Annotated in this window: 51 protein-coding genes and 1 pseudogene (1 of these 52 running past the window's edge); 26 read left to right on the forward strand and 26 right to left on the reverse strand. The window is 61.3% G+C overall.

Annotated features, from left to right (window positions below):
- Positions 1 to 593: 593 nt before the first annotated feature.
- Genes pepN through KW840_RS25795 form a run of 6 tightly spaced genes read right to left on the reverse strand, consistent with a single transcriptional unit; the run spans position 594 to position 7,109 of the window.
- A complete protein-coding gene (gene pepN, locus KW840_RS25770) occupies positions 594 to 3,251 on the reverse strand; it encodes an aminopeptidase N (RefSeq protein ID WP_218498213.1) in 2,658 nt (885 codons plus the stop codon).
- Between the two features lie 10 nt (positions 3,252 to 3,261).
- The gene (locus tag KW840_RS25775) at positions 3,262 to 4,092 is read right to left on the reverse strand and encodes a DUF2797 domain-containing protein (RefSeq protein ID WP_218498214.1); all 831 of its coding nucleotides are present in this window, start codon (positions 4,090 to 4,092) and stop codon (positions 3,262 to 3,264) included.
- The gene (locus KW840_RS25780) at positions 4,089 to 4,349 is read right to left on the reverse strand and encodes a YeaC family protein (RefSeq protein ID WP_053158810.1); all 261 of its coding nucleotides are present in this window, start codon (positions 4,347 to 4,349) and stop codon (positions 4,089 to 4,091) included. The genes KW840_RS25775 and KW840_RS25780 overlap by 4 nt, the downstream gene beginning before the upstream one ends.
- 32 nt (positions 4,350 to 4,381) lie before the next feature.
- Positions 4,382 to 5,251 carry a rhomboid family intramembrane serine protease gene (locus KW840_RS25785; protein ID WP_057715024.1) on the reverse strand — a complete coding sequence of 290 codons (870 nt, stop codon included), beginning with the start codon at positions 5,249 to 5,251 and terminating at the stop codon, positions 4,382 to 4,384.
- A complete protein-coding gene (locus KW840_RS25790; RefSeq protein WP_371318493.1) occupies positions 5,248 to 6,222 on the reverse strand; it encodes a metallophosphoesterase in 975 nt (324 codons plus the stop codon). The genes KW840_RS25785 and KW840_RS25790 overlap by 4 nt, the downstream gene beginning before the upstream one ends.
- On the reverse strand, positions 6,219 to 7,109 hold the full coding sequence (locus tag KW840_RS25795) for an NAD(+) kinase (protein WP_008016128.1): 891 nt from the start codon (positions 7,107 to 7,109) through the stop codon (positions 6,219 to 6,221). The genes KW840_RS25790 and KW840_RS25795 overlap by 4 nt, the downstream gene beginning before the upstream one ends.
- A gap of 117 nt (positions 7,110 to 7,226) precedes the next feature.
- On the opposite strand from KW840_RS25795, the gene KW840_RS25800 reads away from it, so the two are divergent.
- Positions 7,227 to 8,177, forward strand: coding sequence for a DUF1853 family protein (locus KW840_RS25800; protein WP_218498215.1), 951 nt, complete (start codon positions 7,227 to 7,229; stop codon positions 8,175 to 8,177).
- Between the two features lie 196 nt (positions 8,178 to 8,373).
- Here the strand turns inward: KW840_RS25800 and KW840_RS25805 are convergent, their stop codons facing one another.
- Positions 8,374 to 8,934, reverse strand: coding sequence for an NADPH-dependent FMN reductase (locus tag KW840_RS25805; RefSeq protein WP_154860111.1), 561 nt, complete (start codon positions 8,932 to 8,934; stop codon positions 8,374 to 8,376).
- Positions 8,935 to 9,108: 174 nt separating this feature from the next.
- Here KW840_RS25805 and KW840_RS25810 point away from each other — a divergent pair, with 174 nt between their 5' ends.
- Both KW840_RS25810 and KW840_RS25815 read left to right on the forward strand, forming a co-directional pair.
- Positions 9,109 to 9,336 carry a hypothetical protein gene (locus tag KW840_RS25810; protein ID WP_057715028.1) on the forward strand — a complete coding sequence of 76 codons (228 nt, stop codon included), beginning with the start codon at positions 9,109 to 9,111 and terminating at the stop codon, positions 9,334 to 9,336.
- A gap of 88 nt (positions 9,337 to 9,424) precedes the next feature.
- On the forward strand, positions 9,425 to 10,318 hold the full coding sequence (locus KW840_RS25815) for a LysR family transcriptional regulator (RefSeq protein ID WP_218498216.1): 894 nt from the start codon (positions 9,425 to 9,427) through the stop codon (positions 10,316 to 10,318).
- Here KW840_RS25815 and KW840_RS25820 read toward each other — a convergent pair.
- The 5 genes from KW840_RS25820 to KW840_RS25840 form a co-directional block, all read right to left on the reverse strand.
- Complete coding sequence (locus tag KW840_RS25820) at positions 10,284 to 10,898, reverse strand: GNAT family N-acetyltransferase (protein ID WP_057715030.1); 615 nt, start codon at positions 10,896 to 10,898, stop codon at positions 10,284 to 10,286. The genes KW840_RS25815 and KW840_RS25820 overlap by 35 nt on opposite strands.
- Positions 10,899 to 10,912: 14 nt before the next feature.
- Positions 10,913 to 13,168 (reverse strand): arginine/lysine/ornithine decarboxylase, encoded by a 2,256-nt coding sequence (locus KW840_RS25825; protein ID WP_090455012.1) that lies wholly within the window; start codon positions 13,166 to 13,168, stop codon positions 10,913 to 10,915.
- Positions 13,169 to 13,309: 141 nt separating this feature from the next.
- Entirely contained in the window at positions 13,310 to 14,068 is a 759-nt protein-coding gene (dnaQ, locus tag KW840_RS25830) for a DNA polymerase III subunit epsilon (RefSeq protein WP_046037200.1), read from the reverse strand.
- Between the two features lie 213 nt (positions 14,069 to 14,281).
- Positions 14,282 to 14,734 carry a ribonuclease HI gene (gene rnhA / locus KW840_RS25835; RefSeq protein WP_007979123.1) on the reverse strand — a complete coding sequence of 151 codons (453 nt, stop codon included), beginning with the start codon at positions 14,732 to 14,734 and terminating at the stop codon, positions 14,282 to 14,284.
- Between the two features lie 92 nt (positions 14,735 to 14,826).
- Positions 14,827 to 15,585, reverse strand: coding sequence for a class I SAM-dependent methyltransferase (locus tag KW840_RS25840; protein ID WP_007988453.1), 759 nt, complete (start codon positions 15,583 to 15,585; stop codon positions 14,827 to 14,829).
- A gap of 65 nt (positions 15,586 to 15,650) precedes the next feature.
- Here KW840_RS25840 and gloB point away from each other — a divergent pair, with 65 nt between their 5' ends.
- The 8 genes from gloB (at position 15,651) to fabI (ending at position 26,408) form a co-directional block, all read left to right on the forward strand.
- Positions 15,651 to 16,418: a hydroxyacylglutathione hydrolase gene (gene gloB, locus KW840_RS25845; RefSeq protein WP_057715032.1), complete on the forward strand. Its 768-nt coding sequence runs from the start codon at positions 15,651 to 15,653 to the stop codon at positions 16,416 to 16,418.
- Between the two features lie 99 nt (positions 16,419 to 16,517).
- Complete coding sequence (locus KW840_RS25850; RefSeq protein ID WP_057715033.1) at positions 16,518 to 17,948, forward strand: transglycosylase SLT domain-containing protein; 1,431 nt, start codon at positions 16,518 to 16,520, stop codon at positions 17,946 to 17,948.
- Between the two features lie 276 nt (positions 17,949 to 18,224).
- The gene (locus KW840_RS25855) at positions 18,225 to 20,045 is read left to right on the forward strand and encodes an extracellular solute-binding protein (RefSeq protein ID WP_371318494.1); all 1,821 of its coding nucleotides are present in this window, start codon (positions 18,225 to 18,227) and stop codon (positions 20,043 to 20,045) included.
- The gene (locus tag KW840_RS25860) at positions 20,042 to 21,883 is read left to right on the forward strand and encodes an extracellular solute-binding protein (RefSeq protein WP_154860118.1); all 1,842 of its coding nucleotides are present in this window, start codon (positions 20,042 to 20,044) and stop codon (positions 21,881 to 21,883) included. The genes KW840_RS25855 and KW840_RS25860 overlap by 4 nt, the downstream gene beginning before the upstream one ends.
- A gap of 4 nt (positions 21,884 to 21,887) precedes the next feature.
- Positions 21,888 to 22,961, forward strand: coding sequence for a microcin C ABC transporter permease YejB (locus KW840_RS25865; RefSeq protein WP_218498218.1), 1,074 nt, complete (start codon positions 21,888 to 21,890; stop codon positions 22,959 to 22,961).
- Position 22,962: 1 nt separating this feature from the next.
- Positions 22,963 to 23,982, forward strand: coding sequence for an ABC transporter permease (locus KW840_RS25870; protein ID WP_218498219.1), 1,020 nt, complete (start codon positions 22,963 to 22,965; stop codon positions 23,980 to 23,982).
- A gap of 1 nt (position 23,983) precedes the next feature.
- Positions 23,984 to 25,594 carry an ABC transporter ATP-binding protein gene (locus KW840_RS25875; protein WP_090455008.1) on the forward strand — a complete coding sequence of 537 codons (1,611 nt, stop codon included), beginning with the start codon at positions 23,984 to 23,986 and terminating at the stop codon, positions 25,592 to 25,594.
- A 19-nt stretch (positions 25,595 to 25,613) separates the two neighbouring features.
- Entirely contained in the window at positions 25,614 to 26,408 is a 795-nt protein-coding gene (fabI, locus tag KW840_RS25880) for an enoyl-ACP reductase FabI (protein ID WP_057715039.1), read from the forward strand.
- 180 nt (positions 26,409 to 26,588) lie between these two features.
- On the opposite strand, the gene KW840_RS25885 is transcribed toward fabI, so the two are convergent.
- The gene (locus KW840_RS25885; protein ID WP_218498220.1) at positions 26,589 to 27,455 is read right to left on the reverse strand and encodes a LysR family transcriptional regulator; all 867 of its coding nucleotides are present in this window, start codon (positions 27,453 to 27,455) and stop codon (positions 26,589 to 26,591) included.
- Between the two features lie 112 nt (positions 27,456 to 27,567).
- Between KW840_RS25885 and KW840_RS25890 the strand changes: the two genes are divergently transcribed.
- Complete coding sequence (locus tag KW840_RS25890) at positions 27,568 to 27,993, forward strand: VOC family protein (RefSeq protein WP_057715041.1); 426 nt, start codon at positions 27,568 to 27,570, stop codon at positions 27,991 to 27,993.
- 103 nt (positions 27,994 to 28,096) lie between these two features.
- On the opposite strand, the gene KW840_RS25895 is transcribed toward KW840_RS25890, so the two are convergent.
- The 6 genes from KW840_RS25895 to KW840_RS25920 form a co-directional block, all read right to left on the reverse strand.
- Entirely contained in the window at positions 28,097 to 28,678 is a 582-nt protein-coding gene (locus KW840_RS25895) for a GGDEF domain-containing protein (protein WP_057715042.1), read from the reverse strand.
- Between the two features lie 74 nt (positions 28,679 to 28,752).
- Positions 28,753 to 29,334 carry a hypothetical protein gene (locus KW840_RS25900; RefSeq protein ID WP_057715043.1) on the reverse strand — a complete coding sequence of 194 codons (582 nt, stop codon included), beginning with the start codon at positions 29,332 to 29,334 and terminating at the stop codon, positions 28,753 to 28,755.
- A gap of 1 nt (position 29,335) precedes the next feature.
- Positions 29,336 to 31,504: a xanthine dehydrogenase family protein molybdopterin-binding subunit gene (locus KW840_RS25905; protein WP_218498221.1), complete on the reverse strand. Its 2,169-nt coding sequence runs from the start codon at positions 31,502 to 31,504 to the stop codon at positions 29,336 to 29,338.
- Between the two features lie 25 nt (positions 31,505 to 31,529).
- Positions 31,530 to 31,985: a (2Fe-2S)-binding protein gene (locus tag KW840_RS25910; RefSeq protein WP_057715045.1), complete on the reverse strand. Its 456-nt coding sequence runs from the start codon at positions 31,983 to 31,985 to the stop codon at positions 31,530 to 31,532.
- A 230-nt stretch (positions 31,986 to 32,215) separates the two neighbouring features.
- Positions 32,216 to 33,370, reverse strand: a complete 1,155-nt coding sequence (locus KW840_RS25915) for an NnrS family protein (RefSeq protein WP_218498222.1) — start codon at positions 33,368 to 33,370, stop codon at positions 32,216 to 32,218.
- Positions 33,370 to 33,618 (reverse strand): hypothetical protein, encoded by a 249-nt coding sequence (locus tag KW840_RS25920; protein ID WP_057715047.1) that lies wholly within the window; start codon positions 33,616 to 33,618, stop codon positions 33,370 to 33,372. The genes KW840_RS25915 and KW840_RS25920 overlap by 1 nt, the downstream gene beginning before the upstream one ends.
- Before the next feature lie 291 nt (positions 33,619 to 33,909).
- On the opposite strand from KW840_RS25920, the gene KW840_RS25925 reads away from it, so the two are divergent.
- The 5 genes and pseudogenes from KW840_RS25925 to KW840_RS25945 all read left to right on the forward strand — a co-directional run bounded on the left by KW840_RS25925 (position 33,910) and on the right by KW840_RS25945 (position 39,477).
- A complete protein-coding gene (locus KW840_RS25925) occupies positions 33,910 to 34,434 on the forward strand; it encodes a sigma-70 family RNA polymerase sigma factor (protein WP_150814632.1) in 525 nt (174 codons plus the stop codon).
- Positions 34,431 to 35,414, forward strand: coding sequence for a FecR domain-containing protein (locus tag KW840_RS25930; protein ID WP_218498223.1), 984 nt, complete (start codon positions 34,431 to 34,433; stop codon positions 35,412 to 35,414). The genes KW840_RS25925 and KW840_RS25930 overlap by 4 nt, the downstream gene beginning before the upstream one ends.
- A gap of 99 nt (positions 35,415 to 35,513) precedes the next feature.
- Positions 35,514 to 38,003, forward strand: a pseudogene (locus KW840_RS25935) (TonB-dependent siderophore receptor).
- 103 nt (positions 38,004 to 38,106) lie between these two features.
- Positions 38,107 to 38,610 carry a VOC family protein gene (locus tag KW840_RS25940; RefSeq protein ID WP_057715051.1) on the forward strand — a complete coding sequence of 168 codons (504 nt, stop codon included), beginning with the start codon at positions 38,107 to 38,109 and terminating at the stop codon, positions 38,608 to 38,610.
- A gap of 33 nt (positions 38,611 to 38,643) precedes the next feature.
- Entirely contained in the window at positions 38,644 to 39,477 is an 834-nt protein-coding gene (locus tag KW840_RS25945; RefSeq protein ID WP_154908925.1) for an AraC family transcriptional regulator, read from the forward strand.
- Between the two features lie 191 nt (positions 39,478 to 39,668).
- Here the strand turns inward: KW840_RS25945 and KW840_RS25950 are convergent, their stop codons facing one another.
- A complete protein-coding gene (locus tag KW840_RS25950; protein ID WP_218498224.1) occupies positions 39,669 to 40,256 on the reverse strand; it encodes a LysE family translocator in 588 nt (195 codons plus the stop codon).
- A gap of 91 nt (positions 40,257 to 40,347) precedes the next feature.
- Positions 40,348 to 41,679, reverse strand: a complete 1,332-nt coding sequence (locus tag KW840_RS25955) for a PLP-dependent aminotransferase family protein (protein WP_218498225.1) — start codon at positions 41,677 to 41,679, stop codon at positions 40,348 to 40,350.
- Between the two features lie 89 nt (positions 41,680 to 41,768).
- Between KW840_RS25955 and KW840_RS25960 the strand changes: the two genes are divergently transcribed.
- The 5 genes from KW840_RS25960 to KW840_RS25980 all read left to right on the forward strand — a co-directional run bounded on the left by KW840_RS25960 (position 41,769) and on the right by KW840_RS25980 (position 46,120).
- Positions 41,769 to 42,665, forward strand: a complete 897-nt coding sequence (locus KW840_RS25960; protein WP_218498226.1) for a DMT family transporter — start codon at positions 41,769 to 41,771, stop codon at positions 42,663 to 42,665.
- Between the two features lie 91 nt (positions 42,666 to 42,756).
- Positions 42,757 to 43,377, forward strand: coding sequence for a LysE family translocator (locus KW840_RS25965; protein ID WP_057715056.1), 621 nt, complete (start codon positions 42,757 to 42,759; stop codon positions 43,375 to 43,377).
- Positions 43,378 to 43,566: 189 nt separating this feature from the next.
- On the forward strand, positions 43,567 to 44,649 hold the full coding sequence (locus tag KW840_RS25970) for a bifunctional transcriptional activator/DNA repair enzyme AdaA (RefSeq protein ID WP_218498227.1): 1,083 nt from the start codon (positions 43,567 to 43,569) through the stop codon (positions 44,647 to 44,649).
- Between the two features lie 36 nt (positions 44,650 to 44,685).
- Positions 44,686 to 45,498: an isocitrate lyase/phosphoenolpyruvate mutase family protein gene (locus KW840_RS25975; RefSeq protein WP_218498228.1), complete on the forward strand. Its 813-nt coding sequence runs from the start codon at positions 44,686 to 44,688 to the stop codon at positions 45,496 to 45,498.
- A 4-nt stretch (positions 45,499 to 45,502) separates the two neighbouring features.
- Positions 45,503 to 46,120: a DNA-3-methyladenine glycosylase gene (locus tag KW840_RS25980; protein ID WP_218498229.1), complete on the forward strand. Its 618-nt coding sequence runs from the start codon at positions 45,503 to 45,505 to the stop codon at positions 46,118 to 46,120.
- Between the two features lie 152 nt (positions 46,121 to 46,272).
- Here the strand turns inward: KW840_RS25980 and KW840_RS25985 are convergent, their stop codons facing one another.
- From KW840_RS25985 to KW840_RS25995, 3 genes are all read right to left on the reverse strand, one after another.
- Positions 46,273 to 47,370 carry an extracellular solute-binding protein gene (locus KW840_RS25985; protein ID WP_218498230.1) on the reverse strand — a complete coding sequence of 366 codons (1,098 nt, stop codon included), beginning with the start codon at positions 47,368 to 47,370 and terminating at the stop codon, positions 46,273 to 46,275.
- 2 nt (positions 47,371 to 47,372) lie between these two features.
- Positions 47,373 to 48,497: an agmatine deiminase gene (gene aguA / locus KW840_RS25990; RefSeq protein ID WP_218498231.1), complete on the reverse strand. Its 1,125-nt coding sequence runs from the start codon at positions 48,495 to 48,497 to the stop codon at positions 47,373 to 47,375.
- 100 nt (positions 48,498 to 48,597) lie between these two features.
- Positions 48,598 to 49,482, reverse strand: a complete 885-nt coding sequence (locus KW840_RS25995; RefSeq protein WP_090454991.1) for a LysR substrate-binding domain-containing protein — start codon at positions 49,480 to 49,482, stop codon at positions 48,598 to 48,600.
- 422 nt (positions 49,483 to 49,904) lie between these two features.
- Here KW840_RS25995 and KW840_RS26000 point away from each other — a divergent pair, with 422 nt between their 5' ends.
- Positions 49,905 to 50,399 carry a GFA family protein gene (locus tag KW840_RS26000; RefSeq protein ID WP_057715061.1) on the forward strand — a complete coding sequence of 165 codons (495 nt, stop codon included), beginning with the start codon at positions 49,905 to 49,907 and terminating at the stop codon, positions 50,397 to 50,399.
- Positions 50,400 to 50,501: 102 nt separating this feature from the next.
- The gene (locus KW840_RS26005) at positions 50,502 to 52,751 is read left to right on the forward strand and encodes a TonB-dependent siderophore receptor (RefSeq protein ID WP_218498232.1); all 2,250 of its coding nucleotides are present in this window, start codon (positions 50,502 to 50,504) and stop codon (positions 52,749 to 52,751) included.
- Between the two features lie 152 nt (positions 52,752 to 52,903).
- On the opposite strand, the gene KW840_RS26010 is transcribed toward KW840_RS26005, so the two are convergent.
- Positions 52,904 to 53,512: a tRNA-(ms[2]io[6]A)-hydroxylase gene (locus tag KW840_RS26010; protein WP_090454987.1), complete on the reverse strand. Its 609-nt coding sequence runs from the start codon at positions 53,510 to 53,512 to the stop codon at positions 52,904 to 52,906.
- A gap of 162 nt (positions 53,513 to 53,674) precedes the next feature.
- Between KW840_RS26010 and KW840_RS26015 the strand changes: the two genes are divergently transcribed.
- Positions 53,675 to 54,538 carry a universal stress protein gene (locus KW840_RS26015; protein ID WP_057715063.1) on the forward strand — a complete coding sequence of 288 codons (864 nt, stop codon included), beginning with the start codon at positions 53,675 to 53,677 and terminating at the stop codon, positions 54,536 to 54,538.
- Between the two features lie 103 nt (positions 54,539 to 54,641).
- On the opposite strand, the gene KW840_RS26020 is transcribed toward KW840_RS26015, so the two are convergent.
- Positions 54,642 to 55,112 (reverse strand): DUF1289 domain-containing protein, encoded by a 471-nt coding sequence (locus tag KW840_RS26020; protein WP_057715064.1) that lies wholly within the window; start codon positions 55,110 to 55,112, stop codon positions 54,642 to 54,644.
- 457 nt (positions 55,113 to 55,569) lie between these two features.
- Here KW840_RS26020 and acnB point away from each other — a divergent pair, with 457 nt between their 5' ends.
- Positions 55,570 to 57,671, forward strand: the 5' portion of a protein-coding gene (gene acnB / locus KW840_RS26025; RefSeq protein WP_090454986.1) for a bifunctional aconitate hydratase 2/2-methylisocitrate dehydratase. It continues 499 nt past the right edge of the window; the window shows 2,102 of its 2,601 coding nt (coding positions 1–2,102); it begins with the start codon at positions 55,570 to 55,572; its stop codon lies beyond the right edge, outside the window.

Genomic DNA, 57,671 nt, shown 5'->3' on the forward strand with positions numbered 1-57,671 from the left:
GCCAAAGCCAAAGCCAAAGCCAAAGCCAAAGCCAAAGCCAAAGCCAAAGCCAAAGCCAAAGCCAAAGCCAAAGCCAAAGCCAAAGCCGTAGATGGGGGTTCTGAAAATTTTGTGCAACCAGATAGGATTCAAGCGACTGGCAGGCCGCCATCGCGAGCAAGCTCGCTCCCACAGAAGAGCAAAAAGCAGAGCATCCCGCATCACCGCATCGCTTCTCACCACTCATCAGGCCGAGCGTTAGCTCGCCTGCAGCTCTTGATCTTGATCCACCCGCCCCCTCGGAAGGCTGAGTGGAGGTGTTTATCCGGGGATTGGCGCGCAGCGCCGTTCGACGCAGTCGAACTCATTGCATGTAGGTCGAAGCGAAGCCGACCGGAGGGCAATGCCCCCGGATGAATACCGCAGCGAAGGAACCCCGAGCCTAAGCGAGGGGCCGTACGTTCGGGGCGAGACCTTTGGTTCCTTTGGGGCGTTTGCCAAAGGGACTCGCCGTAAGGGCGAAACCGCCAGCCGCCGTTACCGAAGAAACGGATATGTACTCAATCAACCAAGAACCTGGTCGGCCCAAAGGCCGCCAAGTTCAAAAGCCAAGATCAAGCCAAACTCTTGCTGACCACTTCAAACACATCACTGGACAACTGCCCCGAAGCCCGAATCCGCTCCAGCTCCGCCCTCATCAAAGCCTGACGAGCACTGTCGTACTTGCGCCAGCGAGTCAAAGGCGCCAACTGCCGAGAAGCAATCTGCGGATTGAAGCCATTCAACTCGATCACCAAATCCGCCAGGAAGCGATACCCGGAACCGTCAGCGGCATGGAAGTTGATCAGGTTCTGCCCGGCAAACGCACCGACCAATGCCCGCACCTTGTTCGGATTCTTGATGTTGAACGCAGGATGCTGCATCAACTGACGAACCCGCTCCAGACCACCAGGCAACACGCTACCGGCCTGGACGCTGAACCACTGGTCCATGACCAGCGGGTTGTCCTTGAAGTGCTCGGCGAAGCTGGCCAGTGCCTTGGCCTTCTCGGCTTCGAACGGTGAGTTGACCAACACCGCGAGTGCGGTCAGGCGCTCGGTCATGTTGTCGCACGCGTCGAACTGCTCCAGGGTTGCCGCCAGGACTTGCGGCTTGCCGCTGAGCATCAGGTAGGACAACGCGATGTTCTGCAAGGCACGACGGGCGAAGTGTTCGGCCTCGGCCACGTACGGCGTCTGCTTCGACAACTCGCGATTGGCCTGATAACGCAGCCACAAACCTTCGAACAAAGCGTCAGCCAGTTGCTTACGGGCAAATTCACGCGCCGTGTGAATCGCTTCGACATCCGCCACTTCGCTGATCTCGGTCAGGTACGCCTCGCTTGGCAGAGAGAGCATTTCCGCGACCATCGCCTGATCCAGCGACTCATCCGAAAGCACCGTGCGCAACGCCGCCACCAGACGCTGATCGAGTACCAACGCTTCGCCCTTCTGCTGCTGTGCGATCAGCTCTTGCAGCACCTGCACCGACAGTTGCTGGCCGGCATCCCAGCGGTTGAAGCCGTCGCTGTCATGCTGCATCAGGAACATCAGCTGATCACGGTTGTACGGGAAGCTCAATTTCACCGGCGCCGAGAAGCCGCGCAGCAACGACGGCAACGGTTGTTCGGCGATGTCGACGAAGGTGAAAGTCTGCTCGGCTTCGGTCACGGAAATGACCCGCGAGGTGCCTTGCGCGGTGGCTTCACCGGACAGACGCAGGGCAATCGCTGCCCCTTTGGAATCCAGCAGCCCCAGTTCGACCGGGATCACGAACGGCAGTTTTTGCACCTTGTCCGGGGTTTCCGGGCAGCTCTGATGGAAGGTCAGGCTGTAGGTTTTCGCCGCCGCGTCATAGGACTCAGTTACCGCCAGGCGCGGTGTACCGGCCTGGCTGTACCAGCGTTTGAACTGGGTCAGGTCAACGCTATTGGCATCTTCCATGGCCTTGATGAAGTCATCGCAGGTCACGGCCTGACCGTCGTGGCGTTCGAAGTACAGGTCGCTGCCTTTGCGGAAGCCTTCGGCGCCGAGCAAGGTGTGGATCATGCCGACCACTTCCGAGCCCTTTTCGTACACGGTCAGGGTGTAGAAGTTGGAAATCTCGATGAAGCTGTCCGGGCGCACGGCGTGGGCCATGGGGCCGGCGTCTTCGGCGAACTGGTGGGTGCGCAGGTACGCCACGTCCTGGATGCGCTTGACCGTGGCCGAGTTCATGTCCGAGGAGAAACCCGCATCGCGGAACACGGTGAAGCCTTCCTTGAGCGACAGCTGGAACCAGTCGCGGCAGGTCACGCGGTTGCCCGACCAGTTGTGGAAGTATTCGTGGGCGACGATCGCCTCGACCCGCTGGTGCGCGGCATCGGTGGCGGTTTCGGCCTTGGCCAGCACGGCGCTGGAGTTGAAAATGTTGAGGCCCTTGTTTTCCATGGCGCCCATGTTGAAGTCATTCACGGCGACGATCATGAAGATGTCCAGGTCGTACTCGCGACCGTAGACCTCTTCGTCCCAGCGCATGGATTTCTTCAGGCTGTTCATCGCGTGCTGGCACTTGTCGATGTTTTCCGGCTCGACGTAAATGCGCAGCGCCACGTTGCGCTCGCTCATGGTGGTGAAGCTGTCTTCGACGCACCACAGGTCGCCGGCCACCAGCGCAAACAGGTACGCCGGTTTCTTGAACGGGTCTTCCCAGGTCGCCCAGTGCCGGCCCTCTTCACCGGGACCGGAAGCGATCGGGTTGCCGTTGGACAGCAGCACCGGATAACTGTGTTGTTCGGCGACGACCGTGGTGGTGAAGGTGCTCATCACGTCCGGGCGGTCGAGGTAATAGGTGATCTTGCGAAAACCTTCGGCCTCGCACTGGGTGCAGAACATCGTGCCGGACTTGTACAGGCCTTCCAGCGCGGTATTGGTTTCCGGGTGGATCCGGACGCTGGTATCGACCGTGAAGGTGGTGCTGGTCGGGTGCAGGGTCAGGTGATTCTCGGTCAGCTGATACTGCGCCTCGGAAAGCTCTTGGTCGGCAAGGGTGACCGACAGCAGTTCCAGCTGCTGGCCGTCCAGCACCAGCGGCGGCAGGCCCGGGCCACGCTCGGGGTTGCGGCGCATCACCAGTTGCGCATGGACCAGGCTGTGGTCCTCGTACAACTCGAAGGTCAGGTGCGTTTCGTCGATCAGGTACTCGGGCGCCTGATAGTCCTTGAGGTAGATCATCTTCGGTTGTTCGGTGCGCATGCTGGAGTCCTTACTGATGCACGGCGAGCTGGTAAGCCGTGTATTTACGAATGTTGATCACGCCGGTGTCGAAGATCAGGTATTGACCCTTGATCCCCATCAGCGTGCCTTCGGCAATCGGGTTCTTGTCCAGGTTGAAGCTGACGATCTTCGCCGGGTACTGCTCGACCGGGTAGCGGATTTCCAGCGGTTCGACGTCAGTCACCGGCTGGATCGCCTGCAAGCCAAATCGCTGCTGCAACCCGAGCAAGCCTTCGGCACAGCTGTCGAACAGTTGATCGCGGATCTCGGCCAGGTTCACCGCCGCCGCATCGCCCTTGAGCAAAGCGCGCCAGTTGGTCTTGTCGGCCACCTGGCTGCGCAACAGATCCTCGACGAAACCGGACTGCTGGCGAGTCGATACGCGCATGATCGGCAAGGCCTGGCTCGCACCCTGGTCGAGCCAGCGGGTCGGCAACTGGGTGGCGCGGGTAATCCCGACTTTGACCCCCGACGAATTGGCCAGGTACACCACGTGATCGGTCATGCAGAACTTCTGGCCCCACTCAGGCTCCCGGCAGGTGCCAGCCTCGAAGTGGCAGCGCTCCGGGCTCATGATGCACACGTCGCACTGGGCCAGCTTGGTCATGCACGGGTAGCAGTAACCTTGGCTGAAACTGGTCTTGGTCTTGCGTCCGCAATGGGTGCAGTGGATCGCGCCCAGGTATTCCAGGCGCACCGTGGTACCGATCAACGGATTGACCGGGACCTCGGTTTCGCCCAGACGAAATGCGTATTGCACGTTCGGCCCGTCCAGGCGCGCCGACATTTTGCTGATTGCACCGCGGCCAATCTCGATCAATGGATGGCATCCGACTTGAACAGAATATTCGGCACTTGAATCGACTTGGAGCTGCATTCCTGCGGGCCCATGTAGCCGGTGCGCTGGTCCTCTGGCAGGTTCTGGATTTCCCAGGCGATCATCGCCTGCAGCGACAGCTCGCGTTGTTCGGCGGTGAGCTTGCCACCGTCGGACCATTTGCCGATTTCCACGGCCAGTTTCAGGCTCTCGTAGATATCGGGGGTGATGTTCTTGATCATTTCGTTAAAAGAGGACATTGGGTCTCCGTCTCTTTATTGCATGTTCTGAATTAGGCGGCCAGTTTACGGCGGTTATACAAACCGCCCAACAAACCGGTGAAGCATCCGATGAGTAACCCGCTGACGTGGGCCGCGTTGGCGATCTCGCCGAAGCCGATCATCGAGACCAGCCCGGACAGGCACAGCAGCAACCACACCAGCATCATCACCAGCACGCCTCGCGGCAGGCGATAGGCCGGGTTCGGCGCCAGCACCTGGAAGATCCAGCAATGCCCGAGCAGGCCGTACAGTACGCCGGACAAACCGCCGAACAAGGTCGGGCCGCTGAAGAAATACTGGGCAAAGTTCGACACCAGGCTGAACAGCAAGGTCAGGCCGATCAGGTTGATACTGCCCTGGCGCGACTCGATGCGCCGCCCCAGCTCCCAGTACCACATGCCGTTCATCGCCAGGTGCAGGATGCCGAAGTGAATCAGCATCGGCGTGACCAGGCGCCACCACTGCCCCGCCGCCAGGCTGTCGGCCAGTGGCGTGAAGTGGATGTATTCGCCGACCACGCGGAACTCGAGGAAGGTCAGCCAGCGCATCGTTTCAAGGTTGTCGCCCAGCATGGTCACCGCGCCGACAACCAGGCTCAGCAGCAGCACCAGCGCGGTGGCCCTGGCGTATTTCAACTGCTCGACGAACCCCGGGCGCTTGACGGTCTGCGCCACCGGAATGTCCAGTTGCTGATCGGGGTCACCCGCCGGAAAACGCTCGTACAGCGCACGCACGTCTTCACTGATGTTGTCCGGCACCCACAGCACCTGCTCGCCAGCTTCCTCGCTGACCCGATGGGGCACTTGCATGCGCTTGAGCAGGGTGACGAACCCGCTCAAGTCCACCGCCAGGGGCAGACGCAATACCGCTACAGCACTCATTGCAGCACCTCCGGCCGCTCGACATCGACCCAGACGAATTTTTGCGGATCCAGGCGGGTTTCCTGATCCAGTCGGTAGGCAACCAGTTTGCCGTACAGCACCGCGCTGTAATCCAGACAGGCCAGGTTCGGCCGGATCGGTGCCGGCTTGCCGCTGCGCCAGTAATGGCCGACGAACAACAGCGGCTCATCGATGCCATAGCGCAGCAAACTGTTCTTTTCGGTGGACGACAGCGGTGTCCGGGCCACGGGTTCCGGCAGTGCATCCGGTTGGAACACGATGTCGCCGTAGGTTTTCGGATCGTCTTCCCAGAACTTGGTGCGGAAGAACGAACGCACCAGGCCGTCGCCGCTGGTCATGGTCAGGCCATGGGGCAAACGCATGTCCGTGCCGCGCAGCAGCCGGTCGAATACGGTGCAGGCAAAAGAGCCCGACTCCGCCGACGCCTGGAGAAAATGCTCGTCGACGCAGCCGTTGGGGAACAACGCCCGCAGCGGCTCGATCAGCCCGGCGTCCCAGCAGGCGTGGACCACGCGAAAACGCCCGGCATCGACGAACAATGGCAACTGGTAGAACCATTGCTGGAAGTCGTGCCAGTCACCCGGATGGTGTTCGAACTGGGTCAGGGTTTCGTGCAGCAGGCGGGCATGGCGCGGCGTGTGCTCACGCACGAACTGCTTGCCGCTGCCGGGCAGTGCCGGCGTGCTCCAGCCCAGCGCATTGAACTCGTGGTTGCCCATGATGCACAGCGCCTGACCGGCCTCGACCATGTCGTGGACGATATGCAGTGCCTCGCGAATCCGCGGGCCGCGGTCGATGATATCGCCGACGAACACCGCCATGCGCGAATCGTGTCGCCAGACGCCGCCCTGCTTGTGATAACCGAGTCGGTCGAGCAAGTGCTCCAGGGTCAGAGCGCAACCGTGCACGTCACCGATCAGGTCGTAGCTACGCGCGGGATCGAGCATCAGTCGCCTCCACCCCCCAACTTGCTGCCCCAGCCAAGCTTGGTCCGGCAGACTTCATAGTAATTGTGGTCCAGCGGATGGATCAGCCGCAGTTTCTGGGCTTTCTTGCTGACGGTAATGGTGTCGCCCGGCGCGCAGGTGAAGTGGTTCTGCCCGTCGCACGAGACTTGCGGGTAAATCTGCATATCCTTGGACACGACGATTTTCAGCTCACTGTTGCCATCGACCACAATCGGTCTACCCGACAAGGTATGGGGGTACATCGGCACAATCACAATGGCGTCGAGCTTGGGATGCATGATCGGCCCGCCAGCGGACAGCGCATAGGCGGTGGAACCGGTCGGCGTCGCGACGATCAGGCCGTCGGCCTTCTGGCTGCAGACGAACTGGCCGTCGATGTACAGCTCGAACTCGATCATTCGCGTGGATTTGCCGGGGTGCAGCACGACGTCGTTCAGTGCATCGCCCTGGCCGATGGCCTCACCGTGGCGGCGGACTTCGGCCTGCAACAAAAAGCGGTTTTCCACCAGATAGTGGCCATCCAGCACTTCGGCGACCTTGGTTTCCAGCTCATCGGGACGGATATCGGTGAGGAAACCCAGGCTGCCCCGGTTGATGCCGAGCACCGGAATATTGTGTTTGGCCAGCGCCCGGGCGGCACCGAGCAGGCTGCCGTCACCACCGACCACGATGACCATGTCGCAGACTTCGCCGAGCATCTTGCGCGACGAGGTTTGCAAGCCGTGCCCTGGCAGCACTTCGGCGATGGTGTCTTCGAGGATCACGTGCAGGTGACGGTCGAGCAGAAACCGTTTCAGTCGGCGGACGGTATCCAGCACCTGGGAACTGCCCAGGCGACCGATGATGCCGATATTGCGAAATTGCTCCATGGGGCTCCTGCGGGGATCTGCGTGGCGGCGAAAACCACGATTATGGGCGAAAGCCGCCCGTAGACAAAATCCTTTCAGTTTCAGGGGTGTGCCCGGGTTTCGGGCTATGCTCGCAAGATGATGCTATTTCCGGATTTGCTCCACCTGCCCCATCAGTTACGCCATCCCGAAGTGCGTGACCTGGCGTGGGTCATCCTCGCGCCGCCCATGCTGGACAATACCCCGTGGCCGCAGCGTCACCCGCTGGCCGGCAGCGACTGGGTGCAGGCACCGGATCGGCTGGAGCATTGGCTGCGGCAGCTGGATCGGGACAGTTATGGCTTGCTGCACTGGCTGGCCCAGGCCCGGACCCGGCGCCTGGGTTTGTACTACGAACGCCTCTGGCAATTCGCCGTGCAGCATGCACCGGGCATTGAACTGATTGCCGCCAACATGCCGATTCGCCGCGAAGGGCACACCCTCGGTGAACTGGACATGCTGCTGCGCGACCGCGACGGTGTGCATCACCTGGAACTGGCGATCAAGCTCTACCTTGGCCCGCAATCCGGCGACGGACACGACACTGCCAAGTGGCTGGGCCCGGGCTGCCACGACCGGCTCGACCGCAAACTGGCGCACCTGAGCCAGCATCAATTGCCGATTTCCACGCGCCCCGAGAGCCGTGAAGTGCTTGCGGCGCTGGATATCCAGGCGTTCAGCGCACACTTATGGCTGGGGGGTTACTTGCTGTACCCGTGGCCCGGACAAGCCGCCCCGCCATTGGGTGCCCATCCACAGCATTTGCGGGGTCGCTGGTTGCATCAAAAGGATTGGCCGGCGTTGTTGGCCCAAAGCCCGCCCGGTCGCTGGCAACCCCTGCCCCGTCACGCCTGGCTGGCGCCGGCGCATTATTCGGCGGAGCACACCTGGAACCCCGGACAGATGCAGGCGTGGCTGGATGACCTGGACCCGCTGGCGCCAGCACAACTGCTGGTGCGCCTGACGGAAAATGCCAGCGGCGACTGGGAAGAGGCCGAGCGATTGTTTCTGGTGGCGGATCTTTGGCCGAATGTGCCGGGCAATGCCTGAGTTTTGCGTTGTCTGAGCCGGCCCCATCGCGAGCAAGCTCGCTCCCACATTGGAACTCAGCCGTATACACGCCTTGTATCCACTGAAGATCCCTGTGGGAGCGAGCTTGCTCGCGATAGGGTCAACCCGGTCCAAAGAGACAACCGTATCCCCGATTGTCCAACGCTTCGCAGGACAAAGCGCCGGCCAATGACCATCAGTCTTTCTTGTGCTGCTCGACCCATTGCCCATAAGCATTGATGAAACTTTGCAGGAACGGCTTTACCGACTCGGACAACTTGCCAGATTCGTCGAACGCCGAACCGGCGTTCCCCAGATAGGCCTCCGGTTGCTGCATCATCGGCACATTGAGAAACACCATGGATTGACGCAGGTTGTGATTGGCACCAAACCCGCCGACGGCCCCCGGCGACACACTGATAACGGCTCCCGGCTTACCGCTCCAGGCGCTTTTCCCATATGGACGCGACCCCACGTCAATCGCGTTTTTCAACGGTGCCGGCACCGACCGGTTGTATTCCGGGGTCACGAACAACACCGCGTCGGATGAGCTCACCTGTTGTCGGAAAGTGCTGTAGGCTGCCGGCGGTGAAGCGCCATCGATATCTTCGTTATAGAGCGGCAGATCGCCAATTTCGACGATGTTGAGCTTGAGATTGGCCGGCGCCAGTTCTATCAGGGCCCGTGCGACCTTGCGGTTGATCGATTCCTTTCTCAAGCTGCCGACCACGACGGCGATCGTATAGACGTTGCTCATAAGATTTCTCGACTGTCCGATAGGAAGAGCTTGTAGTTATAGATGACGATTCAAACAGCGGGCGACCGAAAACCCCGTCCCTGACTATTTTTTTCCCGTAGGAAAACTTACCTCGCCCAAGCACGGTCTACAGTGCCGCAAATTGAGTGATTTATCTCCAGAGGTTCTAAGCAGATGGCAGCAGTACTCGTCGGTCAGTTCCATGCAAGAGACGCGCAAGGCCGCATTTATTCGGTGCACGAGTTTCAGGACTCCACCCCGGCGGCAGAAGGTTCAGGGCCTGTCACCACCTACAAACTGGCCATTGGCGACCGCGTAAACAAGGTCGACGACAATGAATTCATGCTGGTGCAAACCGGCGTGACCATTACCCGCGAACCGCAAATCGCCAGCGCCTCATAACCCGTCGTTATGAGCAGAAGTCATATGCACGGACTTGGGGTAGGATTCAGCCACTGACTCCTCCACCTGCTGAACATGGACTTCACGCATGCGCTTACGCCATATCGAAGTGATCCAGGCACTCTTGCAGACCGGTCACCTGGGCACCGCCGCCGAATGGCTGCAGTTGCCGGTGGCCGAAGTCGAGCGCTTGCTGCGCGACGCCGAGGATCAGTTGGGTTTCATGCTGTTCGCCAGCGTACGCGGACGATTGCAGGCCACCCGCGAAGCGCGGGAACTGCAGGTGGAAATTGCCCGGGTCTACGATGCGCTCGAACCGGTGCAGCGCCTGGCCAACAGCCTCAGGCAATACCTGGCGCCGCCGCTGCGCATCATCTGCACCCCTCCCCTGGCCAACCAATTGTTGCCACACAGCATCGCGGCCCTGCGCCGACGCCTGCCCGATGCACCTTGCACGCTGCTGAGCCAGCCCACCCGCGACATCGTCAGAAGCCTGCTGCTGCGTGAAAGCGATCTGGGCCTGAGCCTGCATGACCCCGATCACGCCGACCTCGACTGCCATATGATCGCCCAGGGCAAACTCCAGTTGCTCGCCCCCCATGGCTGGCTGCAACCGAAACAGAAATACATTTCACTGCAGGATCTGGCCGGCCAATCAATGATCGGCCTGGAGGGGCAGGACCCGTTGAGCCCGGCGCTGGAAAACAAACTGCACGGTTTGCGCCCTGCCCCGGTGATTCAGACCCGGGTCCAGACGCATCAGATGATGCGCAGCATGGTCGAGGCCGGCGAAGGCCTGGCCATCGTCGACCCCTTCACTGCCCTCGGCGCAAAAGCCTCGGGGCTGGACACCTGCCCCCTGGCGCCAGCGGTCCCGATCAGCCTCTACGCCCTGACCCTGAAAAACGCCGAACCCTCTCCGGCGGTTCAGACGCTGTTAACCATCGTCACGGAACAAGCCGCGGCGATGCTGACGAACTGAACGGATTTTCCAGCGGGTTTTCGAACAATCGATACCAGAACAGCGCCACTTCGGCGGTGTTCGGATCGATGCCGCGATAGCGCAGGTGGTCGATCCCACCAATCACGTAACCGCAGCGCTCATAGAGCCTGCAGGCCCCCAGGTTGTTGTTCTGGGTTTCGAGCATGATGCCTGGCAGCTTTTTCTTGCGGCTCCAGAACTGCGCCACATCCAGCAGGGCCTTGGCCACGCCATGCCGCCGGGCCGGTGCGTGCACCGCCAGCTCGTCGATATGGGCAAAGCCGTTCCAGTTGGTGCTGACCACCAGGTGCCCCACGGGCTGGTCATCCAGATAAGCCATGAAAATCGCGCTGTCGGCGGAATCGCGAAAGCTGCTGAATTCCTCGGGATCGATGCCGTAGCACTTGCGATAAGGCGTGATCGGGGTGACAGGCCACTGTGCCACCGGCGCTCCTATTTGTGCCGCACCGTAGGCCGCGACTTCAAAACTGAAATCACTGCCCCAGATATAGGCGGCAAAACCCTCGTCGGCAACCCGTACCGACAACCCTGGATAATTCGGATTTATAACCGGCTGCATACTGGGAAATGTCCTCATTCCTTGATGCAATCGACGGTGTAGCACCGTCCACTGCCCTGATCTTCATGTTGCAATCCGTGCACATCAGCAACGAACCCCGGAAAACTGCTATCGAACGTGCGGGCAAACGCCAGGTAATCGATGATCGAGCGGGTCGACTCGGTAAAGCGCTCACCCGGCATGATCAGCGGAATGCCGGGTGGGTACGGCACCAGCATCACTGCAGCGATCCGCCCGTCCAGCGCATCGATCGACACGGCTTCGACTTCACCCCGCACCAATTGATCATAGGCGTCCGCCGGCTTCATCGCGACTTCCGGCAGAACGGTGTACATGCGCTTGAGGTGCCTGGCGGTGGCGTTACTGCGATAACAGGCATGCAACTGATCGCACAGATCACGCAACCCCATGCCCTGATAGCGTGCGACATTCTCTTGCGCCACACAGGGCAGGCAACTGGCCAGACTGACGTTGGCGTCGTAGCTGCGCTTGAACTCCAGCAGTTCGGTGAGCAGCGTGCTCCACTTGCCCTTGGTGATGCCCATGGAGAACAACACCAGGAACGAGTACAGCCCGGTCTTCTCGACCACCAGGCCGCGCTCCCACAGGAACTTGCTGACCACCGCCGCCGGAATCCCGCGCTCGCTGAGGGCGCCACCGGCCGTCAATCCCGGCATCACCAGCGTGACCTTGATCGGGTCGAGCAGCACATAGTCGTCGGTCACGCCGCCAAAGCCGTGCCAGTCGGCATCGGGTTGCAGCAACCAGTCCTCGGTGACGACCCGCTCGATTCCTTCCGCCGACGGCGGTTGCCAGATCGAGAACCACCAGTCATCGGCGGCAATGTGCTGGCGCAAATTGGCCAGCGCACGGCGAAAACTCAGGGCTTCGTCGAACATTTCCTGCAGCAGCGAACGCCCGGCCGGCCCTTCCATCATCGCCGAAGCCACATCCAGCGAGGCGATGATGCCGTACTGCGGCGAGGTCGAGATGTGCATCATGAATGCTTCGTTGAAGCGATCCCGATCCAGTTGCCGCGCACCGCCATCGCGCACGTGAATCATCGATGCCTGACTGAAGGCCGCCAGCAACTTGTGGGTCGAATGGGTGGTGAACACCAACGGGCTGTCTTCATCACGGGAGGTGCCCATGCCGTAGCGCCCGGCAAAGAACTCATGAAACGCTGCATAGGCGTACCAGGCCTCGTCGAAGTGCAACACCTCAACGCTATTGCCCAGTTGCTGCCTGATCAGCTCAGCGTTGTAGCAAAGGCCGTCATAGGTCGAATTGGTCACCACGGCAAGCTTGACCTTCGGGGAACGCCCCTTGGTCAGCGGACTGGCGTCGATCTTGGCCTGGATCGATTCGCGACTGAACTCACTCAGGGGAATCGGGCCGATGATCCCCAGTTCATTACGCTCAGGACACAAGTACAGTGGGATGGCGCCGGTCATGATGATCGAATGCAACACCGACTTGTGGCAATTGCGGTCCACCAGCACCAGGTCATCGCGGGCGACCACCGAGTGCCAGACAATCTTGTTGGCCGTGGACGTGCCATTGATCACGAAAAAGGTGTGATCAGCGCCGAAATTGCGTGCTGCACGGGCCTCGGCTTCAGCCAGGGGGCCGGTATGATCGAGCAAGGAGCCGAGCTCCGGCACCGACACTGAAAGATCCGAGCGCAGGGTGTTTTCCCCGAAAAACTGGTGAAACGCCTGCCCGACCGGACTTTTGTGATACGCCACGCCACCGCCGTGGCCGGGGGTGTGCCAGGAATAGTTGGAATCCGCCGTGTGCTGCACCAACGCCTTGAAAAACGGCGGCAGCAGGCCATCGAGGTACTTGCGCGCGGCGCGGGCCACCTGCCGGGCGAGAAAGGGCACGGTGTCCTCAAACAGATAAAGAATGCCGCGCAACTGATTGAGCTCGGCCATCGCGTCGGCGGGTGCGTTTTCCAGGGTCACTTTTTCGCCCAGGGCGAAGATCGGCAGATCCGGTGCACGCACCCGCGCCAGACCGATCAGTTCGGCCATGTTTTGCAACAAATGAGAATGGGTGCTGGCGTCTTCAGAGGCAATCAACATGCAGGACAGGCCGTGGTAAGTCGACGCCACCAGTCGTCCTTCGGTGTAATCCACCGCCGAAACGACGCTGAACCCTTCCTGCTCCAGCTCCCGGGCAATCCCCCGCACGCGGTCACCGGCAACGCTGTCGGCCTTGATGTCGCGATGAACGATCAGGACCGGGAATTTCAAGTCTTTGTACATGAGGCTCAGCGTCCTGAGGCGGCAGACCAGAGCCTGCCAATCACCTCAGGTTAGAGTGTTGCAGCGGATGTGGCGAGCGGGATGCACCAACTTGTGGCGACGAGGGAGTTTCCCTGTGGCGAGTATCTGCCAAATAGGGTGTTATGCCTGCGCTTCAGCCTCGGCCAACTGCACCCACAACGCCGGGGCACCAGCGGATTTGCCGATGATTTCCAGGCGCGCCGCGTGGCGGGCCAGGTCGTCTTCACTGGCGCGGATGATGCGCGTCGGCTGACGGTCCGCCGGCAAACGGCGAATCTCGGTGGCCGAATTGTCCGCCCCTTCACCCGAGCCATTGCCATCGGAGGCGTTGCCGGCCAGGGACAGACTGGTCTGCCCCCCGGTCATGGTCAGGTAGACGTCGGCAAGAATCTCGGAGTCGAGCAAGGCGCCGTGCAGTTCACGACCGGAGTTGTCGACGCCATAGCGTTTGCACAGGGCGTCGAGGCTGTTGCGCTGCCCCGGATGACGTTCCCGGGCCATCATCAGGGTGTCGAGGATCGAGCAGTGCTGCGTGATGTCCGCGCGGTCCTGTTGGCCCATCAGGGCGAATTCGTTGTTGATGAAGCCAACGTCGAACGCCGCGTTATGGATGATCAGCTGCGCGCCCTTGATGAACTCGAAGAACTCTTCGGCCACCTCGGCAAAACGCGGCTTGCCCACGAGGAATTCGTTGGTGATGCCGTGGACGCCGATCGCGCCCTCGTCACTTTCGCGATCGGGTTGCAGGTACACATGAAAGTGCCGGCCTGTCAGGCGTCGGCCGATCAACTCGACACAACCGATTTCGATAATCCGGTGGCCGTCGGTCACCGGCATGCCGGTGGTTTCGGTGTCGAGTACAACGGATCTGGTGGCCATCAGTGCTCAGCTCTCAATCGGTCAATCGTGCAAAAGCGGCGATGTTAACACGCTCGCCGGGGTCTTTCAGGTACACCGAGTCACCGCCTTCGCGAGCAAGCCCGCTCCCATATTGAATCGGCGTCGGCTCACAACTTTGTGGACGACACGAATCCAGTGTGGGAGCGGGCTTGCTCGCGAAGGCCACGGCGTGGTGCATCGGCAGTACCCGAATCAGCCCTGCTTGTACCCACGCACCTCATCCACACCACGGTTGGCCAACTGGTCGGCCCGTTCGTTGCCGTGATGACCAATGTGTCCGCGCACCCATTTCCAGGTGACCTTGTGACGGTTGACCTGCTCGTCGAGCAACTTCCACAGGTCAGCGTTTTTCACCGGTTCCTTCGCCGCGGTTTTCCAGCCGCGCTTCTTCCAGTTGTCCATCCACTCGTTGATGCCTTTCATCACGTACTGCGAGTCGGTCACCAACAACACCTCGCAGGGACGCTTGAGTTCCTCCAGGCCACGGATCGCGCCCATCAGCTCCATGCGGTTGTTGGTGGTATTGGCTTCGCCGCCCCAGAGTTCCTTTTCGACGCCCTTGCACACCAGCAGTGCGCCCCAGCCGCCAGGACCAGGGTTGCCTTTGCAGGCGCCGTCGGTGAACAGTTCTACGCTATCGCTCATGCCAATCTATCCAGAAAATGCGCTGGCCCGCCGATCGCTGATCGACGACGCCCGAAGCCGGGACATGCCCGGCCACAAATGAAAAGTGTGTATTACGGTTCGATGTTGCGTCGGTTGACCTTGGCCATCGGCAACGGGATCAGCTTGCCCATCGGTTCGCGCCGCTCCTGGCGGACCGGTCGCAAGCCCACCACGATCTTGCGCGCCACCAATAAATAGAAGCCGCCGCCCGACAGTTGCCAGTCACCGGCCTTGCGCTCCCAACCGGCCAGGCGGGTCTGCCACGCCGGTGACGCAAGCGGCGGACGATAGCACCCGAAGCGGCGTTTCTCCAGCGCGAAACCCAGCAGGTTCAGCCAGTCGGCGACCCGTGACGGCGAAATGCAGCGCGCCTTGCGCAGCGCATCCTGGGCAAACACATGCCGCAGGCCCCAACTGCTCCAGGGGTTGATGCCAATGATCAGCAAATGCCCGCCGGGACGTACGCTGCTTGCCGCCTCGCGAAGCAGGCCGTGGGGCGACAGGCAGAAATCCAGGCCATGCTGCAGCACCACCACATCGGCAGCATGCTCGCTCAGCGGCCAGGCCTGCTCCTCACAAACGATCTCGACCCCCGGCAACGGCGCACCAAGGCGTACATTGCGCTGTACCTGAGGGGCAGACGGCGGAGTCTGGGCCGAGGGACCGTAATGCACCAGATAGCCACCAAAGAACCGCCCGAGCTCGTCTTCGAGCATGCGCCGCTCTTCGTCCAGCAGAAATTGCCCGAGGGGACCGGCCAGCCACTCGCGGGCGGCGCTGATCAACGCCAGCCAGTCAGGATCGGCTTGTGCGAACGCTTTATCAGTCATTGCATTCTCCAACGCGCCAGGAAGTTCTAAGATGCGCCAATGTTTTCCGCTTGGCGAATCCGACGATGATACAGATCACTGCCCTGCCCGCCTTCACCGACAACTACATCTGGTTGTTACAAGACCACGGCAGCAAGCGCTGCGCGGTCGTCGACCCGGGTGATGCCGGCCCCGTACAAGCCTGGCTTGCGGCCAATCCGGGCTGGGTACTGAGTGATATTTTGATCACTCATCACCATCATGACCACGTCGGCGGCGTCGAACAGCTGAAAAAAGCGACGGACGCGAAAGTCTATGGTCCGGCCAGCGAAACGATCCCGGCGCGGGACGTTGCGCTAAAGGACAACGACAAGGTCTGCGTGCTCGGCTGGGACTTCGACGTCCTCGCGGTCCCTGGCCACACCCTAGGGCACATCGCCTATTACCATCACGGCTTGCTGTTCTGCGGCGACACACTGTTTGCCGCCGGCTGCGGACGCTTGTTCGAAGGCACGCCACAGCAAATGTACAGTTCGCTGACACGCCTGGCCGGGTTGCCGGAAGACACGCTGGTGTACTGCACCCACGAATACACCCTCGGCAACCTGAAGTTTGCCGCGGCCGTCGAACCGAACAACCCGCACACTGCCGAGCGCCTGGCCAAAGTCACCCGCCAACGGGAATCCGGGATCATGACGCTGCCGTCGACACTGGCGCTGGAAAAGCTCACAAACCCGTTTTTGCGCTCCGGTGAAACATCCGTTAAAGAAAAAGCGGACGAACGGACCGGCACCGATAACTCGGCGCCCGATATGGTTTTTGCGGCGCTTCGGGCGTGGAAAGACAGGTTCTAAAGGGGCCTATCAAGATTGCAACAATTCTGAAAGGTTGACCGCGCAGGGTGCGCTTCCTAGAATCGCCCGACATTTTTGCCCGGAACTTACTTCCAGCCAATGTCGTCACCTATTCGCAAAGCCATCAGTTCAGACGCATTGACCCGCTTGGCTCAAGCCATTGCGGTGGCTGTGTCCGCCACCCTGGCGGGCTGTTCCAGCCATGCGCCGCAGACCGATGCGGCGCACACGCAGAACATCGCCGCGCGCGCCAAGCAGAAGCCGATCTGGCTCAGCGAAAAACCCAGCCCGCAAATTCCCCAGGACGTCTGGGAGCGCATGCGCCAGGGCTTCCAGCTGCAAGACGGGCTGGGCGTCAACCCGCGCATCGAGCAACAGCGCCTGTGGTTCGCCAGCAATCCATCTTTCCTCGAAAACGCCGGCGAACGTGGCAGCCTCTACATTCACTACATCGTCGAACGCCTTGAAGAACGCAACATGCCGCTGGAACTGGCCCTGCTGCCAGTGATCGAAAGCGCCTACAACCCGATGGCCTATTCCCGGGCCAACGCGGTGGGTCTTTGGCAGTTCATCCCGTCCACCGGGCGTTACTTCAACCTGCGTCAAACCCGCTTCTATGATGGCCGTCGCGACATCACCGCGTCGACCACCGCCGCCCTGGATTACCTGACCCGCCTGCACGACATGTTCAACGGCGACTGGATGCTGGCCCTGGCGGCCTACAACGCCGGCGAAGGCACCGTCAGCCGGGCCATTGAGCGCAACGAACGCCTCGGCCTGCCGACCGACTACTGGAACCTGCCGCTGCCCTCTGAAACCCAGGCCTATGTGCCAAAGTTGCTGGCACTGTCACAGGTGGTGATGGCGCCGGAAGCCTACGGCGTGAACCTCAATCCGATCGCCAACGAGCCCTACTTCCAGGTCGTCGAAATCAACCAGCGCATGGACCTGTCCAAGGTTGCTGAAGTTGCCAACATCGACGAAGACGAACTGTTCCAGCTCAACCCGGCCTTCAAGCAGCGCACCACCCTCGATGGCCCGCAACATCTGCTGGTGCCGACCTCCAAGGCGCAATTGCTGACCAGCAGCCTGCAGACCATGCGTCCTGAAGAACTGATCAGCAAGAAATCGCTCAAGCCGGTCTTCGAAGGTGCCGACGACAGCCAGGTCGCCAGCGTCAAGCGTTCCTATCGGGTCAAGCGGGGTGACAACCTCGGTTCCATCGCCAAGGCCAACAACGTTGACGTGAAGGACCTGCAACGCTGGAACAAACTGAGCGGCAAGAACCTCAAGCCCGGCCAGACCCTGGTCATGCAGGACAACAGCAAACGCAACTCCGGGCGCGTCAACACCGTGATTGCGGCCAATACCAAGAAGCAGCAGGCCAAGTACAAGGTCCAGCAAGGCGACTCGCTGTACATCGTGGCCAAGCGCTTCAACGTAGAGATGCAGCACCTCAAGCGCTGGAACCCGCGTGTCGGCCAGGCGCTCAAGCCTGGTCAGATGTTGACGGTGGCCAATCCGCATTAAAAAAAGCCCCTGAATTCAGGGGCTTTTTTTATACATGCGCAATTTTTGTGGCGAATGCAAAACCTGTAGGAGCGAGCCTGCTCGCGATGGGGTGTATCAGTTTGCATTGATGGCGGCTGACACGCCGTCATCGCGAGCGAGCTCGCTCCCACAGGGTTTGTGGCCCGGCTGATATTGCGCATTCACACACCGTCTTTTTCCTGTCCATACAAGCTGTTACTGTACGGTCCACAAAGCCCAAGCCGCCTGGATCGGATCCCCTATTTGAAGCGTCCCCTGCCCCTGCTCCTGATCAGCCTGGCCTTGAGCTCCACCGCAAGCGCGACGATCAGCGAAAGCCATGGTTATGCGCAGTTCGGCACGCTCAAGTACCCGGCCCGATTTACCCACTTCGACTGGGTCAACCCGCAAGCGCCCAAGGGCGGTACTTTGCGGGTGATGGCGTTTGGCACCTTCGACACGCTCAACCCCTACACCTTCAAGGGCACCAGCCCGGTCACCACGCCGAGTTTCCTGCAATACGGCATCAACGAGCTCAACGAACCGCTGATGGTCGGCACGGGGCAGTACGCACCTTCGGGTGACGAGCCCGCGTCCAGCTACGGCCTGATTGCCCAGTCGGTGGAGTACAACGAGAACCGCAGCTGGGTGGTGTTCAACCTGCGTCCCGAAGCACGCTTCCATGACGGCACGCCGATCACCGCCTACGACGTCGCGTTCTCCTATCGCGTGTTGCTCAAGGAAGGCCATCCGCTGTACCGCACCAGCCTTCAGGAAGTGTCGCGGGTCGACATCCTCAACCCGCAGCGCATCCGTTTCGTGTTCAAGCGAGCCGGCAATCCGCTGCTGATCCTGCGCCTGGGTGAAATGCCGGTGCTGGCGCAGCACTACTGGAAAGGCCGCGACTTCAAGGCCACCACTTTCGAGCCGCCGCTGAGCAGCGGGCCGTATCGCATCACCTCGGTCACGCCAGGACGACAGATCGTCTTCGAACGTGTCAAGGATTACTGGGGCAAGGACCTGCCGGTCAATCGCGGCAAGTACAACTTCGACCGCATGGAAGTCGAGTTCTACCGCGACAGCGTCGTGGCGTTCGAGGCATTCAAGGCCGGTGAATTCGACATCTATATCGAGCACCAGGCGAAGAACTGGGACACCGGCTACAACTTCCCCGCCGTACGCCGCGGCGAGGTGATCAAGACGCAGATTCCCCATCAGATCCCGACCCAGACCCAGGGCCTGTTCATGAACAGCCGCCGTCCGGCTTTCTCGGACACCAAGGTCCGTGAAGCGCTGGGGCTGATGTTCAACTTTGAATGGACCAACCGCTCGCTGTTCGGCGGCGCCTACCAACGCGCCATGAGCTATTACCCCAACAGCGAGTTCTCGGCCAGCGGTTTGCCGGTCGGACATGAATGGCTACTGCTCAAGCCCTATCGCGAGCAACTGCCGGCCCGGCTCTTTACCGAGCCGTTCAGCCTGCCGCAGACCGATGGCCGCGGCATCCCCCGGGAGACCCTGCGCAAAGCCCTCGGCCTGCTCGCCGAAGCCGGCTGGAAGCTCAATGGCCAGCGCCTGCAAAACACCGCCGGGCAGCCGCTGCGCCTGGAACTGCTGCTGGTCAACCCGAACCTGGAACGCATCCTCCAACCTTACGTCGAGAACCTGGCCAGCATCGGCATCGACGCGCGGCTGCGCACGGTCGATCGCGCGCAATACAAGCAGCGCCTCGACCAGTTCGATTTCGACATGATTCTGATGACCCTCAACCAGACGCTGAGCCCGGGCCTGGAACAATGGCAGTACTTTCACTCCAGCCAGGCCGGGGTCAAGGGCAGCAAGAACTACGCCGGCATTGCCAACCCGGTGGTCGACCATTTGCTCGAACAGTTGCTGGCCGCCCGGACCCGCGATGAACAGGTCGCCGCCGGCAAGGCCCTCGACCGCGTGCTGCTGTGGCAGCACTACATCGTTCCCAACTGGTACCTCAATTATCACCGCCTGGGGTACCGCAACCGGCTCGCCTTCGTCACCACCCCGCCCTACACCCTGGGCCTGAACGCGTGGTGGCTGAAATCTTCGGAGAAAGATCAATGAAACCCATCCGTGCCCTGCTCCTGCAGGCCAGCGGTCTGCTGTTCGCCGGGCTGGCCTGCGCCGCCCCACAACATGCCGTGACCTTGTATAACGAACCGCCGAAATACCCGGCCGATTTCAAACACTTCGACTACGTCAACCCGGACGCGCCCAAGGGCGGGATTTTCCGCCAGGCCGGTTTCGGCGGCTTCGACAGCCTTAACCCCTTCATCAGCAAAGGCGTGCCGGCGGACGATATCGGCAACATCTACGACACCCTGGCCAAGCAAGGCCTGGACGAGCCGTTCACCGAGTACGGCTTGATCGCCCGCCTGATCGAGAAAGCCCCGGACAACGCCTGGGTGCGCTTCTACCTGCGCCCCGAAGCACGTTTCCATGACGGCCATGCGGTACGCGCCGAGGACGTGGTGTTCAGCTTCCAGATGCTGACCAAGGACGGCGCGCCGATGTACCGCGGCTACTACAGCGATGTGGCCGAAGTGATCGCCGAAGACCCGCTCACCGTACTGTTCAAGTTCAAGCACACCAACAACCGCGAGTTGCCGCTGATCCTCGGCCAGTTGCCGGTGCTGCCCAAGCACTGGTGGGCCGATCGCGACTTCAACAAGGGTAACCTGGAAATTCCGCTGGGCAGTGGCCCGTACAAGGTCAGCGAAGTGAAAGCCGGACGCTCGGTGCGATACGAGCGGGTCAAGGACTACTGGGGCAAGGACCTGCCGGTCAATCGCGGTTTCTACAACTTCGACGTGATGACCACCGACTACTACCGCGACAACACCGTGGCCCTGGAAGCGCTCAAGGCCGGGCAGTTCGACTACTGGCTGGAAATGACCGCGAAGAACTGGGCCAACGCCTACAACATTGCGGCGGTCACCGAAGGTCGACTGGTCAAGGAACAGATTCCCAACGGCAATCCCACCGGCATGCAAGGGTTCGTATTCAATATGCGCCGCCCGGTGTTCCAGGATGTGCGGGTGCGCCAGGCCTTGTCGCTGTTGCTGGATTTCGAATGGACCAACAAGCAATTGTTCAACGGTGCCTACGCGCGTACCCGCAGTTACTTCGAGAACTCGGAAATGGCCGCCACCGGCCTGCCTGACACCGATCAGGTGGCGATCCTCGAACCGTTCCGCAGCAAGCTGGCGCCGCAGGTGTTCAACGAAGCCTTCCAGAACCCGACCACCGACGGCAGCGGCATGATCCGCGCCCAGCAACGGCAAGCCTATCAATTGCTGCAGGAGGCCGGCTGGCGCATCGTCGATGACAAGATGGTCGACGCCACCGGCAAGCCGGTGGTCATCGAGTTCCTGTTGGCCCAGACCGAATTCGAACGGGTGCTGCTGCCGTTCAAACGCAACCTGAGCGACCTGGGCATCGACCTGGTGATCCGCCGGGTCGACGTCTCGCAGTACATCAACCGCGTGCGTTCCCGGGACTTCGACATGATCGTCGGCAGCTTCCCGCAGTCCAACTCGCCGGGTAACGAACAACGGGAATTCTGGATGTCGGACGCCGCCGACAAGCCCGGCAGCCGCAACTCCATGGGCCTGAAGGATCCGGTGGTCGATCAACTGGTCGAGCAACTGATCAACGCCGATTCGCGCAACAGCCTGGTGGCCCACGCCCGCGCGCTGGACCGAGTCCTGCAATGGGGCTATTACGTAATACCCAACTGGCACATCAAGACCTGGCGCGTGGCGTACTGGAACCACATCGGCCATCCCAAGGTCTCGCCTAAATACGATATCGGCACGGCCACCTGGTGGGTCAAGCCGGACATCAAGCCGGCAATAGAAGTCGAAACCACACTGCAGGCCGATCCTGCAGGCACGGAGTAATCAGATGCTGGCGTACATTTTTCGGCGACTGTTGCTCATCATTCCGACCCTGTTCGGCATTCTGCTGATCAACTTCGTGATCATCCAGGCGGCCCCCGGTGGGCCGGTGGAGCAGATGATCGCCAAGCTCGAAGGCTTCGAAGGCGCCACCAGCCGCATCGCCGGCGGTGGTGCCGAAGTCTCGGTGGCAGGCTCGGCCTATCGCGGCGCCCAGGGCCTGGACCCGGCGCTGATCAAGGAAATCGAGCACATGTACGGCTTCGACAAATCGGCGCCGGAACGCTTGTGGATCATGATCAAGAACTATGCATCCCTGGATTTCGGCGACAGCTTCTTCCGCGACGCCAAGGTCATCGACCTGATCAAGGAAAAGATGCCGGTGTCGATCTCCCTCGGGCTGTGGAGCACGCTGATCATGTACCTGGTGTCGATCCCGCTGGGGATCGCCAAGGCCAAGCGGCACGGCAGCCACTTCGACGTCTGGACCAGTTCGGCGATCATTGTCGGCTACGCGATCCCGGCGTTCCTGTTCGCCATCCTGTTGATCGTGGTGTTCGCCGGCGGCAGTTACCTGGACTGGTTCCCCTTGCGCGGGCTGACCTCGAACAACTTCGACGAACTGAGCATGGGCGGCAAGATCCTCGATTACTTCTGGCACCTGGCGCTGCCGGTGACCGCGCTGGTCATCGGCAACTTCGCAACCATGACCCTGCTGACCAAAAACAGCTTCCTCGACGAGATCAACAAGCAGTACGTGATCACCGCCAGGGCCAAGGGCCTGACCAACCACCGCGTGCTGTACGGCCACGTGTTCCGCAACGCCATGCTGCTGGTGATCGCCGGGTTTCCTTCGGCCTTCATCGGCATCTTCTTCACCGGCTCGTTGCTGGTGGAGGTGATCTTCTCCCTCGACGGCCTCGGCCTGATGAGTTTCGAGGCGGCGATCAACCGCGATTACCCGGTGGTGTTCGGCACGCTGTTCATCTTCACCCTGCTCGGGCTGGTGGTGAAACTGATCGGCGACCTCACCTACACCTTTGTCGATCCGCGCATCGACTTCGAAAGCCGGGAGCATTGAGATGAACCTGTCCCCTCTCAATCGCCGCCGCTTCGAACTGTTCAAGGCCAACAAGCGTGGCTGGTGGTCGCTGTGGCTGTTCCTGATCCTGTTCGGCGCAAGCCTGGGTGCCGAGTTGATCGCCAACGACAAGCCGCTGGTGGTGCACTACGACAACAACTGGTACTTCCCGGCGCTCAAACGCTACCCGGAAACCACCTTCGGCGGCGAATTTCCGCTGGAAGCCAACTACAAGAGTCCGTACATCCGCGAACTGCTCAAGGCCAAGGACGCCTGGGTGCTGTGGGCGCCGATTCCCTACAGCTACCAGAGCATCAACTACGACCTGAAAGTCCCGGCCCCGGCCCCGCCCTCGACGGACAACCTGCTGGGCACCGACGATCAAGGCCGCGACGTGCTGGCCCGGGTGATCTACGGTTTCCGCATTTCGGTGCTGTTCGCCCTGACCCTGACCGTGCTCAGCTCGATCATCGGCGTGATCGCCGGAGCCTTGCAGGGTTTCTACGGCGGCTGGGTGGATCTGGCCGGGCAGCGCTTCCTGGAAATCTGGTCCGGATTGCCGGTGCTGTACCTGCTGATCATCCTTGCCAGTTTCGTGCAGCCCAACTTCTGGTGGTTGCTGGGGATCATGCTGCTGTTCTCATGGATGAGCCTGGTCGACGTGGTGCGCGCCGAGTTCCTGCGCGGGCGCAACCTGGAATACGTGCGCGCCGCGCGCGCCCTGGGCATGCAGAACGGCGCGATCATGTTCCGTCACATCCTGCCCAACGCGATGGTCTCGACCATGACCTTCATGCCGTTCATCCTCACCGGCGCCATCGGTACGCTGACCGCCCTGGACTTCCTCGGCTTCGGCTTGCCGGCGGGCAGCCCGTCCCTGGGTGAACTGGTGGCCCAGGGCAAATCCAACCTGCAGGCGCCGTGGCTGGGCATCAGCGCCTTTGTGGTGCTGGCCTTGATGTTGAGTCTGCTGGTGTTCATCGGCGAGTCCGCTCGCGATGCCTTCGACCCGAGGAAGTGAAATGAATCAGCACAATCTGATCGAAGTGCGCGACCTGTCCGTCAATTTTGTCGTCGGCAATCGCTGCCAGCGAGCGGTCGAAGGCGTCAGCTTCGACATCAAGCGCGGTGAAACCCTGGCGTTGGTCGGCGAGAGCGGTTCCGGCAAGTCGGTCACCGCACACTCGATCCTGCGCCTGCTGCCCTACCCGCTCGCCCGGCATCCGTCCGGCACCATCTTGTATTCCGGGCAGAACCTGCTGGACCTGAAAGAAAAAACCATCCGCCACATTCGCGGCAACCGGATTGCGATGATCTTCCAGGAGCCGATGACCTCGCTCAATCCCCTGCACTCGATCGAGAAGCAGATCAACGAAGTGCTGGGCATCCACAAGGGCCTGACCGGCAAGGTCGCGACCAAACGCACCCTGGAGCTGCTGGAGATGGTCGGCATCCCCGAGCCGCACAAGCGACTCAAGGCCCTGCCCCACGAATTGTCCGGCGGCCAGCGTCAGCGGGTGATGATCGCCATGGCCCTGGCCAACGAGCCGGAACTGCTGATCGCCGACGAGCCGACCACCGCGCTGGACGTGACCGTTCAGCTGAAAATCCTCGAATTGCTCAAGGAATTGCAGGCCCGATTGGGCATGGCCCTGCTGCTGATCAGCCATGATTTGAACCTTGTGCGAAGAATTGCGCATCGCGTATGTGTCATGCAGCAAGGTTGCATCGTCGAACAGGCATCGTGCGAAGAACTGTTCCGCGCGCCGCAGCATCCGTACACTCGGGAACTGCTGGCAGCGGAGCCCGGCGGCAAGCCTGCAAGCAACGTGATCGGCCCGCCGTTGCTGGCGGTCGAGGACCTCAAAGTCTGGTTTCCGATCAAGAAAGGCCTGCTCAAGCGCACGGTGGATTACGTCAAGGCGGTCGACGGCATCAATTTCAGCCTGCCCCAGGGCCAGACCCTGGGGATAGTGGGAGAAAGCGGTTCCGGCAAATCGACCCTGGGCCTGGCGATTTTGCGGTTGATCGCCAGCAAGGGCGCCATCCGCTTTGAAGGCCAGCAGCTAGACTGCCTGACGCAGCAACAGGTCAGGCCGCTGCGACGGGAGATGCAAGTGGTGTTTCAGGACCCGTTCGGCAGCCTGAGCCCGCGGATGTGCGTGAGCCAGATCGTTGGCGAGGGCCTGCGGATCCACAAGATGGGCACCGAGGCGGAACAGGAACAAGCGATCATTGCGGCACTCAAGGAGGTAGGTCTGGACCCGGAAACCCGGCACCGCTACCCCCACGAATTTTCCGGCGGGCAACGGCAGAGAATCGCCATTGCCCGGGCATTGGTGTTAAAACCGGCGTTGATTTTGCTGGACGAGCCGACTTCGGCCCTCGACCGCACGGTACAACGCCAGGTAGTGGAGCTTTTGCGTTCACTGCAAACCAAGTACAACCTGACGTATCTGTTTATCAGCCATGACCTGGCTGTGGTGAAAGCGCTGAGCCACCAGTTGATGGTGGTCAAGCATGGCCAAGTGGTCGAACAGGGAGACGCGCAGAGCATTTTTGCCGCCCCCCAACATCCGTATACACAGCAGTTGCTGGAAGCCGCTTTTTTGGCCCCGGCTACTGCGCAATAACCTGAAAGAGGAGCAACACATGGGTTTTCTCGCCGGTAAGCGCGTACTGATCGTCGGTGTCGCCAGCAAGCTGTCCATCGCATCCGGCATCGCTGCCGCCATGCATCGCGAGGGCGCTGAGCTTGCCTTCACTTATCAGAACGACAAACTCAAGGGTCGTGTCGAAGAGTTCGCACAAGGCTGGGGTTCGAGCCCTGAGCTGTGCTTCCCGTGCGACGTGGCCAGCGATGAAGAAATCGCCAAGGTCTTCGAAGAGCTGAGCAAGAAGTGGGACGGCCTGGACTGCATCGTGCACTCCGTCGGCTTCGCCCCGGGCGACCAACTGGACGGCGACTTCACCGAAGCCACCACCCGCGAAGGTTTCCGCATCTCCCACGACATCAGCGCCTACAGCTTCGTGGCCCTGGCCAAGGCTGGCCGCGAAATGATGAAAGGCCGCAACGGCAGCCTGCTGACCCTGTCGTACCTGGGCGCCGAGCGCACCATGCCGAACTACAACGTCATGGGCATGGCCAAGGCTTCCCTGGAAGCTGGTGTACGTTACCTGGCCGGCTCCCTGGGCCCGGACGGTACTCGCGTCAACTGTGTATCGGCAGGTCCGATCCGCACCCTCGCCGCTTCCGGCATCAAGAACTTCCGCAAGATGCTGGCCGCCAACGAAGCGCAAACCCCGCTGCGCCGCAACGTCACCATCGAAGAAGTCGGCAACGCCGGCGCCTTCCTGTGCTCGGACCTGGCGTCCGGCATCAGCGGTGAAATCATGTACGTGGACGGTGGCTTCAACACCACGGCCATGGGCAGCATCGAAGAGTAATCTTCGCTCAGCCAAAAAACCCGCCGCTTTTGGCGGGTTTTTTATGCCTGCGATTTCCCGGACAAACACAGCCCCCCCCCGTGGGAGCGAGCTTGCTCGCGATTACGGCCTGTCAGTCGACATCAATGGTGAATGTCAGTCCGATATCGCGAGCAAGCTCGCTCCCACAGGGGATCATGTTCAGTCAGCTATCGGCGTCAGGCATTTGGCAAACAACTGCTGAATCGGCTGCATCCGCTGGCTATAGCGCTGCAACAGCACGATCTCCCGATGGAAGGTCAGTTCGCCCAGCGGGACGATCCGCACCCCCGCCCCATGCTCCAGCCACAGCCCCGCCTCCGGCAACAACGAAACCCCCAACCCACACTCGACCATTTTGACAATGGCCTCCAGTTCATCCAGCTCCAGCGCCACGTGCACCTCGATCTGCCGTTCGCGCAGAAACCGCGTCACCAGCCGCCCGCCAAACGAATTGCGGTCGTAGCGCACATGAGGGTGCTCGGCGAGCAGTTGCAGCGGATCATCGCCGTCCAGGTCCGCCGGTACGATCAGCACGAACGGTTCCCGGCGAATGACCTGCGCAGACAATTCCTTGGGCAACTCAAACGGCGGCTTGATCAGGATCGCCAGGTCCACTTCTCCCGTGTCGACCTGACTCAGCAGATTCAGTGACACACCGGGCACCAGCTTGGGCTCCAGCAAGGGCGCCTGTTGGCGCAAGCGCACCAGCGCCTGGGGCAGCAGCCCGGTCTGAGCGGTCGCCACTGCGCCGATTCTCAGTTCACCACGGTACTCACTGACATCGTCGCTGACGGCCATGCGGCTGAAGGTTTCGAGCATTTCCCTGGCCATCGGCAACGCACGCTGCCCCGCCGCGTTGAGCAGCGCCTGGCGGCCGGTGCGGTCGAACAGACGGATGCCAAGGGCTTGTTCCAGGTTGCGAATCTGCGCGCTGACCGCCGACTGCGTCAGGCCGATGTGCATGCCCGCTGCCGCGAACGTGCCGTAACGCGCCACCGCGATAAAGGTTTTCAGTTCGCGCAGCATGGCGGCCTCGATTGATCGAAATTATTTGAGCTCGATGCAAAAATTATCGTCTTTCAATCAAAAAGCACAGGACTAAACTCGACACATTCCCACCCACACCGAGGTTCGCCTGATGCAACTGTCCCCTTTTCACCTGGCCATTCCGGTCTACGACTTGCCGGCCGCCCGACATTTCTATGGTTCAGTGTTCGGCCTGGAAGAAGGCCGCTCAAGCGATCAATGGGTGGATTTCAATTTTTTCGGCCATCAACTGGTGATTCACCTGGCACCGAAAAACCCCACGCAAGAAGCCGCGCACACCAATGCCGTGGATGGTCACGATGTGCCGGTGCCGCATTTTGGCGTGGTGCTCGGGATGGCCGAGTGGGAGGCGCTGGCCGAGCGGCTGAAGTCGTTGGAGACACGCTTCGTGATCGAACCGGGGATTCGTTTTCAGGGGCTGGTGGGTGAGCAGGCGACGATGTTTCTGTTTGATCCTTGCGGGAATGCGCTGGAGTTCAAGGCGTTCAAGGATATTGGGCAGTTGTTTGCCAAGTAGGCGTTGCCTGTCGGGACGCCATCGCGAGCAAGCTCGCTCCCACAGTGGATTTGTGGCGTCCATAAATCCTGCTCGCGAAGAGGCCCGACAATACAACACCGCCCTAACGGCTCATCACACGCTCGGCCTCCTCCAGCAGTTCCTCGATTGAGTCATGAACAGCGGGGTTGTATTCGACCTGGGTAACGCTGAACCGAATGTCATAACTGCGATGCGCCGTGGCGTTGCGCTCATCGAGTATCTCATTGAGTCGCACCTTGATCGCCTCGATCTCAACCGCACTGGACCCGGTCAGCAGCGCCACGAACCGGTCGCCGTCGAGTCGGCCGACCACATCGTTTTCACGAAAGCCGATACGCAGGACATCGGCGAACGTCTTGAGCGCATCGTCACCTTTGGCCCGGCCATACAGATAGCAGATGAGCTTGAATTCATCGAGGCTGAAGTACAGCAGTGTCGCCGGCGTCTCCAGTTGTCGGCAGGCGTCCAGCCCGAGTTGGGCCAATGCGGTGAAACCATGGCGATTGGACAGCAGCGTCAGCTCGTCCATGCTCGCCATCTGCACTCCTGCCAGTTCTTGTTCGGCCTGGCGAGCCAGTTCGCGCAACCGTTCACGTTCTTGCTGTGGCGTGAGCAACGGGTTGGCTGATTGGCCCGGTTTACCTGTTTTGCCTGAGATCAACATCGTTCACTCCCTTGGCGGGTATGTACGTTAGAGTCGCCCGTACCCACATTGACTCCCTGTAAGCGTGCCGCTGGTCAGCTACCTGCCACCGGGCACGGTCCTCCCGCATCGGCCCAGCGCTTGAACTGGGCGACGAAAGTATCGTGGGGCACCGGCACCGGCGCGCGATTGCCGCCGGGGTTCCAGCCCCACAGCACCAGCTTGTCGTCGCTGACGTGCTTGATCAGCGCGGCAAAATCCCGATCGCCGTTGCTGGAGCGATCCTTGATCATCGCGCACAGCCGGTCGGCTGGCAGGCCGATCCAGGCCATGCGGTGCGCGGCCGGTGGCAAACTCCAGTGCGGCGCACCCGGTGGTGCGTGGGGGCCGTAACTGGCCGGCGGATTGCTTTGCGCATGGCAGGTTGCACAGGGCAACCCGGCCGAACCCTTGCCGTCCATGCCACGCACGACATTCATGGCGTGGGGCACGCCGGCATCAAATTGCAGCGGCGAATCCCCAGGAATATGGCAGTTCTGGCAACGGGGGCTCTGGAAGACCTTCTGCACGGTGTCGAACGCCTGCAAGGCCTCGCGGTCATCGGCGAACACGTGCGATGCGTAGGCGATGAGACAGACCAGGATCACCGCCCCAAGCAACCAGTGATGTCGTTTCATCTCACACCCCCGCCAGCTGCAAGGGCAGCTCCCGCAGGCGCTGCCCGGTCAGGGCAAACACCGCGTTGGCCACCGCTGGCGCCATGGGTGGCACACCGGCTTCGCCGATACCACCGGGTTTGTCGCTGCTGGGCACGATATGCACTTTGACCACCGGCATTTCGTTGAGCCGCAGCACCCGATAGTCGTGATAGTTGGATTGCACCACCTGCCCGTCCTTGAGTGTCAGCTTGCTGTGCAAGGCGAAGCTGAGGCCAAAGGTAATGCACGACTCCATCTGCGCGGCGATGCTCTGCGGGTTGACCGCAATGCCGCAATCCACCGCGCACACCACCCGGTGCACGCGGATGGCGAGGTTGTCCTGGGACACCTCGGCCACCTGGGCCACGTAGCTGCCGAACGACTCATGCACCGCCACACCCAGGGCATGGCCGTCCGGCAGTGGCGCCTTCCAGTTGGCCTTCTCCACCGCGAGGTTCAGCACACCGAGATGGCGCGGATGGTCCTTGAGCAAGGTGCGCCGATATTCCACCGGATCCTTGCCGGCCGCCGTGGCCAGTTCATCGATCAGCGACTCCATGACAAAGGCGGTGTGGGTGTGACCCACCGAACGCAACCACAACACGCTGATGCCGGTTGTCGGTGAGTGCAGTTCGATCTGGTGATTGGCCAACCCTTCGAGGTAGGGGCTGTCCGCCACGCCTTCGACGGAGGTCTTGTCGATCCCGTCCTTGACCATGCTCGCTTCAAGCGAGGTCCCGGCCATGATCGACTGGCCGACCATCACATGCTTCCAGGCCAGTGGCAGGCCGTCAGCGCCGAGCCCAATACGCGCATGGTGCAGGAACGCCGAGCGGTAATAGCCGCCGCGGATGTCGTCCTCCCGCGCCCACACGGTTTTCACCGGTGCACCGGCAGCCTTGGCGACATACACCGCTTCGCTGACGAAATCCGACGTCGGATTGGCCCGGCGCCCGAAGCCGCCACCGAGAAACTCGGTATGGATCACCACCTGTTCGGGTTTGAGCCCGGTGATTTTCCCGGCGACCATTTGGTCCAGGGTCTGGAACTGGGTGCCGGTCCAGATTTCGCATTTGTCCTTGGTGATGCTCACCGTGCAGTTCAGTGGCTCCATCGGCGCGTGTGCCAGGTAAGGCACGCTGTATTCAACGTCGATTTTCTTGGCCGCTTTCGCCAGCGCAGCCTGGGTATCCCCCGCCTGGCCTGCGTTCAGGCCGGGGGTGGTGGCGAGTTTGCGGAAGTTCTCCAGCAACACCTGGCTGTCGAGCCCGGCGTTCGGCCCCGGATTCCACTCGACTTTCAGCGCATCGCGCCCCAGCTTCGCCGCCCAAAAATGATCGGCAATCACCGCGATGCCGGTCGGCACTTGCACCACTTTGTGCACACCCGGAATCGCCAGCGCTTCGGCGCCTTCAAAGGATTTGACGCTACCGCCGAAGGTGGGCGAACGGGCGACCATCGCAGTCATCAGCCCGTCAAACTGCACGTCCATGCCGAACTTCGCCCGGCCGGTGATTTTTTCCGGAGTGTCCAGACGCTGGGTGGGTTTGCCGATCAGCCTCCAGTCCTTTGCGTCCTTGAGTTTGATCGAGGCCGGGTCTGGCCGTGGCAATTGCCCGGCCTCATCGGCCAGTTCGCCGTAGGTGGCACGGTGCTCACCGGCCATGACCACCCCCGATTCGGTATGAATCTCGGACGGCGCGACGTTGAAACGCTTGGCCGCTGCGTCGATCAACATCAAGCGCGCCGCCGCGCCGGCCTGGCGATAGCGGTCGAATTCCATCCAGGTCGAGGTCGAGCCGCCGGTGATTTGCATCCCGCCAAAACCAGGCAGGCCGTAATCGGCGGCCGAAGCCGGTGCATGCTCGACGCGGATTTTCGTCCAGTCGGCGTCCAGTTCTTCGGCGATCAGCATGGTCAGGCCGGTCCAGATGCCCTGGCCCATTTCCGAGTGCCCCAGTAATACGGTGACACTGTTGTCGTTGCCAATACGCAGGAAGGCATTGGGCGCAAACACGTTGCCCTGGTTTTCCGCGCCCATGGCGAAACGGTGGGCACCGGGCATGGCAAACGCGACCACCAGCCCGCCGCCCAGCATGGCACTGCCCTTGAGGAAACCACGACGCGATAACGCGTTGATGCTGTTCATGGCGCAAGCTCCCTTCAACCCGGCCTCAACCCAGCTCGGCGGCGCGTTTGACCGCCGCGCGGATCCTCGGGTAAGTGCCGCAACGGCAGATGTTCCCGGACAGCGCCTGATCGATGTCGCTGTCGGTCGGTTTCGGAATTTTCGCCAGCAATGCGGCCGCCGACATGATCTGCCCGGACTGACAGTAGCCACACTGGACCACGTCAAGTTCCGCCCAGGCCTGTTGGACCGGGTGCGAACCATCCGCGGAAAGGCCTTCGATGGTGAGAATCTTTTGCCCATGGGCCACGGCCGTGGCCGGTGTGATGCACGAGCGCAGCGGTGCGCCATCGACGTGCACGGTGCAGGCCCCGCATTGGGCGATGCCGCAGCCGAATTTGGTGCCGGTGAGGTGGGCGACATCGCGCAAGACCCAGAGCAGCGGCATGTCGGCGGGGACATCCAGCTCCTGATCCTGGCCATTGATGTTCAGGGTCAGCATGGCGCGGTTCCTCAGACTCAGGGTGATCTGAAGGGGCGTCGCTGCGGCCTTGTAAAACCTGCACGCGCCTCGAGTTACCCTTCAGCTAAGCGCAAAATTGCCGGCAGGCCGAGGCGCATCGACCACCGGTCACCTGCAGGAGCGAGCTTGCTCGCGAAAAACGTCAGTACAACGCGGTCATTCAGACAGGGCGCGTTATCGTTGACGTCCGTCGCGAGCAAGCTTCGCTCCTACACCCTCGGCCTGAACAAAATACCGGTGTAACGCGACAGAAACAGCCCGAATGCCATACACCAAAGCAGCGCCGACATTCCCAATCCCCACCCGGAAAACGGCACCAGCAACACCCGTGACACACCCGCCAGCAACAACAGGGCAAACCCCGCAACGATCACCTTTGACGGCTGCAACAAGCGCCCGGTGTGACCCAGACTGACCCGGGCAATCATTGCCAGAACCAACCCGCCGATGCCACCGACGGCCAGCGAATGGGTGGCCAGGCTTTGCTGCGGCATCCAGCCCAGGTGCCACAGCGCCATGGCCAGCGTCGCCACCGCGAGCCAGGTGTAAGCCAGGTACAGCGACCACAGCAGCGGCACGCGCCACAGACCGCGATCATGCCAGCGCCACAATCGCAGCAGATGCAAACCGCTGATCAACGCAAACAGCAGCGCCAGCCACACGCGTGGGGCGTCATTCAAACCGGCGGCAAAAGACACCGCCGCCAGCATCGCGCTGATCAGCAACACCTTGCCCGGCAACGGATGAGCCGCAGGCGTTGCGGGACGGTTCAAACCGCGCTGGATGAAGAACGGAATCACCCGCCCGCCGATCACGCTCATCAGCGCGCCCACCAGCCATAAAGCGGCCAGCACGCCATGCCGCTGCAGATTCACGTCTTCATTGAAAATACCCAGCAACGTCAGCGCCTGACAGCCTGCCAACAACGTGACCATCAGTAAAACCGGATAATTTTCCCGCTTGCCGGCGGCGATCAAATCCCGTCCCAGCACACACGCCAGCAGCGGCAGAAAGGGGACTTGCAAGGCCAGCAACAGGATGGCGGGCATCGGCATCAACCAGGCCAGCCGAGCGATCAGCCATACCAGCACCAGCCCGATCAGCGGCCACCCATTGAGCCCTGGCCGGCCGGTCCAGTTAGGTACCGCCGTCAACAGAAACCCGGCAATGATGGCCGCGGTAAAACCAAACGGCATTTCATGGCGATGCCAGGCGAGCATGCCACCCATTGGTTGTGCGCCGGGGAGTCGACCGTACAACCACAACGCCCAGACCGCCACCGCGATGGCCGCGAACCCGGCACCCGCCAGAAAAAACGGGCGAAAGCCGAGGGAGAAAACAGGTGCAGCAGCGATTCCACGCATCACGCCACCACCCTGGCCGGAGTTTGGCTCAGCCCGTACTGCGACAGCAGCCGCATGACATAGCCGATTTTCAGCAGGGTCGGGCCGAGGATGGTCATGGCGTGCATCGACACCAGGGCGCCAATCGACAGGTGGCCTGCGTAGAGATAGGCGCCGTAGACTCCGGCGAAAAACATGACCAGGCCAACGCCGAGTACACGACTGGAGAGATGCAGAACGTTTTGAGGGTTGCTGAAGAAATGGGACATTTTCCGTACGCCTGTAGCCGCTCAGTTGTACGTTTGATGTTTCATGTTCCGTGCCAGCTCATGAGCCCTTGTAAACCGGCACCTCCAGATCAACGAAGTCAATTTGACTCAACCCCGACATTGTCCTTATGACAACATCAAGAGTCATTACGACAACAACGTCATCCAGACACGATTCAATCAACCTAAAAGCAAACCAATATCATTTGCACAGACATGGGCCATTTGCTTTAATCGCGATCAATTCTTATTTACACAAGGACGCGAACCGCCCATGGACATGCGCTCACGATGACGGTTGCCGATTCCTCCTGCGTCCAGACCCTCTACGCCACGCATCACCGCTGGTTGCACGCGCTGCTGCGCCGGCGTCTGAACAACGCGTTTGATGCTGCCGACCTGGCCCATGACACCTTCATCCGTGTGCTCAAGCGCCCTCAGGTGTTCGACGGCGAAACCCACGAACGTTCGTATCTGGCGACCATCGCCCGAGGCTTGTGTATCGATCACTGGCGTCGTCGGCAACTTGAACAGGCCTGGCTGGACACCCTCGCGGCGCAGCCCCAAGCCGTTCACCCTTCGCCAGAGCAGCGGGCGATCATCGTCGAAACCCTGTATGAAGTGGACGCCATGTTGCAACGCTTGCCCCAACGGGTACGTGATGCGTTCGTGTTGGCTCAGTTGCAGGGGTTGCCCTACCGCGCCATCGCCGAAGAAATTGGCGTGTGTGAGCGCATGGTGAAGAAGTACCTGGCCCAGGCATTGATGCATTGCGCCATGCTCGAAGCAGAACTCGATGGCCTGCTGATTCAATGACACAGACCGCATCGAACGCCATCAGCCATGCCAGTCTCGAACAAGCTGCGCAATGGTATGTCCAACTCAACGACCAACAGGCCGGGGAACAAGACCACCAGCACTGGCAAGCCTGGCTGACGCAAAGTAGCGAGCATCAGGCTGCCTGGCGTTATGTCGAGCGGGTTGGCCAGCGCTTTGCCGCCTTGCAGAACGATCATCCGCAAGCGGTCAGCCATGTACTGCGCAACACCGAACGTGCCGCCATCAGTCGCCGCCACACCGTGAAGAGTCTGCTGGTTCTGGTGTCAGGAGGTTTGCTGGGGTGGAGTGCCTGGGAGGAAACCGCCTTGGCGCCCACCCTGGTTCGCTGGCGCGCCGACCTCTCCACCGGCACCGGCGAAACCCGCGAAACCCGGCTCAGCGATGGCAGCCAGATCTGGCTCAATGCGTTGAGCGCGCTGAATGTTCGGTTCGACAGCACACAACGACTGCTGCTGTTGCGGCTTGGGGAGGTGTTGATCGATACCGCCAAAGACAGCCACCGCCCGCTGCTGGTGCACACCGCCCAGGGCCGGATGCGCGCACTGGGCACGCACTTCAGTGTGCGCCAGGAGGATCGGCAGACATTGCTCAACGTCTACGAAGGCGCCGTCGAAATCCGGACAGCCCAAGGCCAGGTTCAGGTGGTGGAAGCGGGACGCCAAGTAGCATTCAGCGAAAACCACATTCCGACACCGACCGCCGCCACGGCGACTCGTGAAGCCTGGCGCCGTGGCCTGCTGCTGGCAGACAACCTGCCGTTGGGCCAATTGCTCCAGGAGCTGAGCCAATACCGTCACGGGCATCTGGGCTGCGACCCGGCGGTGGCCGGGCTGCCGGTCATGGGTTCGTTCCCGCTCAAGGACACCGATCAGGCCTTGCGCCTGCTGGAAGCGGCATTGCCGGTACGGGTGCAGAAGCCGCTGGACTGGTGGGTCAACGTCGGCCCAAAAGCCTGATGAAGGTTTTTTCTGTCGCGCCGGTTCCCTTTTGCCTTTTTCGTCCGGTTAACCCTTCAAGCAACTCGATTGCCGATTGATCCGACTCCCGGGAACCCCATGCCGCGCGCCACCGTTACCCGCAACCGCTTCGCCTTGCATCCGCTGATGCTGGCTCTGGCGGTTGTCTTGCCGGGCCTGGACGTGTCGCGGACTCAAGCCGCCCCCCTCGTCAACAGCGAACAACCCGGCAGCCAGGCACGCCATTACACCATCGCTGCCGGATCGCTGGTGAGCGTCCTCAACCGCTTTGCCGAACAGGCCGGGATTTTTCTCGCCGGACACAATGACCTCGCGGCCGGCAAACGCAGCCCTGGTCTTGACGGTGTCTACAGCCAGCAGCAAGCGTTGCAACGACTGCTGCAAGGCAGTGGCCTGCAAGCGCAACGCCAGGGCACCGGCAGCTACGTGCTGCAGGCCACAGCCGTGACACAAGATGCACTGGAACTGGGGGCGACGAACATTTCCGGGCAGGCACCCGGGACGATCAGCGAAGACTCCCGCGCCTACACCGTCGGCTCGACGTCTTCAGCCACTGGTCTGCCGCTGTCCCTGCGCGAAACGCCGCAATCGGTCACGGTCATCACCCGCCAACTCATGGACGACCAGGGGGCCACCAGCATCGTCGATGTCCTGCGCCGCACTCCTGGCATCAGCGTGCAAAACTACGACAGCGAACGCTGGGAATTTTCCAGTCGTGGCTTGCCGATCACCAATTTCCAGTACGACGGCGTCAATACCGACTACGACGGTGTCTACGACTACGGCACCTCGAGCACCGACATGGCACCCTACGACCGCGTTGAGATCATCAAAGGCGCGACCGGGCTGATGACCGGGGCGGGTGATCCCTCGGCAACCGTCAATCTGATTCGCAAGCGCCCGACCCCGGTGTTGAAAGCCTCGGTCACCGGCACCGTCGGCTCCTGGGACAACTATCGCAGCGAAGGCGATATTTCCGGCCCGCTGAGCGCCAGCGCAAATGTCCGCGGGCGTCTGGTCGGGGTCCACCAGGACCGCAGCGCCTACGCCGATCACTACCGCAACACCAAGGACATCGCCTACGGCATTGTCGAAGCCGACTTGACCCCGGACACCCTTGTCACCGTCGGTATCGACCAGCAAGACACCCGTTCCCGGGGCGCCAGCTGGACCGGTTTCCCGATGTACTACAGCGACGGCTCGCGCACCGACTTCTCCCGTTCCTTCAACCCGGCCACCGACTGGAGCCGTCGCGACTTCACCAACCAGACGGTGTTCGCCTCAGTGCAGCAGCAACTGGTCAACGATTGGGCACTCAAGGTCAGTTACGACCGCAAACACCGCCAGCACGATACCTTCCTCGCCTCCGCCAGTGGCGGCAACCCGGACCCGGTCAGCGGTAACGGCATGTTCATGTACATGGGCAAGTTCGAGGGCGATCAGGTTCAGGACAACATCGACGTCAACCTGACCGGTCCATTCACCCTATGGGGTGGCGATCACGAACTGATCGTCGGTTTCATGTCAATGAACACGCGCCAGGACATCCCGGTGTACGGTTCGGTGTACCCGCCAGTGGACGGCAGCATCTTCGACTGGCGCGGCGAGTTTGCGAAACCCGGGATCCCACGGGTGGGCACCGACGACATTGTCCAGCGCCAGACCGGTGCCTACCTGGCCACCCGGCTCAAGCCCGTCGATGACCTGGCGCTGATCCTCGGCACGCGTGTCAGCGACTTCTCGGGGCACGACGACCTGGATTACAGCGACCCGCACACCGCCGACCTGCGCGACAGCTATCGCCAGAGCGGTGTCGTCACGCCTTATGCCGGGCTTGTCTATGATTTCGACGACACCTGGTCGGTGTACACCAGCTACACCAGCATCTATCAGCCGCAAATGAGCAAGGACGCCAACCGGCGACTGCTCGATCCGGTACAAGGCAAAAGTCTTGAAGCGGGCATTTAGGCTGAATACTTCGACGGGCGCCTGAACGCCAGGTTCGCCCTGTACCGCATCGAACAGGACAACATCGCCGAGTATGTCAGCGGCGTTGATACCGAGTCGGTGTACCGCGCTGTCCAGGGCGCCACCACCAAAGGCTTCGAGATCGAACTGGCCGGCGAGTTGCGGGACGGCTGGAACCTGTCGGCCGGCTACACCTATAACCACACCCGCGATGCCAAGGGTGATTACGTCTACGGTTCGGTGCTGCAAACCACTGCACCGGAACAGGTGGTGCGAGTATTCAGCACCTACCGCCTGCCTGAACCCTGGGACAGGCTCACCGTCGGTGCAGGCGTGAACTGGCAAAGCGAATTCTTTGGCAATGTGTTCCGTCCCGACCCCGCCGATACGGTGAACTTCGGTCAGTACACGACGATCACCCAGCCCGGTTACGCCCTGGTGGACGCGATGGCGCGCTATCGCTTCAACGAGCACCTGAGCACCACACTGAACGTGAAGAACCTGTTCGATAAAACCTACTACACCGGTCTTGGCAACTTTGGCACCGGGTTTTATGGCGAACCGCGCGCCGTACAACTGACCACCCGATGGGCGTTCTGATCGTGGCCTGAAACGGGTGTTTGGCGATCTACGGTACTGCCGAACGAACTCAGGCTGGCTACGCTGTAATCCAGCATGCATAACCTGCCGAGGAGTGCCCGCCATGCAACGTGTTCAAAAACTCACGCCCTGCCTGTGGTTCGACAATCAGGCCGAAGAGGCGGCAAAGTTCTATTGCTCGATCTTCGACCATTCGAAAATCACCGCCATCACCCATTACGGCCACGCCGGATTCGAATTCCACGGCCGGCCCGAAGGTTCGGTCATGACCGTCAGCTTCGAACTCGACGGGCAGAGCTTCACCGGTCTCAACGGCGGGCCGATGTTCACGTTCAGTGAAGCGGTTTCGTTTCAGGTCAATTGCCAGACCCAGGAAGAAGTCGACCATTACTGGGGCCGCCTGTCGGCCGGCGGCGCGCCCGAGGCCCAGCAATGCGGCTGGCTCAAGGACAAGTTCGGGCTGTCATGGCAGATCGTCCCCGTTGCGATGATGGACATGATCAAAGACCCCGACACGAAAAAATCCCAACGAGCCATGCAGGCGATGATGCAGATGAAAAAACTCGATATCGCCGAACTGCAACGAGCCTTTGACGGCGAGAGCTAATACACTCGGGCACTGACCTGCCGAGGAGCGAGCATGAAGCACGCCGTTGCCAAGAACGCCGACAAGGCCCCGCGCTTCTGGCGCGATGATGCCCTGCCTTTCATCGAAGCCCGCTCCATCGCCGACGGGCGCGAAGTCTGCTACACACGGCATGCCCACGAGCACTTTTCCATCGGAGCGATCACCGCCGGGCGCAGCACCTATCTCCATGAGCAGTCGGCGTTCGAGGTCAGCGTCGGCACTGTCGTGCTGATGAACCCCGGCGACGTCCACGCCTGCAACCCGATCGAAGACCAACCCTGGTCGTACCTGATGCTGTACGTCGATACGCCGTGGCTGACCGATTTGCAGCATCAGCTCGGGTTCAGCGATGACGCGGCGTTTCGCCGCTTTTCAGTAACCCATACCCGGGACGCCAACCTGTTTGCCGGCCTCGCGGGCTTGTATGAGGTACTGGTCGATCCACAGCAAGACGTGCTGCGCAAACACAGCGTGGCCGTGGAGTTCTTTACCGAGGTTCAGCTCCGGTTCAACCCGGTCGATCAGCCACTGCGCGAACCCAATTTCAAGCTGGAGCGTGCTGCCGATTACATCCGCGACCACTGCACGCAAACCCTCAGGCTCGAAGACATATGCGAGGCGGCGCAACTGTCACCGTCCTACCTGATCCGCGCCTTCAAACAGCATTACGGCATGACGCCCCACGCGTTCCTGGTGAACCGGCGCATCCAGTTCGCCCAGGATCAATTGCGCAGCGGCAAACTGATTGCAGACGTGGCACTGGAAGCGGGGTTCGCCGATCAGGCGCATTTTCAACGGGCATTCAAACAGCACCTGGCAGCGACACCGGGGCAGTATCGGGGCTGAGGCAACACAAAGATGCTCTTGAGCCTGACTCTCCCCTGTGGCGAGGGGGCTTGCCCCCGTTGGGCGGCGCAGCCGTCGTAAATCCTGCATGCAATGTATGTCTGAAAGAACGTCGGGGGCCGCTTCGCAGCCCAACGGGGGCAAGCCCCCTCGCCACAAAGTGCTCACCACAAAACCTGCAGTGACTGCCGTTACGGCAGCAACAGGTACACCGCGCTCACCACCAGCAGCAACGCCATGGTGCGATTGAACAGGCGCATGCCGGCCGGGTTGTGCAAAAAGCCGCGCAGAAACGTCCCGGCATACGCCCAGCAACCGACCGACGCATAGCAGATCACCAGGTAGATCGCGGCGAATTGCCAAACCAGGCGTGCCTCGCCATCGGCGACAAACGCGCCCATGCCGGCCACGCAGGCCAGCCAGGCTTTCGGGTTGAGCCATTGCATGATGGCGCCATACAGCATCGACGGCGCCTGCGCCGATTCGCTGGCTTGCACCTGCCCATTGTCGGCCGCCAGCTTGAAGGCCATGTACAACAGAAACGCCACGCCTGCCCATTGCACCCCCTGCGTCAGTGCCGGCCATCGTTGCAACAACTCATGCAGGCCCAACCCCATCAGCACCAACAGCAAAACAAACCCCAGGGTGGCACCGGCCACGTGACGCTGGCTGGCCCGGAAGCCAAACCGCGCGCCGGAACTCAACGCCACAATGTTGACCGGCCCCGGCGTGATGGACGCGACCAGCGCAAACGCTGCCATGGACATCATCAGACTCATTGCACACCTTCTTCCATCGAGTTGAACAAGGCCCTCAAGGTAAAGAGCCCACCGGCTCGCGTATTGAAGAAAACTACCCTTCCCGGCCTCGCTACGAGTAATAGCTGACGATGCTTTTCACTTTGCTCAAGGCAGTGCGCAACGAGTCCATGTCCACCGAACCCAACGCCAGGCGTATCGCGTGCGGCACGTGGACCGAAATCGCAAAAGGCTCGGCCGGCGACACCGACACCTGCTCGCGCATCAGTGCCATGGCGATCTGGTCGGCCCGGGCGTCCTCCGCCAACGGCAGCCAGATGAAGTAGGAATTGGGGTGACTGATGGTCCTGAGCCCTGCCAGCATCTCGCGGGCCAGGGCTTGCCGGGCCCGGGCGTCTGCACGCTTTTGCGATTCCAGTTGGCTGACGGTGCCATCGTCGAGCCAGGCCGTGGCGATGGCGGTCATCACGCCGGGAGTGTTCCAGGTGGTTGCCATGATCGTGCGCTCGAAGGCGGCGACCCATTGCGCCGGTGCGGCAATGAAACCGACGCGCAACCCGGTGGCGATATTCTTCGACAGACCGGACACATACACCGTCCTCTCCGGCGCCAGCTCGGCCAACGGTGGCGGTACGTTTTCAGCCAGGAACGCGTAGGCGGCGTCCTCGATGATCGTCAGGTCATGCCGGCGCGCAATCGCCACCAGTTGCTCGCGCTGACCGGCGTCCATCACCCAGCCCAGCGGGTTATGCAAGGTCGGCATCGAGTACACGGCCCGTACCGATCGGCTGCGACAGAGTTTTTCCAGGGCAGGCAGATCAGGCCCGGTATCCATGACCGGAATGGGCAAGACTTCCAGATGCAGGGTTTCGGCCAGCGTCTTGAAACCGGGATAGGTCAGCGCATCGGCGGCGATCACATCACCAGGCTTGAGCAGCGACATCATCGCCACCGCCAGGCCATGCTGGGCGCCGCTGACGATCAACACCTGTTCAGCCGGCACGCTCAGCCCCCGATCAAGCAGATGGCGCGCGACCGAGGCCCGCTCGTGCAGGCGTCCCGCGTGAGGCTGATAGCGCAGCAGGGATTCAAGGTCCCCGGATAACGCCAGTTGACGCAAGGCAGTGCGCAACAGGTCGGCCTGACCGGGCAATGACGGGTAGTTGAAATTCAGATCGATCATCCCCGCCGCCACCACGTGCTGCGAGATGCCCTGCCCCGGCGGCAGCGAGGTCTCCCTGACAAAGGTCCCGCGTCCGGTTTCGCCGCTGACCAGGCCCATACCCTCCAGCTCGGCATACACCCGGCTGGCGGTGACCAGCGCCAGACCGTGCTCGGTTGCCAGTTGCCGGTGAGTCGGCAGGCGCGTGCCGGGCGGCAGATGCCCGGAGCGGATGTCGGCGGCAAAGGCATCTACCAGGGTCTTGTAGCGGGATCGAGGCATGTCGAGATGTATCCATGACAATTTTTTGATTGTATCGATAGTCGCTCATAGGATGAGTTTCGTGCAATCAGACAATGAGCGTGAGCCAAATGGAACGGACCTCGAACCTGCAACCCCGGACGCTGGAAAACAGCACCAGCGGCTGGATCAACGGCCTGATCGGCGTGGTGATCTTCAGCGGCTCGCTACCGGCGACACGGGTGGCGGTGCTGGAGTTTGACCCCGTGTTCCTGACGGTTGCGCGCGCGACCATCGCGGCGGTCCTGGCGTTGTGCCTGCTGTGGTTATTCAAGGAAAAACGCCCGGCGCGCCAGCAACTGATTCCGTTGATGATCGTCGCCCTGGGCGTGGTCATCGGCTTTCCCCTGTTGACCGCGCTGGCGCTGCAATACGTGACTTCCGCGCACTCCATTGTCTTCGTCGGCCTGTTACCCCTGGCAACAGCGGTGTTTGGCGTTCTGCGCGGCGGCGAGCGGCCAAGGGCGGCGTTCTGGATTTTCTCGGTGCTGGGCAGCCTGCTGGTGGTCGGGTTTGCCCTGTCCCAAGGGCTGACCGCCTCCCCCCAAGGCGACATCCTGATGCTGCTGGCCATCCTCGCCTGCGGCCTGGGTTATGCCGAAGGCGCGAAACTGTCGCGCACCCTCGGTGGCTGGCAGGTGATTAGCTGGGCGCTGGTGCTGTCGCTGCCGGTCGTGGCCGTGCTCAGCTGGATGCGCATGCCGGCTTCGTTCACCGGCATCAGCACGCCGGCCTGGTTCAGCCTGGCTTACGTCTCGCTGTTCAGCATGCTGATCGGTTTCGTGTTCTGGTATCGCGGCCTGGCCCAAGGGGGCATCGCCGCCGTCGGGCAATTGCAGCTGCTTCAGCCGTTTTTCGGGCTGACCCTAGCCGCCACCCTGCTGCATGAGCATGTCAGCCTCGGCATGCTGGGTGTCACCGTCGCCGTGATCCTCTGCGTCGCCGGGGCGAAAAAGTTCGCCAGATAACCCCGTGTACGGTGGTTTGCGCCCATCACTGTATGGGTCTGGCCAAGGGTGAGCCGTGATAAAAATAGCGCTCTTGCTACAGGAGCCCACCATGGACCTCGCCACCCTCACCCTGTTTCTGCCGGCCTGTTTTGCCCTCAACATGGCGCCAGGCCCCAACAACCTGTTGTCGGTCAGCAATTCGACCCGCTATGGCTACCGCACCGCGTGCGTGGCCGGTATCGGCCGGTTGTTGGCGTTCGCCGGGATGATTGCCCTGGCCTCGGCGGGGCTGGCGGTGGTGTTGCAAACCTCCGAGCTGCTGTTCTACGCCATCAAGATCCTCGGCGCGGCTTACCTGTTCTACCTCGCCTGGCAATTGTGGCGCGCAGATCCGGGTGTGGAAAACGTGGTCACCTCAGCGCCCGTGGGCACGCTGGCGCTGGCCCGGCAGGAATTCCTGGTCGCGGCCGGAAACCCCAAGGCCATCCTGATTTTCACCGCGTTCCTGCCGCAATTCGTCGACTCGACCCACGCCATTGCGCCGCAGTTCGTGGTGTTGGGCGCGCTGTTTCTGGTGCTGGAATGGGTCGCCATCGGCGCTTACGCCTACATGGGCCTGCACATGCGCCGCTGGTTCGCCAGGCCATCGGGCAAGCGGATGTTCAACCGCTGCTGCGCCGGGTTGCTGTCGGCGGCGGCTTCGGTACTTCTGATGGCCAGACGCGCCTGAAGTAGATATTTTTCCCATGTGGGAGCGGGCTTGCTCGCGATTGCTGTCTCACATTCAACATTGATGCTGCCTGATACACCGCCATCGCGAGCAAGCTCGCTCCCACATTGACTCGCAGTGTTCAAAGGAGCGAAATTCGCTGTCGATTTTCCGGTGGAGGTCGCCCATGCCGCGATCTATGCTGGGCCCATGAACCTACAAAAAACGCTTCTACCGCCCCGTGCCGAGATGGTTCGCGCCATGCTCGAACGAGACACCTCCTACGAGGGGGTGTTTTTCACGGCGGTCAAGACCACAGGCATCTTCTGTCGCCCCGGTTGCACCGCCCGCAGCCCGAAGCCTGCGAACGTCGAGTTCTTTGCCAGCGCCGAACAATGCCTGGCGGCGGGCTATCGCGCCTGCCTGCGCTGCAAACCGCTGGACACCGCCGCCAGCGCGCCGGACTGGGTGCAGAAACTGTTCAAGTCGGTAGACGCCGACCCGGAACAGCGCTGGACCGACGCCCGGCTACTGGCTGAAGGCATCGAACCACTGAAACTGCGTCGCTGGTTCAAGCAGCATTTCGGCATGACCTTCCACGCCTGGCTGCGCACCCGGCGCCTGGGCGTGGCGTTGGGCGGAATCAAACAGGGCGACTCCATCGATGACGTCGCTTTCGATTCCGGCTACGAGTCCCTGAGCGGTTTTCGCGATGCCTTTCAAAAATCCTTTCACATCACCCCGGGCCGGGCGGCCAACAGCGAGCCGCTGCTGTTCACGCGCCTGACCACACCCCTGGGGCCGATGATCGCCATGGCCGAACGGCGTGGGCTGGTGCTGCTGGAGTTTCTCGATCAGACCTCGCTGAACCCTTCGGTCCAGGCGCTGCAAAACCGTTTCGGTTATGCCGTGGCACCGGGGCACAACGCGCATTTGCAGCAGATCGAAGAGCAGTTGTCCGCGTATTTCGCCGGTACGCTCACTGAGTTCAGCGTGGCCTTGCACATGCCCGGTAGCGAGTTCTCCCGCCGGGTCTGGGCTGAACTGGCGAAGATCCCTTACGGCCGGACCACCACCTACGGCGCCATTGCGGCGATTCTGGGCAAGCCCGGTGCCAGCCGGGCGGTGGGCCTGGCCAACGGGCATAACCGCTTATCGATTGTCGTGCCCTGCCACCGGGTGATCGGCGCCGACGGCTCGTTGACCGGCTACGCTGGAGGCCAGCCGCGCAAGGCGTTTCTGCTCAGGCTGGAAAACGTAGCGGTGCAGCTCACGGAGCAGCTGGCGTTCTGATCCCCCCCACAGTTTTTTCATAAGGAAGGAAACTCGATGGACAGGCTCGACAATCAACTGCACCAACTGCATCTCGAGGGTTTGCTGATCCTCACCAACGTCGCCGATGCCGCCGGTGCGCGGCTGGTGGAGCAACTGGGCAACAAGGCCGTCGCCACCAGCAGTGCGGCGGTGGCCTGGGTACATGGCTATCCGGACGGCAACACCCTGCCCCTTGAGCGCCTGGTCTCGACGGTCGAGTCGATCGCCCGGGTCATTTCGGTGCCACTGACCGTGGACATCGAAGCCGGTTACTCCGATGACCTGGAACGGGTGGCAACAGTGGTTGACGCCGTGATTGCCGCCGGCGCTGTCGGAATCAATATCGAGGACGGCTCCTCGCCGCCGGAATTACTGGTACGCAAGATTGAAACCGCGCGCCAGGTGGCCGATCGACGTAACGTGAACCTGTTCATCAATGCGCGCACCGATGTTTATCTTCGGGGTCTGGTGCCTGCCGAAGATCGCGTCGCCGAAACCCTCGAGCGCGCCAAGCTGTATCAGGCGGCCGGTGCCAATGGCCTGTTTGCGGCGGGCGTTACCGCGGAGTACGAGATCAAGGCGCTGTGCCACGGCACCTCGCTGCCGCTGAATGTGCTTGGCTTCCCGGGCCTGCCGTCGCCCGAAGTGCTCACAGAACTTGGTGTGCGCCGCCTGTCCGCAGGTTCAGGCATCGCCGAATTCCTCTACGGTGCCATGGCCGGCATCGCCAAAAGCTTTCTGCAAACCGGCAAGTTCGATACCCACGACCTGAAGGCCCTCACCTATGGCGAAGTGAACGCCCTCTTGAAACCGTCCGGGAAAGCCTGAGCCCATGGCTGACGGCTATCAGGCGGCCAGTGCGTTCCTGGCGGCCATCGATGACGACTGGCGCCGCCACATCGACGCCGTCGGCCCGTGCCTGCACCAGCCGCACGCGGCCCGTGATCCGTATGAGTCGCTGGTGCGGGCGATTGCTTATCAGCAACTGCACGCCAAGGCCGGTGATGCGATTGTCGGCCGCCTGCTGGCACTGTTCGGTTCGGGTGCGTTTCCCAAGCCTGAACAGATCGTCGCGACCGATTTCGACCGACTGCGCAGTTGCGGATTTTCCGCGAGCAAGATCGCGACCATTCAGGGTATCGCCCAGGCGTCGCTGGACGGCGTGGTGCCCGATTACGCCACGGCGCTGGCCATGGACGATGAAGCACTGTTCGAACGCCTGATCACGTTGCGCGGCGTGGGCCGCTGGACCGTGGAGATGCTGCTGATCTACAGCGTGGAGCGGCAGGATATCCTGCCGGCCGATGACTTTGGCGTGCGTGAGGGCTATAGGCGACTCAAGGGCCTGGAGGTGCAGCCGACACGCAAGCAGATGATCGAGATCGGGTTGGGGTGGAGTCCTTATCGGACGGTGGCCTCCTGGTATTTGTGGCGGGTGCCTGGCCGGTAGACCGCGTTATCGTTCATCGCGATCAAGCTCGCTCCCACATGGACTCTGTGTACATAAAATCTTTGGCAGACACAAAACCTGTGGGAGCGAGCTTGCTCCAGGCGGCGATCCGACGATGGCGTCAGTAGCGACACCACATCATCCAAAACCAGTCACAACCCCGACTTCAACCGACTGAACGCCCTGATCAACGCCCGGTTGAACGCCTTGCCATTGTCATTCTTGCTGTACAGCGAAGCCCGGACCGCGGCCGGCGGATACGTCCCCGGATCGTTGCGAATCGCCGGGTCGATCAAGCCGTCCGCCGCCGTGATCGCATTGGCGTAGTGGATGGTGTCGGTGATCGGCGCGATCACTTGCGGGGTCATCAGGTAATCCATCAACGCCAGGCCGGCCTGCGGATGCGGCGCGTCCTTGGGAATGACCATGGCATCGAACCAGATCAACGTGCCCTCCTTCGGAATCCGGTACTTCAGCGAGTACGGCTTGCCCGCCGCCTCGGCCTGGCCCGCCGCGATGGCCACGTTGCCGTTCCACGACATCGCCACGCAGGTGTTGCCGTTGGCCAGGTCGCTGATGTTCAGGTCGTTGTCGAAGTAGCGGATGTACGGACGAATCTTCGCCAGTTGCTGCTCGGCCAACTTCAGGTCATCGAGGTTCTGGCGGTTGATGTCCAGGCCCATGTACTTCATGACCGCCGCAAACACTTCGTTGGGATCGTTGAGCAAGCTGACCCCGCAATCGGCGAATTTCGAGACCACGGCCGGATCGAACAGCATCGCCCAACTGTCGGTCGGCGCGTCGGGCAGGCGCTGTTTGACAGCCTGTTCCTGATACCCCACACCTGTGGTTCCCCAGGCGTATATCCCGGCATAGCGGTTGCCCGGGTCGAACACCGCCATGTGCTGGCGGAACTCCTCGCCGACGCCGGCAAAGTGCGGCAGTTGCTGCTTGTCGACCGTCTGCACCGCGCCACTCTCGATGGCCCGGGACAGATGCTGCCCCGCCGTCAGCACCAGATCGTAGCCACTGCGGCCGGTGAGCAGCTTGGTCTCGACGGTTTCCAGGGAGTCGAAGTGGTCGACCACCACATGGATGCCGGTTTTCGCTTCAAAATTCTTCAAGGTGTCCGGGGCCAGGTACTCGCCCCAGATGTACAGGTTGACCACCGGTTTGGCGGTGTCGGCAGCCTGCACACACAGGGGTGCAAGCACCAGCAGTATTGCTTGAGTCAGTTTGTGCAGGCCCACGATCACGCTCCCCTTTTGTTGCTGGCGGTGACGGCGTACTGCGGCATGGTGATGCACGCGACGTTGCCGCCACCGAGGAGGATTTCCCGGGAGTTTTCGATGCCGACGATGCTGTGTTGCGGGAACAGCTCGGCCAGGGTCGCCAGCGCCACTTTGTCGTTGCGATCACCAAACAGCGGCACCACGATGGAGCTGTTACCGGCGTAGTAGTTGATGTACGACGCGCAGATTTTCGTCCCGGCCTGGCGGGTATGGGTGCTGTCCTGCCGGTCCAGGCCTTCGGCTTCTTCGGCGGTCCACTCCAGCACATCCGGCTGCGGCAGCTTGTGCACGATCAACTCGCGGCCACGACTGTCGCGGGTGCTGCGCAGGATGTCGTAGGCCTCCTGATAGATTTCCCATTGCGGGTCGTCGCGGTTGTCGGTCCATTGCAACACCACTTCACCGGGGCGTACGAAGCACGCGAGGTCGTCGACGTGGCCGTCGGTTTCATCGAACTTGCAGCCCCGCGGCAGCCAGATCACCTGCTCGGCGCCGAGGTAATCGGTCAGGCGGCGGGTGACTTCGTCCTTGCCCAGGTGCTGGTTGCGATTGCGGTTGAGCAGGCATTGCTCAGTGGTCAGGATGCTGCCCTGGCCGTCGCTCTGGATGCCGCCCAGTTCGGCGATCAACGGTGCGCGATAGCGGTCGAAGCGTTCGATTTCGAGGATCTTGCCGGCGATCTGGTCGTCCTTGTCCCACGGATAGTACAAGCCGCCGTCGAGGCCGCCGTAGGCGTTGAATTCGAAATCGACGCCGCGCACTTCGCCACTCTGGTCATTGACCACAAAACACGGGCCGCTGTCGCGGAACCAGGTGTCGTTGCAGGTCATTTCGACCACGCGTACTTGCGGCGGCAACTGGCGGCGCGCGGTGGCGAACTGTGCCGCCGAGGCACACACGGTGACCGGTTCGCTCATGGAAATGGCGGTGACGATCTGCACCCAGACTTTCTGCGCCGGCTTGGCACCGTTGCGCCAGACGTCGGTACGCTCCGGCCAGCCGAGCCAGCAACCGGACTTGGCTTCGAATTCGCCGGGCAGACGGAAACCGTCCTGTTTGGGAGTGGTGTCGAGCAAACGGGCCATGGTCAAACCTCTTCAGCGGGGATTGGAATGACCACAGGCTAAGGGCGACAGCGACTGGCTCGCCAACGATGATTATTTCGGAATACTTGAATTCAACTCATCAATCGAGCAACTGATCGTTGAACCATTCCAGCATTTGCGCCACCGCCGGACGCTCCAGCCGCAGCCGCTCGCACACCAGCGCATATTGGCCCAGCGCGGTCATGCTCGAGGTGAACGGCCGTACCAGCCGCCCGCTGAGCAAATCTTCCTGGGCCGTCAAGTTGTCGCCCATGGCCACGCCCTGCCCTTGGGCCGCGGCCTCCAGTGCCAGCCCGGCGTGGGCGAAATACAATTGACGATCAGGGCGCTGGTCACCGGCATGGCTGGTCAGCCACGCGGTCCAGGTCTTGCCGTCCTGGTCGTCGTGCAGCAGACAGTGGCGGGCCAGGTCCTTCGGGGTTTTCAGGGTGCCCTGGTTGAAAAGGCCGGGGCTGCAAACCGGGAAGAACTGCAACGCAGGCAGCGGCCGGACGAAATACGCGGTGCTGTCCACCGGGCCGGTGCCGTAGGTGATCGCCAGGTCGATGTCTTCCCCGGGTGCCGTGGCGTCGATCGGCTGTTCGTACAGATGCAAGGTGATGTGTGGGTAACGCGCGTAGAAATCCGTGAGACGACTCATCAGCCACTTTTGCGCCAGCTCGGCGGTGACCGCCAGACGCAATACCGCCAGGGATGAAGGGTCGCGCAGTTCATCGCAGGCATCACCGATCAGTTCGAAAGCCTGCTGCAAACTTTGCATCAGGCGCCCGGCGGCCAGGGTCGGGCGAATCTGCCGGCCCTCGCGCACGAACAGCGGCACACCGAGTTGCTCTTCGAGTTGGCGAATCTGGTGGCTGACCGCGCTGTCGGTGACACACAGCTCGGCCGCCGCCCGACCGAAATGGGCGTGACGGGCGGCGCATTCGAAGGTTCGCAGGGCTGCCAGGGAGGGTAATCGTCGCATCAGGTCATGTCCCGGTTTCGAGGGGGACATGCTGACTTGGCCTTTCGTGGGCGTCCAGTGGGACCGCGTTATCGTTCATCGCGAGCAAGCTCGCTCCCACAGGGGATTGCATTCCAAATGTGGGAGCGAGCTTGCTCGCGATGGGGCCAGTATATTCACCATAAATCCACCGCCCTATCACGCTGGCTGATCAACGATGACATGCCCCCGAACCCGGCGCATGTTGAACCCTCAACCGGAGGGATTCGCCATGCTCAACACACTCAAACAGATCAACTCAACCTCGGCCTTCAACCGCTGGGCCGGCTTTGAAGTCACCCGCGCTGAAACTGGTGGCGACCGGCGACGCGATTCTGGTGCCGGTCGAGTAGCCCTTACGGTCTAGGCTGTTCAGGGTACGCTCAAGTCAGCCGGAGGCTCCCATGCATCTCGAAGGTTCCTGCCATTGCGGCGCGGTGTCGTTCAGTTTGACCAGCGCCCACCCCTACCCTTACCAGCGTTGCTACTGCTCGATCTGCCGCAAGACACAGGGCGGTGGCGGCTATGCGATCAACCTCGGTGGCGATGCCGCCAGCCTCAAGGTTCGCGGGCGCAAACACATCGCGATTTACCATGCGCGGCTCAAGGAACAAGACGACAAGCGCGCCCACAGCAGCACGGCCGAGCGGCATTTCTGCTCGGTCTGCGCAACGGCTCTGTGGCTATTCAGCCCGGAGTGGCCTGAGTTGATTCACCCCTTCGCCTCGGCCATCGACACGCCGCTGCCGGTGCCGCCGGAGCACACGCATCTGATGCTCGGTTCAAAAGCGCCGTGGGTGGAGGTCCAGGCGCTGCCCGGGGATCAACAGTTCGATCTGTACCCCGTGGAATCCATCGCCCAGTGGCATGAGCGTCTCGGCCTGGTCTGCCGAGAATAATTATCAGTTTTTTTCATACGGCAGTTCCCCTTTGCGTTTTTCGTTCGGTCAACCCCTCAGAAGCACTTCAACTACCGATCGATTCGATGCAAAGGGATCCCCATGTCGCACCCGCTTGTCGCCCATTTCCGTTTTGCCTTGTGCCCTCTCGCGCTGGCCTTGCCTGCCGCCCTGCTGAGCCTTGTACCCGTTGTCCACGCCGCTGAAACCGATGCCGAAAAGAACTCGGCCCGGGACGACGGCGTACTGCAACTGGGCGCAACGACCATTTCCGGCCAGGCGCTGGGCGCTACCACCGAAGGCACCCACTCCTACACCACCGGTTCAACATCCACGGCCACCGGCCTGCCCCTGTCGATCCGCGAAACGCCGCAATCGGTGACCGTCATTACCCGTCAGCAGATGGACGACCGCGGTGTGCAGAGCATCGGCGACGCGCTACGCAACACCCCCGGTATTTCGACGCAGAAGTACGACAGTGACCGCACCGAGTTTTCCGCCCGTGGCTTTGCCATCACCAACTTCCAGTACGACGGCGTGAACATTCCGTATGACGGTGTCTACGGTGAAAACCCTAACAACGGCGACGACGCGTCCAGCCTGGACCGCATCGAAATCGTCAAGGGTGCGACCGGCCTGATGACCGGTTCGGGCGACCCGTCCGCCACCGTGAACCTGATCCGCAAGAAGCCGACCAAGGAATTCAAGGCGTCGATCAGCGGCACCGTCGGTTACTGGGACGCGTATCGCAGCGTCGGCGATATTTCCGGTTCGCTGAACGATTCCGGCAGTGTGCGTGGCCGCTTTGTCGGCGCTTATTCCGACAAGAACTCCTACCAGGATCATTACAGCCAGAAGAAAGACCTGTTCTACGGCATCCTCGAAGCCGATCTGACACCCGACACCCTGCTGACCTTCGGCGTCGACAAATCAAGCACCACCCCGCGCGGCTCGTCCTGGACCGGTAACCCGGTGTACTTCTCGGACGGTGGCCGTACCGACTTCCCCCGTCACTTCAACCCGGGCGCCGACTGGAGCCGACGTGACTTCGACGACATCACCTACTTCGCCTCCCTGGAACAGGCCCTGGCCAACGATTGGAAGTTCAAGGCCAGCATCGACCAGAAAACCACCGATCACGACACTCGCCTGGCCTCGGCCAGCGGCGGCAACCCGGACCGCGCCACCGGTGAAGGCATGTTCCTGTACTGGGGTCGCTGGGAAGGTCATCGCGTGCAAAACACCGCTGACGTGAACGTCACTGGCCCCTTCACCCTGGGAGGCCGCGAGCATGAACTGGTGGCTGGCTTCATGGCTTCCCACTCGCGCCAGACCGGCGCGACCTACGACACCAGCGCCTTCGAATTGGTCCCGGGCAGCATCTACGACTGGAACGGCGATCTGCCGGAACAGAACTTCCCGAAAAACGGCAAGTACGAACGCATCCAAAGCCAGAATGGCCTGTACCTGGCCACGCGCCTGCACGCGACCGACGATCTGTCGATCATCCTCGGCAGCCGCCTGAGCACCTTCAAGTACAACGAGGATTATTCGTACTATCCGGGTGCGGGACTCGATGACACCCATGCCAGCTACAAGGAACATGGCGTGGTCACGCCCTATGCCGGTGTGGTTTATGACCTGGACGACACCTATTCTGCATACGCCAGCTACACCAGCATCTACCAGCCACAAACCTACAAGGACGCCAACGGTTCGACCCTGGCACCGGTCGAGGGCGCCAGTTACGAAGCCGGCCTGAAAGCCGCTTACTTCGACGGGCGACTGAACGCCAGCCTGGCCTTCTTCCGCATCGAGCAAGACAACCTCGCCGAATCGATCGGTACCAACCCGGTCACCAACGAAGGCATCTACAAAGCCATCGACGGCGCAACCACCAAGGGTGTGGAACTGGAACTGGCCGGTGAAGCGGCCGAAGGTTGGAACCTGTCGGCCGGCTATACCTACGCCCGCACCCGTGACGCTGATGAACAGCGCATCTTTGGCTTCCCGCTGGCGACCTCCAAACCGGAACATGTCGTGCGTACGTTCACCACCTACCGCCTGCCCGGCGCACTGGATCAGGTGACCATCGGTGGCGGTATCAGCTGGCAGAGCGCGTTCTACGGCAAGATCTACAGCCCGACAACGGGCGGCGACACCCGCATCAAGCAAGGTGGCTACACCCTCGTCGACCTGATGAGCCGCTACCAGTTCAACGAAAACCTGAGCTTCACCGTCAACGCCAACAACGTCTTCGACAAACGCTACCTGACGGGCCTGGGCAACTTCGACACCACGTACTACGGCGAACCACGCAACGTGATGTTGACCACCAAGTGGGATTTCTAAGCTGAGCGCCCGCCAGAAAACTGATACCTGTCAGTTAACACTGGAACCTGTGGGAGCGAGCTTGCTCGCGATAGCGGACTGTCAGCCACCTCAGGTGTGGCTGCCTGATCCGTCATCGCGAGCAAGCTCGCTCCCACAATGGGTTGCGGTGTTTATGCCGCAGCCGGTATGCCGCTATGGAAGCGAAATTCCACATCCGGGGATTCGATCAGTTCCTGCTCGGCGGCACGGACCCTGTCGATCACCTGGGCGATGTCCTTGGCGTCCCCATATTGGTAGGCCAGCTTCAGGTAACCCTGGAAATGCCTGGCCTCGCTCTTGAGCAGACCGAAATAGAACTTGCCCAGTTCTTCGTCCAGGTGCGGCACCAGCGCTTCGAAACGCTCGCAACTGCGGGCTTCGATGAAGGCGCCGACCACCAGGGTGTCCACCAGTTTCACCGGCTCGTGACTGCGCACCACCTTGCGCAGCCCCGACGCATAGCGCCCGGCGGACAGCTGGCGCAGTTCGATCTTGCGCCGTTTCATCAGGCGCATGACCTGTTCGTGGTGCACCAGTTCTTCCCGGGCCAGGCGCGACATCATGTTGATCAGATCGACGTGGGAGTGATACTTGGCGATCAGGCTCAACGCGGTGCTGGCGGCCTTGAATTCGCAGTTCTTGTGGTCGATCAGCAGGGTTTCCTGATCGGCCAGCGCGGCCTGGATCCAGCCGTCGGGGGTGCGGCAGCCAAGGAACTCGTGAATTTCGGGAAGGATCATGGGGCTCACGGAAAAATAGGTTCAAAACGAAGGGCGCCGATTATACCGGCCTGCCCGCAGACCACCAGTCGCCGACCGTTGATATGCATCAAGTCCCCGAATCGCCGACAGCAACTATAGTTGTGCAACGCCGTGCTTTTTCATTTTCAGGAGATCCCGCTCATGCAAGCCATTCGCAGCATTCTGGTGGTCATCGAACCCGAGCACTCGGAAAGCCTGGCGCTCAAACGGGCGAAGTTGATCGCCGGTGTGACCCAGGCGCAGTTGCATCTGCTGGTGTGCGACCCCAAGCATGATCACAGTGGCATGTTGGGTGTGCTCAAGGCCGCTTTGACGGAGGACGGCTACAGCGTCACCACCGAGCAGGCCTGGAACGACAGCCAACACCAAACCATCGTCGATGTGCAGCAAGCCGAAGGTTGCGGCCTAGTGGTCAAGCAGCACTTCCCCGACAGTCCGTTGAAAAAAGCCCTGCTGACCCCGCAGGACTGGAAGCTGTTGCGGTCCTGCCCGACTCCGGTGCTGCTGGTGAAAACCGCCGATTCATGGAAAGACAAAGTGATCCTGGCAGCCATCGACGTCGGTAACACCGACCAGGAACATCGCCACCTGCACAACACCATCATCGATCATGGCTATGACATCGCAACCCTGGCCAAGGCCCGCCTGCACGTGATCAGCGCCCACCCGTCGCCGATGCTGTCGGCGGCCGACCCGACGTTTCAACTGAGCGAAACCATCCAGGCGCGCTATCGCGAACAGTGCAAGGCGTTCCAGGCGGAATTCGACATCGACGATGATCACCTGCACATCGAGGAAGGCCCGGCGGATGTGCTGATTCCGTTCATGGTGCACAAACTGCAGGCAGCGGTGACGGTGATCGGCACCGTAGCGCGCAGCGGGTTGTCAGGGGCGTTGATCGGCAATACGGCGGAAGTGGTGCTCGATGCGGTCGAGAGCGATGTGCTGGTGCTCAAGCCGATGGAAGTGGCGGATCATCTCGAGGAGATTGCGGACAAGCATTGAGATTTTTGCTGTTTGGCCGGACGCCATCGCGAGCAAGCTCGCTCCCACAAGGGATTTGTGAACGACTCTGATCAATGTGGGAGCGAGCCTGCTCGCGATGCTCTTAGCCGCCAAAGGCGTCTTGCAGGAACCCCGGCGCAATATAGCGCTGGTAATGGGCTTCGGAGAGCAGGAAAAATTCCCGATCAATGGCGTCGCGCAATTCCGGCAGGTTCCACTCGCGAAACTCCGGCAGCAGCACCATCCCGTAGGCTTCCAGGTTGTTGATCACCCGCGCACCGCGCGCGATCAACTGGTAGGCCCAGCAATATTCCGATTGATGGGGCACGAAGCGGATCTTGCGCTGTTCCAGCTGCATTCGGAGCAGCGCCGGATCGAAAATTTCCACCTTGGCGGCCATCACCTGTGACAGCAACTGCTCAAGACGCAGCCATACCGCGCGCTTTTCTTCCTCGTTGTAACCGTTCCAGTGGATCACTTCGTGGTGGAAACGCTTGCAGCCACGGCACACCAGGTCACCGTAAACAGTGGAGCAGAGGCCGACGCAGGGAGTCTTGATGGTCTGATTGGGCATAGATAGGCAAAACGCGAAAAAGCAGAACAGGCCGGCATGTTAGCCCTTTGTCGGCCATTGATCACCCCTCAAAGTTCAGGGCCTGTGGAGAATCGGGCTCTGGTGACCGCCACCACCAAAGTCCAATAAACACTGACTTACCTTTAATTTTTTTTTGCCGTAGAATCAGCCTGCCTTTTTAGGCGCCAATGTCCGTTAGAAGCTGTTTTCAAAGCGTCACGAGCACAGTCGTTCCTTCAGAGCGGTGTTGGCGAGGGGTTTTTCCAGCGGGGAAAAGCCCAACGCCAACCCTCATCAGCTCCCGTTCTGCAGGCGTAAAACTTTGAAAGCAGCTTCTGTAAGGAATTGTCGGTAATTCTGGCTAAGTGGCTCACAACGCCATGCAGCGCATGAGTACGGCAATTTCGGGATGAGCGTCCCGGACACCCATTTGGGACCACTGATGAGGGTAATAACTGTGCTTGAAGCCTACCGCAAACATATCGAAGAGCGCGCAGCACTGGGTATCGTTCCCCAGCCGCTAAACGCCGAACAAACTGCAGGCCTGGTCGAGCTGCTGAAAAATCCCCCGGCTGGCGAAGAAGCATTCCTCGTTGACCTGATCACCAATCGCGTTCCGCCTGGAGTGGACGAAGCAGCCTATGTAAAGGCCGGCTTCCTGTCCGCCATCGCCAAAGGCGAAGCCAAATCCCCCCTGATCGACAAGAAGCGCGCTGTTGAACTGCTCGGCACCATGCAGGGCGGCTACAACATCGTGACGCTGGTTAACCTGCTGGACGACGCCGAACTGGCTCCAGTAGCGGCCGAAGAACTCAAGCACACCCTGCTGATGTTCGACGCCTTCCACGACGTCGCTGAAAAAGCCAAGAACGGTAACGTTCACGCCCAAGGCGTGCTGCAATCCTGGGCTGACGGCGAGTGGTTCGTGAAGCGCCCGACCCTGGCCGACAAGATCAGCCTGCGCGTGTTCAAGGTCACCGGCGAAACCAACACCGACGACCTGTCCCCGGCTCCTGATGCCTGGTCCCGTCCAGACATCCCGCTGCACGCCCTGGCCATGCTGAAAATGGCTCGCGACGGCATCGTGCCTGACGCACAAGGCGTCACCGGTCCGATGAAGCAGATCGAAGAAATGCGCAACGCCGGTTTCCCTATCGCCTACGTCGGTGACGTGGTCGGTACCGGTTCTTCGCGTAAATCGGCGACCAACTCCGTACTGTGGTTCTTCGGCGACGACGTTCCTTATGTACCGAACAAGCGTGCCGGCGGTTTCTGCTTCGGCAGCAAGATCGCTCCGATCTTCTACAACACCATGGAAGATGCCGGCGCACTGCCAATCGAATTCGACGTATCCAACATGCACATGGGCGACGTGATCGACCTGTACCCGCATGCTGGCAAAGTCTGCAAGCACGGCACCGACGAAGTCCTGACCACCTTCGAAATGAAGACTCCGGTGCTGTTGGACGAAGTTCGTGCTGGCGGCCGTATTCCGCTGATCATCGGCCGTGGCCTGACCGAGAAGGCTCGCGCCGAACTGGGTCTGCCACCTTCGAACCTGTTCAAGAAGCCTGAAGCTCCGGCTGAAAGCACCAAGGGTTTCACCCTGGCGCAGAAAATGGTCGGCAAGGCTTGCGGCGTGACCGGCGTTCGTCCGGGCACCTACTGCGAACCGAAGATGACCACCGTGGGTTCCCAGGACACCACCGGTCCAATGACCCGTGACGAACTCAAAGACCTGGCGTGCCTGGGCTTCTCGACCGATCTGGTGATGCAGTCCTTCTGCCACACCGCGGCTTACCCTAAGCCGATCGACGTGACCACCCACCACACCCTGCCTGACTTCATCATGACCCGCGGCGGCGTTTCCCTGCGTCCGGGCGACGGCATCATCCACTCGTGGCTGAACCGCATGCTGCTGCCAGACACCGTCGGTACCGGTGGTGACTCCCACACCCGTTTCCCGATCGGCATCTCGTTCCCGGCCGGTTCCGGCCTGGTTGCGTTCGCCGCAGCCACCGGCGTCATGCCGCTGGACATGCCTGAGTCGATCCTGGTTCGCTTCAAAGGCGAACTGCAGCCAGGCGTCACCCTGCGTGACCTGGTTCACGCCATTCCTTACTACGCGATCCAGGCTGGCCTGCTGACCGTAGAGAAGAAAGGCAAGAAGAACGCCTTCTCCGGTCGCATCCTGGAGATCGAAGGCCTGCCTAAACTGACCGTAGAGCAAGCGTTCGAACTGTCTGACGCCTCGGCTGAACGTTCGGCTGCCGGTTGCACCATCCAGCTGTCCAAAGAGTCGATTGCCGAATACCTGCAGTCCAACATCACCCTGCTGCGCTGGATGATCGGCGAAGGCTACGGCGATGCACGTACTCTGGAACGTCGCGCTCAAGCAATGGAAGCCTGGCTGGCCAACCCTGAGCTGCTGGAAGCGGACAAAGACGCCGAATACGCTGAAGTCATCGAGATCGACCTGGCCGACATCAAGGAGCCTGTGCTCTGCGCGCCGAACGACCCGGACGACGCTCGCCTGCTCTCCAGCGTTGCTGGCGAGAA

It is taken from the genome of Pseudomonas sp. PDM30, assembly GCF_019218985.1.
In the GTDB taxonomy this organism is placed as follows: Bacteria; Pseudomonadota; Gammaproteobacteria; order Pseudomonadales; family Pseudomonadaceae; genus Aquipseudomonas; species Aquipseudomonas jessenii.

Coding starts and splice junctions, on each gene's coding strand:
- pepN (WP_218498213.1), bottom strand. CDS start 3,251: ATGCGCACCGAACAACCGAAGATGATCTACCTCAAGGACTATCAGGCG.
- KW840_RS25780 (WP_053158810.1), bottom strand. CDS start 4,349: ATGTCCTCTTTTAACGAAATGATCAAGAACATCACCCCCGATATCTAC.
- KW840_RS25785 (WP_057715024.1), bottom strand. CDS start 5,251: ATGAGTGCTGTAGCGGTATTGCGTCTGCCCCTGGCGGTGGACTTGAGC.
- KW840_RS25795 (WP_008016128.1), bottom strand. CDS start 7,109: ATGGAGCAATTTCGCAATATCGGCATCATCGGTCGCCTGGGCAGTTCC.
- KW840_RS25800 (WP_218498215.1), top strand. CDS start 7,227: ATGATGCTATTTCCGGATTTGCTCCACCTGCCCCATCAGTTACGCCAT.
- KW840_RS25805 (WP_154860111.1), bottom strand. CDS start 8,934: ATGAGCAACGTCTATACGATCGCCGTCGTGGTCGGCAGCTTGAGAAAG.
- KW840_RS25810 (WP_057715028.1), top strand. CDS start 9,109: ATGGCAGCAGTACTCGTCGGTCAGTTCCATGCAAGAGACGCGCAAGGC.
- KW840_RS25815 (WP_218498216.1), top strand. CDS start 9,425: ATGCGCTTACGCCATATCGAAGTGATCCAGGCACTCTTGCAGACCGGT.
- KW840_RS25820 (WP_057715030.1), bottom strand. CDS start 10,898: ATGCAGCCGGTTATAAATCCGAATTATCCAGGGTTGTCGGTACGGGTT.
- KW840_RS25825 (WP_090455012.1), bottom strand. CDS start 13,168: ATGTACAAAGACTTGAAATTCCCGGTCCTGATCGTTCATCGCGACATC.
- dnaQ (WP_046037200.1), bottom strand. CDS start 14,068: ATGGCCACCAGATCCGTTGTACTCGACACCGAAACCACCGGCATGCCG.
- rnhA (WP_007979123.1), bottom strand. CDS start 14,734: ATGAGCGATAGCGTAGAACTGTTCACCGACGGCGCCTGCAAAGGCAAC.
- KW840_RS25840 (WP_007988453.1), bottom strand. CDS start 15,585: ATGACTGATAAAGCGTTCGCACAAGCCGATCCTGACTGGCTGGCGTTG.
- gloB (WP_057715032.1), top strand. CDS start 15,651: ATGATACAGATCACTGCCCTGCCCGCCTTCACCGACAACTACATCTGG.
- KW840_RS25850 (WP_057715033.1), top strand. CDS start 16,518: ATGTCGTCACCTATTCGCAAAGCCATCAGTTCAGACGCATTGACCCGC.
- KW840_RS25860 (WP_154860118.1), top strand. CDS start 20,042: ATGAAACCCATCCGTGCCCTGCTCCTGCAGGCCAGCGGTCTGCTGTTC.
- KW840_RS25865 (WP_218498218.1), top strand. CDS start 21,888: ATGCTGGCGTACATTTTTCGGCGACTGTTGCTCATCATTCCGACCCTG.
- KW840_RS25870 (WP_218498219.1), top strand. CDS start 22,963: ATGAACCTGTCCCCTCTCAATCGCCGCCGCTTCGAACTGTTCAAGGCC.
- KW840_RS25875 (WP_090455008.1), top strand. CDS start 23,984: ATGAATCAGCACAATCTGATCGAAGTGCGCGACCTGTCCGTCAATTTT.
- fabI (WP_057715039.1), top strand. CDS start 25,614: ATGGGTTTTCTCGCCGGTAAGCGCGTACTGATCGTCGGTGTCGCCAGC.
- KW840_RS25885 (WP_218498220.1), bottom strand. CDS start 27,455: ATGCTGCGCGAACTGAAAACCTTTATCGCGGTGGCGCGTTACGGCACG.
- KW840_RS25890 (WP_057715041.1), top strand. CDS start 27,568: ATGCAACTGTCCCCTTTTCACCTGGCCATTCCGGTCTACGACTTGCCG.
- KW840_RS25895 (WP_057715042.1), bottom strand. CDS start 28,678: ATGTTGATCTCAGGCAAAACAGGTAAACCGGGCCAATCAGCCAACCCG.
- KW840_RS25900 (WP_057715043.1), bottom strand. CDS start 29,334: ATGAAACGACATCACTGGTTGCTTGGGGCGGTGATCCTGGTCTGTCTC.
- KW840_RS25905 (WP_218498221.1), bottom strand. CDS start 31,504: ATGAACAGCATCAACGCGTTATCGCGTCGTGGTTTCCTCAAGGGCAGT.
- KW840_RS25910 (WP_057715045.1), bottom strand. CDS start 31,985: ATGCTGACCCTGAACATCAATGGCCAGGATCAGGAGCTGGATGTCCCC.
- KW840_RS25915 (WP_218498222.1), bottom strand. CDS start 33,370: ATGCGTGGAATCGCTGCTGCACCTGTTTTCTCCCTCGGCTTTCGCCCG.
- KW840_RS25920 (WP_057715047.1), bottom strand. CDS start 33,618: ATGTCCCATTTCTTCAGCAACCCTCAAAACGTTCTGCATCTCTCCAGT.
- KW840_RS25925 (WP_150814632.1), top strand. CDS start 33,910: ATGACGGTTGCCGATTCCTCCTGCGTCCAGACCCTCTACGCCACGCAT.
- KW840_RS25930 (WP_218498223.1), top strand. CDS start 34,431: ATGACACAGACCGCATCGAACGCCATCAGCCATGCCAGTCTCGAACAA.
- KW840_RS25940 (WP_057715051.1), top strand. CDS start 38,107: ATGCAACGTGTTCAAAAACTCACGCCCTGCCTGTGGTTCGACAATCAG.
- KW840_RS25945 (WP_154908925.1), top strand. CDS start 38,644: ATGAAGCACGCCGTTGCCAAGAACGCCGACAAGGCCCCGCGCTTCTGG.
- KW840_RS25950 (WP_218498224.1), bottom strand. CDS start 40,256: ATGAGTCTGATGATGTCCATGGCAGCGTTTGCGCTGGTCGCGTCCATC.
- KW840_RS25955 (WP_218498225.1), bottom strand. CDS start 41,679: ATGCCTCGATCCCGCTACAAGACCCTGGTAGATGCCTTTGCCGCCGAC.
- KW840_RS25960 (WP_218498226.1), top strand. CDS start 41,769: ATGGAACGGACCTCGAACCTGCAACCCCGGACGCTGGAAAACAGCACC.
- KW840_RS25965 (WP_057715056.1), top strand. CDS start 42,757: ATGGACCTCGCCACCCTCACCCTGTTTCTGCCGGCCTGTTTTGCCCTC.
- KW840_RS25970 (WP_218498227.1), top strand. CDS start 43,567: ATGAACCTACAAAAAACGCTTCTACCGCCCCGTGCCGAGATGGTTCGC.
- KW840_RS25975 (WP_218498228.1), top strand. CDS start 44,686: ATGGACAGGCTCGACAATCAACTGCACCAACTGCATCTCGAGGGTTTG.
- KW840_RS25980 (WP_218498229.1), top strand. CDS start 45,503: ATGGCTGACGGCTATCAGGCGGCCAGTGCGTTCCTGGCGGCCATCGAT.
- aguA (WP_218498231.1), bottom strand. CDS start 48,497: ATGGCCCGTTTGCTCGACACCACTCCCAAACAGGACGGTTTCCGTCTG.
- KW840_RS25995 (WP_090454991.1), bottom strand. CDS start 49,482: ATGCGACGATTACCCTCCCTGGCAGCCCTGCGAACCTTCGAATGCGCC.
- KW840_RS26000 (WP_057715061.1), top strand. CDS start 49,905: ATGCATCTCGAAGGTTCCTGCCATTGCGGCGCGGTGTCGTTCAGTTTG.
- KW840_RS26005 (WP_218498232.1), top strand. CDS start 50,502: ATGTCGCACCCGCTTGTCGCCCATTTCCGTTTTGCCTTGTGCCCTCTC.
- KW840_RS26010 (WP_090454987.1), bottom strand. CDS start 53,512: ATGATCCTTCCCGAAATTCACGAGTTCCTTGGCTGCCGCACCCCCGAC.
- KW840_RS26015 (WP_057715063.1), top strand. CDS start 53,675: ATGCAAGCCATTCGCAGCATTCTGGTGGTCATCGAACCCGAGCACTCG.
- KW840_RS26020 (WP_057715064.1), bottom strand. CDS start 55,112: ATGCCCAATCAGACCATCAAGACTCCCTGCGTCGGCCTCTGCTCCACT.